The sequence below is a fragment of the Chryseobacillus diguaensis genome, from assembly GCF_049220665.1.
Taxonomy (GTDB): Bacteria; Bacillota; Bacilli; order Bacillales; family Bacillaceae; genus Metabacillus_B.
The window spans coordinates 399,558-457,228 of sequence record NZ_JBMKNV010000002.1 but is presented as its reverse complement, the minus strand read 5'-3'; the positions used below and the strand labels follow the sequence as shown (position 1 = coordinate 457,228).

The 57,671-nt window shown below is 40.5% G+C and carries 54 protein-coding genes and 1 riboswitch (2 of these 55 cut by a window edge); of the genes, 19 read left to right on the top strand and 35 right to left on the bottom strand.

The genetic code is table 11. The features are described 5' to 3' along the window. Positions 1–91: the 5' portion of a methyl-accepting chemotaxis protein gene (locus ACOT8F_RS05080; protein ID WP_421650463.1), read on the bottom strand. Its footprint begins 1,604 nt before the window's first position; only the first 91 of its 1,695 coding nucleotides appear in the window; its start codon is at positions 89–91; its stop codon lies off the left edge, out of view. A 235-nt stretch (positions 92–326) separates the two neighbouring features. On the opposite strand from ACOT8F_RS05080, the gene ACOT8F_RS05075 reads away from it, so the two are divergent. Continuing rightward, positions 327–515: an aspartyl-phosphate phosphatase Spo0E family protein gene (locus tag ACOT8F_RS05075; RefSeq protein WP_421650462.1), complete on the top strand. Its 189-nt coding sequence runs from the start codon at positions 327–329 to the stop codon at positions 513–515. 72 nt (positions 516–587) lie between these two features. Here the strand turns inward: ACOT8F_RS05075 and mgtE are convergent, their stop codons facing one another. Continuing rightward, positions 588–1,946 carry a magnesium transporter gene (mgtE, locus tag ACOT8F_RS05070; protein ID WP_421650461.1) on the bottom strand — a complete coding sequence of 453 codons (1,359 nt, stop codon included), beginning with the start codon at positions 1,944–1,946 and terminating at the stop codon, positions 588–590. A gap of 316 nt (positions 1,947–2,262) precedes the next feature. Continuing rightward, a riboswitch (M-box (ykoK) riboswitch) is annotated at positions 2,263–2,427 on the bottom strand. A 151-nt stretch (positions 2,428–2,578) separates the two neighbouring features. On the opposite strand from mgtE, the gene ACOT8F_RS05065 reads away from it, so the two are divergent. After that, a complete protein-coding gene (locus ACOT8F_RS05065; RefSeq protein ID WP_421650460.1) occupies positions 2,579–3,208 on the top strand; it encodes an MOSC domain-containing protein in 630 nt (209 codons plus the stop codon). Positions 3,209–3,230: 22 nt separating this feature from the next. Here ACOT8F_RS05065 and ACOT8F_RS05060 read toward each other — a convergent pair whose 3' ends face one another. Together ACOT8F_RS05060 and ACOT8F_RS05055 are read right to left on the bottom strand one after the other, a co-directional pair. Beyond that, positions 3,231–3,389, bottom strand: a complete 159-nt coding sequence (locus tag ACOT8F_RS05060) for a transcriptional regulator SplA domain-containing protein (RefSeq protein ID WP_421650459.1) — start codon at positions 3,387–3,389, stop codon at positions 3,231–3,233. Between the two features lie 114 nt (positions 3,390–3,503). After that, positions 3,504–4,232: a Bax inhibitor-1/YccA family protein gene (locus ACOT8F_RS05055; protein ID WP_421650458.1), complete on the bottom strand. Its 729-nt coding sequence runs from the start codon at positions 4,230–4,232 to the stop codon at positions 3,504–3,506. Between the two features lie 469 nt (positions 4,233–4,701). Between ACOT8F_RS05055 and aldA the strand changes: the two genes are divergently transcribed. Then, complete coding sequence (aldA, locus tag ACOT8F_RS05050; protein ID WP_421650457.1) at positions 4,702–6,147, top strand: aldehyde dehydrogenase; 1,446 nt, start codon at positions 4,702–4,704, stop codon at positions 6,145–6,147. Between the two features lie 240 nt (positions 6,148–6,387). Further along, complete coding sequence (locus tag ACOT8F_RS05045) at positions 6,388–7,248, top strand: thermonuclease family protein (protein ID WP_421650456.1); 861 nt, start codon at positions 6,388–6,390, stop codon at positions 7,246–7,248. A gap of 23 nt (positions 7,249–7,271) precedes the next feature. Here ACOT8F_RS05045 and ACOT8F_RS05040 read toward each other — a convergent pair whose 3' ends face one another. Then, the gene (locus ACOT8F_RS05040) at positions 7,272–8,762 is read right to left on the bottom strand and encodes a potassium/proton antiporter (protein ID WP_421650455.1); all 1,491 of its coding nucleotides are present in this window, start codon (positions 8,760–8,762) and stop codon (positions 7,272–7,274) included. 188 nt (positions 8,763–8,950) lie between these two features. On the opposite strand from ACOT8F_RS05040, the gene ACOT8F_RS05035 reads away from it, so the two are divergent. Next, entirely contained in the window at positions 8,951–9,607 is a 657-nt protein-coding gene (locus ACOT8F_RS05035; protein WP_421650454.1) for a serine/threonine protein kinase, read from the top strand. A 16-nt stretch (positions 9,608–9,623) separates the two neighbouring features. On the opposite strand, the gene rsgA is transcribed toward ACOT8F_RS05035, so the two are convergent. From rsgA to ACOT8F_RS05000, 7 genes are all read right to left on the bottom strand, one after another. Next, a complete protein-coding gene (rsgA, locus tag ACOT8F_RS05030) occupies positions 9,624–10,691 on the bottom strand; it encodes a ribosome small subunit-dependent GTPase A (protein WP_421650453.1) in 1,068 nt (355 codons plus the stop codon). A gap of 350 nt (positions 10,692–11,041) precedes the next feature. Then, positions 11,042–12,406, bottom strand: coding sequence for an FAD-binding oxidoreductase (locus tag ACOT8F_RS05025; RefSeq protein WP_421650452.1), 1,365 nt, complete (start codon positions 12,404–12,406; stop codon positions 11,042–11,044). Positions 12,407–12,553: 147 nt separating this feature from the next. Next, positions 12,554–13,528 carry a S8 family peptidase gene (locus tag ACOT8F_RS05020; protein WP_421650451.1) on the bottom strand — a complete coding sequence of 325 codons (975 nt, stop codon included), beginning with the start codon at positions 13,526–13,528 and terminating at the stop codon, positions 12,554–12,556. Positions 13,529–13,850: 322 nt separating this feature from the next. Continuing rightward, positions 13,851–14,600 (bottom strand): amino acid ABC transporter ATP-binding protein, encoded by a 750-nt coding sequence (locus ACOT8F_RS05015; RefSeq protein WP_421650496.1) that lies wholly within the window; start codon positions 14,598–14,600, stop codon positions 13,851–13,853. Positions 14,601–14,614: 14 nt separating this feature from the next. After that, positions 14,615–15,298: an amino acid ABC transporter permease gene (locus tag ACOT8F_RS05010; protein ID WP_421650450.1), complete on the bottom strand. Its 684-nt coding sequence runs from the start codon at positions 15,296–15,298 to the stop codon at positions 14,615–14,617. 15 nt (positions 15,299–15,313) lie between these two features. Further along, on the bottom strand, positions 15,314–16,096 hold the full coding sequence (locus ACOT8F_RS05005; RefSeq protein ID WP_421650449.1) for an amino acid ABC transporter substrate-binding protein: 783 nt from the start codon (positions 16,094–16,096) through the stop codon (positions 15,314–15,316). A 288-nt stretch (positions 16,097–16,384) separates the two neighbouring features. Next, positions 16,385–16,498 (bottom strand): DUF2188 domain-containing protein, encoded by a 114-nt coding sequence (locus tag ACOT8F_RS05000; RefSeq protein WP_421650495.1) that lies wholly within the window; start codon positions 16,496–16,498, stop codon positions 16,385–16,387. A 585-nt stretch (positions 16,499–17,083) separates the two neighbouring features. On the opposite strand from ACOT8F_RS05000, the gene ACOT8F_RS04995 reads away from it, so the two are divergent. The 3 genes from ACOT8F_RS04995 to ACOT8F_RS04985 are packed head-to-tail and all read left to right on the top strand — an operon-like array spanning position 17,084 to position 19,387. Continuing rightward, positions 17,084–17,299 (top strand): FeoA family protein, encoded by a 216-nt coding sequence (locus tag ACOT8F_RS04995; protein ID WP_421650494.1) that lies wholly within the window; start codon positions 17,084–17,086, stop codon positions 17,297–17,299. After that, on the top strand, positions 17,299–18,018 hold the full coding sequence (locus ACOT8F_RS04990) for a FeoB small GTPase domain-containing protein (RefSeq protein WP_421650448.1): 720 nt from the start codon (positions 17,299–17,301) through the stop codon (positions 18,016–18,018). Before ACOT8F_RS04995 ends, ACOT8F_RS04990 begins: the two co-directional genes overlap by 1 nt. Then, positions 17,999–19,387, top strand: coding sequence for a nucleoside recognition domain-containing protein (locus ACOT8F_RS04985; protein WP_421650447.1), 1,389 nt, complete (start codon positions 17,999–18,001; stop codon positions 19,385–19,387). The genes ACOT8F_RS04990 and ACOT8F_RS04985 overlap by 20 nt, the downstream gene beginning before the upstream one ends. A 317-nt stretch (positions 19,388–19,704) precedes the next feature. Here ACOT8F_RS04985 and ACOT8F_RS04980 read toward each other — a convergent pair whose 3' ends face one another. The 10 genes from ACOT8F_RS04980 to ACOT8F_RS04935 form a co-directional block, all read right to left on the bottom strand. Beyond that, positions 19,705–20,460, bottom strand: coding sequence for a hypothetical protein (locus ACOT8F_RS04980; RefSeq protein ID WP_421650446.1), 756 nt, complete (start codon positions 20,458–20,460; stop codon positions 19,705–19,707). After that, positions 20,438–20,941, bottom strand: a complete 504-nt coding sequence (locus ACOT8F_RS04975) for a YhgE/Pip domain-containing protein (protein WP_421650445.1) — start codon at positions 20,939–20,941, stop codon at positions 20,438–20,440. The genes ACOT8F_RS04980 and ACOT8F_RS04975 overlap by 23 nt, the downstream gene beginning before the upstream one ends. 244 nt (positions 20,942–21,185) lie before the next feature. Beyond that, positions 21,186–22,682 (bottom strand): glycoside hydrolase family 30 protein, encoded by a 1,497-nt coding sequence (locus ACOT8F_RS04970; RefSeq protein WP_421650444.1) that lies wholly within the window; start codon positions 22,680–22,682, stop codon positions 21,186–21,188. A gap of 418 nt (positions 22,683–23,100) precedes the next feature. Continuing rightward, positions 23,101–24,444 carry a 6-phospho-beta-glucosidase gene (locus tag ACOT8F_RS04965; protein ID WP_421650443.1) on the bottom strand — a complete coding sequence of 448 codons (1,344 nt, stop codon included), beginning with the start codon at positions 24,442–24,444 and terminating at the stop codon, positions 23,101–23,103. Between the two features lie 207 nt (positions 24,445–24,651). Beyond that, positions 24,652–25,392 (bottom strand): chitin disaccharide deacetylase, encoded by a 741-nt coding sequence (chbG, locus tag ACOT8F_RS04960; protein ID WP_421650442.1) that lies wholly within the window; start codon positions 25,390–25,392, stop codon positions 24,652–24,654. Between the two features lie 228 nt (positions 25,393–25,620). Beyond that, positions 25,621–25,932: a PTS sugar transporter subunit IIA gene (locus ACOT8F_RS04955; RefSeq protein WP_421650441.1), complete on the bottom strand. Its 312-nt coding sequence runs from the start codon at positions 25,930–25,932 to the stop codon at positions 25,621–25,623. Positions 25,933–25,954: 22 nt separating this feature from the next. Further along, entirely contained in the window at positions 25,955–26,833 is an 879-nt protein-coding gene (locus ACOT8F_RS04950; protein WP_421650440.1) for an ROK family protein, read from the bottom strand. Beyond that, a complete protein-coding gene (locus ACOT8F_RS04945; protein ID WP_421650439.1) occupies positions 26,833–28,167 on the bottom strand; it encodes a PTS sugar transporter subunit IIC in 1,335 nt (444 codons plus the stop codon). The genes ACOT8F_RS04950 and ACOT8F_RS04945 overlap by 1 nt, the downstream gene beginning before the upstream one ends. Before the next feature lie 37 nt (positions 28,168–28,204). Further along, the gene (locus ACOT8F_RS04940) at positions 28,205–28,513 is read right to left on the bottom strand and encodes a PTS sugar transporter subunit IIB (RefSeq protein ID WP_421650438.1); all 309 of its coding nucleotides are present in this window, start codon (positions 28,511–28,513) and stop codon (positions 28,205–28,207) included. Positions 28,514–28,952: 439 nt separating this feature from the next. After that, on the bottom strand, positions 28,953–29,696 hold the full coding sequence (locus tag ACOT8F_RS04935) for an SDR family NAD(P)-dependent oxidoreductase (protein WP_421650437.1): 744 nt from the start codon (positions 29,694–29,696) through the stop codon (positions 28,953–28,955). A gap of 302 nt (positions 29,697–29,998) precedes the next feature. On the opposite strand from ACOT8F_RS04935, the gene ACOT8F_RS04930 reads away from it, so the two are divergent. Next, positions 29,999–31,213 carry a cytochrome P450 gene (locus tag ACOT8F_RS04930; protein ID WP_421650436.1) on the top strand — a complete coding sequence of 405 codons (1,215 nt, stop codon included), beginning with the start codon at positions 29,999–30,001 and terminating at the stop codon, positions 31,211–31,213. 151 nt (positions 31,214–31,364) lie between these two features. Here the strand turns inward: ACOT8F_RS04930 and ACOT8F_RS04925 are convergent, their stop codons facing one another. From ACOT8F_RS04925 to thiM, 6 genes are all read right to left on the bottom strand, one after another. Then, positions 31,365–32,588, bottom strand: a complete 1,224-nt coding sequence (locus tag ACOT8F_RS04925) for an MDR family MFS transporter (protein ID WP_421650435.1) — start codon at positions 32,586–32,588, stop codon at positions 31,365–31,367. Between the two features lie 341 nt (positions 32,589–32,929). Further along, positions 32,930–34,324: an amino acid permease gene (locus ACOT8F_RS04920; protein WP_421650434.1), complete on the bottom strand. Its 1,395-nt coding sequence runs from the start codon at positions 34,322–34,324 to the stop codon at positions 32,930–32,932. A gap of 560 nt (positions 34,325–34,884) precedes the next feature. Further along, positions 34,885–34,974, bottom strand: coding sequence for a putative holin-like toxin (locus tag ACOT8F_RS04915; RefSeq protein WP_421650433.1), 90 nt, complete (start codon positions 34,972–34,974; stop codon positions 34,885–34,887). A gap of 326 nt (positions 34,975–35,300) precedes the next feature. Continuing rightward, entirely contained in the window at positions 35,301–35,957 is a 657-nt protein-coding gene (gene thiE, locus ACOT8F_RS04910; protein WP_421650432.1) for a thiamine phosphate synthase, read from the bottom strand. Then, on the bottom strand, positions 35,954–36,775 hold the full coding sequence (gene thiD, locus ACOT8F_RS04905; protein ID WP_421650431.1) for a bifunctional hydroxymethylpyrimidine kinase/phosphomethylpyrimidine kinase: 822 nt from the start codon (positions 36,773–36,775) through the stop codon (positions 35,954–35,956). The genes thiE and thiD overlap by 4 nt, the downstream gene beginning before the upstream one ends. Continuing rightward, complete coding sequence (gene thiM / locus ACOT8F_RS04900) at positions 36,776–37,600, bottom strand: hydroxyethylthiazole kinase (RefSeq protein WP_421650493.1); 825 nt, start codon at positions 37,598–37,600, stop codon at positions 36,776–36,778. 443 nt (positions 37,601–38,043) lie between these two features. Here thiM and ACOT8F_RS04895 point away from each other — a divergent pair, with 443 nt between their 5' ends. Beyond that, on the top strand, positions 38,044–39,435 hold the full coding sequence (locus ACOT8F_RS04895; protein WP_421650430.1) for an amino acid permease: 1,392 nt from the start codon (positions 38,044–38,046) through the stop codon (positions 39,433–39,435). Positions 39,436–40,100: 665 nt separating this feature from the next. Next, positions 40,101–41,348, top strand: a complete 1,248-nt coding sequence (locus ACOT8F_RS04890; RefSeq protein WP_421650429.1) for a glycosyl hydrolase family 28-related protein — start codon at positions 40,101–40,103, stop codon at positions 41,346–41,348. A 17-nt stretch (positions 41,349–41,365) separates the two neighbouring features. Here ACOT8F_RS04890 and ACOT8F_RS04885 read toward each other — a convergent pair whose 3' ends face one another. Beyond that, positions 41,366–41,497 carry a hypothetical protein gene (locus ACOT8F_RS04885; protein ID WP_421650428.1) on the bottom strand — a complete coding sequence of 44 codons (132 nt, stop codon included), beginning with the start codon at positions 41,495–41,497 and terminating at the stop codon, positions 41,366–41,368. A gap of 1,027 nt (positions 41,498–42,524) precedes the next feature. On the opposite strand from ACOT8F_RS04885, the gene ACOT8F_RS04880 reads away from it, so the two are divergent. Then, positions 42,525–42,788: a hypothetical protein gene (locus tag ACOT8F_RS04880; RefSeq protein WP_421650427.1), complete on the top strand. Its 264-nt coding sequence runs from the start codon at positions 42,525–42,527 to the stop codon at positions 42,786–42,788. Here the strand turns inward: ACOT8F_RS04880 and ACOT8F_RS04875 are convergent. Next, positions 42,785–43,669: an AraC family transcriptional regulator gene (locus ACOT8F_RS04875; protein WP_421650426.1), complete on the bottom strand. Its 885-nt coding sequence runs from the start codon at positions 43,667–43,669 to the stop codon at positions 42,785–42,787. The two genes, ACOT8F_RS04880 and ACOT8F_RS04875, sit on opposite strands and share 4 nt — an antisense overlap. A gap of 214 nt (positions 43,670–43,883) precedes the next feature. Here ACOT8F_RS04875 and ACOT8F_RS04870 point away from each other — a divergent pair, with 214 nt between their 5' ends. The 6 genes from ACOT8F_RS04870 to ACOT8F_RS04845 all read left to right on the top strand — a co-directional run bounded on the left by ACOT8F_RS04870 (position 43,884) and on the right by ACOT8F_RS04845 (position 50,807). Beyond that, complete coding sequence (locus ACOT8F_RS04870; RefSeq protein WP_421650425.1) at positions 43,884–45,059, top strand: galactokinase; 1,176 nt, start codon at positions 43,884–43,886, stop codon at positions 45,057–45,059. A 14-nt stretch (positions 45,060–45,073) separates the two neighbouring features. Further along, a complete protein-coding gene (galE, locus tag ACOT8F_RS04865) occupies positions 45,074–46,057 on the top strand; it encodes a UDP-glucose 4-epimerase GalE (RefSeq protein ID WP_421650424.1) in 984 nt (327 codons plus the stop codon). A gap of 18 nt (positions 46,058–46,075) precedes the next feature. Next, positions 46,076–47,599 carry a UDP-glucose--hexose-1-phosphate uridylyltransferase gene (galT, locus tag ACOT8F_RS04860; protein WP_421650423.1) on the top strand — a complete coding sequence of 508 codons (1,524 nt, stop codon included), beginning with the start codon at positions 46,076–46,078 and terminating at the stop codon, positions 47,597–47,599. A gap of 30 nt (positions 47,600–47,629) precedes the next feature. Then, complete coding sequence (locus ACOT8F_RS04855; protein ID WP_421650422.1) at positions 47,630–49,642, top strand: beta-galactosidase; 2,013 nt, start codon at positions 47,630–47,632, stop codon at positions 49,640–49,642. A gap of 15 nt (positions 49,643–49,657) precedes the next feature. Beyond that, the gene (locus ACOT8F_RS04850; protein WP_421650421.1) at positions 49,658–49,948 is read left to right on the top strand and encodes a SemiSWEET transporter; all 291 of its coding nucleotides are present in this window, start codon (positions 49,658–49,660) and stop codon (positions 49,946–49,948) included. A gap of 517 nt (positions 49,949–50,465) precedes the next feature. Next, a complete protein-coding gene (locus ACOT8F_RS04845) occupies positions 50,466–50,807 on the top strand; it encodes a YmaF family protein (RefSeq protein ID WP_421650420.1) in 342 nt (113 codons plus the stop codon). Between the two features lie 69 nt (positions 50,808–50,876). On the opposite strand, the gene ACOT8F_RS04840 is transcribed toward ACOT8F_RS04845, so the two are convergent. Further along, positions 50,877–51,827: an aldo/keto reductase family protein gene (locus ACOT8F_RS04840; protein ID WP_421650419.1), complete on the bottom strand. Its 951-nt coding sequence runs from the start codon at positions 51,825–51,827 to the stop codon at positions 50,877–50,879. 400 nt (positions 51,828–52,227) lie between these two features. Here ACOT8F_RS04840 and ACOT8F_RS04835 point away from each other — a divergent pair, with 400 nt between their 5' ends. Then, positions 52,228–52,542 carry a winged helix-turn-helix transcriptional regulator gene (locus ACOT8F_RS04835; RefSeq protein WP_421650418.1) on the top strand — a complete coding sequence of 105 codons (315 nt, stop codon included), beginning with the start codon at positions 52,228–52,230 and terminating at the stop codon, positions 52,540–52,542. Positions 52,543–52,665: 123 nt separating this feature from the next. Here ACOT8F_RS04835 and gntK read toward each other — a convergent pair whose 3' ends face one another. From gntK to fsa, 4 genes are all read right to left on the bottom strand, one after another. Continuing rightward, complete coding sequence (gene gntK, locus ACOT8F_RS04830; protein WP_421650417.1) at positions 52,666–54,204, bottom strand: gluconokinase; 1,539 nt, start codon at positions 54,202–54,204, stop codon at positions 52,666–52,668. A 72-nt stretch (positions 54,205–54,276) separates the two neighbouring features. Then, the gene (locus ACOT8F_RS04825; protein WP_421650416.1) at positions 54,277–55,602 is read right to left on the bottom strand and encodes a GntT/GntP/DsdX family permease; all 1,326 of its coding nucleotides are present in this window, start codon (positions 55,600–55,602) and stop codon (positions 54,277–54,279) included. A gap of 182 nt (positions 55,603–55,784) precedes the next feature. Then, entirely contained in the window at positions 55,785–57,122 is a 1,338-nt protein-coding gene (locus ACOT8F_RS04820) for a glucose-6-phosphate isomerase (protein ID WP_421650415.1), read from the bottom strand. A 137-nt stretch (positions 57,123–57,259) separates the two neighbouring features. Then, a protein-coding gene (gene fsa, locus ACOT8F_RS04815; protein WP_421650414.1) for a fructose-6-phosphate aldolase crosses the window boundary here: on the bottom strand, positions 57,260–57,671 show its 3' portion. 257 nt of this gene lie beyond the right edge of the window; only the last 412 of its 669 coding nucleotides appear in the window; the start codon falls outside the window, past its right edge — the gene reads right to left on this strand; it ends in the stop codon at positions 57,260–57,262.

Here is a 57,671-nt window from a genome sequence, read left to right as displayed (position 1 = left end):
AATTAACGCCAGCCATAAGGACACATAATCCTATGAGAATAGTAAAGCATCCAATCAGTTTTTTTCTGATTCCCATTGAAAATCGAAACATAGTAAAGTCCCCCCAGTAATTCTATCTATTACCATTTTACTATCTAAATTTTTTAAAAGAAACAAAAATTCGAAAAATTGTAGCTTATTTTGTCGTATACGTTGTCCTTTTGTCGCTAATTGAAGATTTAGTAAATAAATTTCCAATGCAATTTATTAACAATTTTGGACAATATTACGATATAATAATTAACAGATATATACATTATGACATTTTCGCAGAGGAGGTACTGTTTATGAACCTGCTAGAGATCGTAATAGAAAAATATCGCTGCCGAATGGTGGATGTTGCAGATAAATATGGATATACAGCGAGGGAAACAGTAGAAATCAGCCAAAACCTCGGCAGATTGCTCAATATTAAAATGGTCCTTCAGCTTAGCGGAACGATGGAAAAACCAAGCTCTTATTATTATGGCTCTTAATTATAATGTGCGGCTGAACAATAGCCTGTAATAGAAAAACACTCGCCCCCATAAAGGAGCGAGTGTTTTTTATTACATAAGATAAGATAGGAATGCAGTAGCAATTCCGAAATAGATTGTTAAAGATAAAATATCATTAAGGGTTGTAATAAGCGGACCGGATGCAATAGCCGGATCAATTTTAAGCTTATGAAGGATAAGCGGGATCAGCGTTCCTGCCATCGTTCCAATAATTAGCGTTAAGAACAGGGAACTCCCGACAACTAAACCTAAGAGCGGATTACCCTGCCATAGAAGGGCAATAATTGTGATAAACACCGCACAGACAATTCCAATAATAAAACCGACTCTCAATTCCCTTAATATAAGATTTACCACGATTTTCCGGTCAAGGTCATGCTGAGCAAGTCCCCGGATCACAACAGCCAAGGATTGGGTTCCAGTGTTTCCTGTCATACCGGCAATCATTGGCATGAAAAAAGCCAGAGCAACAACCTTATTTAAGGTTCCTTGAAAGATACTGATAATGCTGCCGGAGACAAGTCCGATAAACAGCAAAAGAATTAACCAGGGCAAACGGCGGTAGGCTGCAACAAACGCTTTTGTATCGAAATCGATTGCTTTACCAGAAGCTGCAAATTTTTCATAATCTTCGTTTGCTTCCTGAATGACAATGTCGATTACATCATCGACAGTAACAATTCCCACAAGCTCGTGACCTCCTTCTACAACAGGAATCGCCAAGAAGTCATACCGTTCAATCAGCTTCGCTACCTCTTCCTGATCTGCATAGGCATCTATTGAAATAACACGAGTATACATCAGTTCTTCAATTTTATCATTTGGTTCGCCAAGGATCAGATCCCTGTAAGAGACGACTCCTACAAGGTGTTTCTTTTCATTAATGACATATAAATAGTTAATGGATTCAGCAATTTCAGCAAACATTTTCAGTTTTGCCACAGCATCCATTACCGAATAATTCATTGGGATCCACACATAGCGGTTGGTCATAATACGGCCGGCCGTTTCAGGCGGATAATTCATAAGAGTCTGAACCGCTTTGGATTCTTCATCTTCCATGCTTGATAAAAGCTGATCTTTTAATTCAGGATCGAGCTCATCCAGCAAAATAGCAAGGTCATCATTATCCATTTTATTAATAACCTTGACGCCTTTTTCCTTGCCTACTTTATTGAATATGGCAAGCTGATATTGCAGTTCCAGTTCCTGCATCATAATCGTTATATTATCGACGGTTAAAAAAGACAAAAAACGTGTGTGATGTTTTTCAGGCAGTTCTTTAAATATACTTGCCATATCATATGGCTGGAGTTCTTCAAAAAGTTCGAGGAAATCCTTTTTCTTCCCGTCCTTCAGCAAAAGGATAATTCTAAGAAGGATTTCATTGTATGTCATGTTTTTTACCACGGTTGGTTCCCCCTATATACTGAAGGCACCATCCACAAGAGAGTGTCTATACGGACAGGCCTTCAATCTTTTATTTAATTTGAAATTTTCCGCTGTCTTTCCCGATCGGGGACTATCCATATAAACACCTCCACATCTTATAAGAACTTTTTTAATGAGTAACTTATTATATCGTATTCCTTGCACTTCATTATGCTTTAAAACTCAAAAACTTTATCGGCTTTTCTTATTCATAAAATGATAAAATATGATAGAAGTAAGAAATAAAATAAAAAAACACACCTTTGAATGAAGGCGTGTAAAAGTGCATGCGCAAATAACCCTTCATTCGTAGAGCTTTAGCACTGGACGGCATAGGCATTTCGCCAGCTACATTAAAAATCACCTTAATTCGATGATTTCTGTTGACCCATTGGCGTCTTTGGACATTTTTGGGCAGCAGCTTATCTCCGTGCAGGAGCCTCACCTAACGAAGAAACTATTCAGTTCCCACATTGAGATTACATTGTTTTATTGTGACTGTCAATCAAAAACAAGGAAGGCAGCCTGGCTGATGATCTTTCCGAAAAATAAAAAAGCTGCATTCTTATTCCGGCATGCAGAAATAATACCTGTTAAAGGAGTAGCCAGCTATGCAAATCGAGTACATAAGTAAAGGCAAACCCAAGAAGCTAACATATAAGAGCATACAGTATATTTCCGGCATTCATAAGGAGCAGGCACCAGAAATCACAGTCAGCTTTACTGGAATTTCAGGAGACGATGTGGCCAATCATGAATATCATGGTGGAGAGGACAGAGTGGTCTGCGTCTATCCTTATGAGCACTATGCCCATTGGCAAAAGCAATTTGGCGTTTCGCTTATGAATGCGGCTTTTGGTGAAAATCTTACCTTATCAGGAGGCACAGAAGATAAAGTTTGCATAGGGGATCTATATGAAGTTGGAGATACATTGCTTGAGGTTTCTCAAGGCAGATATCCTTGCGCAACCATTAATCAGCATACACATCAGGATGATTTACTGAAACAAATCTTTGAGACAGGCTATACAGGATACTTTTTCAGAGTGATAAAACCCGGAAAAATCCATACAAGTTCACCTATTAAGCTCATAGAAAGAAAAAATCAGCTTTCAGTCGCTTTTATTCACAACACCTTTTTTCATGACAGAAAAAATAAAGAGGCCATTCTGCAAATATTGAAAATACCAGAACTTGCGGCCCCTTGGAAAATACAATTCGAAAAGCTTGCTGCATATTAAATTACAGGTGCTTAATATCACTCTAAATTTCTTCGTCAGGCTGCTCATGATCTTCGTTTGAAAGTAGATGATAGGATTCATGCAAAAAAAGAGCAACATCATGTTCATTTCGAGGATGCGGAACAATTTCAGCCTGATTTATAGACTGTTCCAATCCTTCTTTATCTTTTCTGTCCATCATGACTCCTCCTTTCATACTTTACCTTTAGTATGCCTAAAAAACTGTATTTCACCTATTAAATATCAGCTTAAAATAAGAAAGGCTCTGCACCTAATGTGCAGAGCCTTTTTACTATTAATTCCTTGAATTAAGTTTTGAAAGCAGGCGCAAAATTTCAAAATACAGCCATACAAGAGTAACGAGAAGTGTAAAGCCTGCGTACCATTCCATGTGTTTTGGCTGTCCTGATTTTGCCCCCTGTTCAATCAAATCAAAATCTAATACGAGGTTCAGTGCAGCAATGCCGACAACAACAAGGGAAATAATAATGCTCACCATTGATGAACCGTGCAAAAATGGAACTCCAATTCCAAATAACTGAAGCACAAAGGAAAGCAGATAAAGAAGCATAACGCCAAATGTGGCTGCTGCTACCCCCAAACGAAATTTATTTGTCACTTTTATAATTCCTGTTCTATAAATCAGCAGCATTCCAAGAAAAACACTGATTGTGATCAGCACAGCCTGCATGACAATTCCGTTGTAAAGGGAGGAATAATAGACGGAAATTCCACCTGCAGCCATCCCCTCCATTACAGCATAAACAGGAGCTGTTATGGGCGCAGTTTTAGGAAAGAAGCTTGCAATAAAAGCGGCAGCCAAACCCCCAATCGCACCTATTGTGATAAAACCTCCAATGTTTGTTCCTTGAGATGCATAATACCACGTGGTTCCTGCAGAGATGACTAATATAAAAAGCAGCAAAAACGATTTATGCACCGCTCCCATTAAAGTCATCGGTCTGTCATAATAATGACCTGTTCTTCTATCAAAAGCCTTTAGCGTTGGATTCGCCGTTCTCATTTTCCCACATCCTTCTTATTATGCTGGTTCATTTAAGTATTGACCTTTTTATACGTTATAGCCTTTGAGAAGGTTCCATAAACTATCATTTCCTAATGGGAAATTTTGAAACAAATAATAAAATCGTTTCCTTTGCATTCATTTCTTCTGCTGCTTGCTGTCTTACCGGTAAGCCTGCTTTTGATTATTGTGCTGCCAATTCCAATGATTGATTTAATCCCAGTACAAACACAGATGTTTTGTACATATTTATTCCTCCACCAATAAATTATTCATAATAAGGGCATAAGGGCAAGCAATCAGGACGATACATCTCCTTTCTTGTAAGGACTATGTTCGTACTAAAAAGAAATGAATAGCATCAAGATTATACCTGATGGACTTTCTGCAGCCCCACTACCTTTGAATGTTTTAACAGAATAAATTAATGGAAACATTCATGTAGGATGAACAATAAGGAGGATTTTTCATGCAGGAGCATAAGCTTTACATTAACGGAGAATATGTTGATTCAACTTCATCAGAATGGATAGAAATTTTAAATCCTGCTACTGAAAAAGTGATTTCCAAAATACCGAATGGTACAAAAGAAGATACCGATAAGGCTATCGATGCAGCATTCGAGGGGCAGAAAGAATGGGAAAAGGTTCCCTCTTCAGAAAGGGGAAAAATTGTCCGAAAGCTTGGAGATAAGATCGCAGAGAAGCGTGAACGATTCATCTCCCTCCTTCAGGAGGAGCAGGGCAAACCTTACGATCAGGCTAGTGCCGAAGTTGATACGGCCATTGAATACTTTTATTACATGTCTGAATGGGGACGCAGAATTGAAGGAGAAGTTATTCCAAGTGACAGTCCAAATGAAAATATTTTCATATATAAACGTCCGATTGGCGTTGTAGCTGGAATTGTTCCTTGGAATTTCCCAGTCTTTATATTAGCGAGAAAAGTTGCAACAGCCTTAATAGCAGGATGTTCGATTGTTTTGAAACCAAGTCAGCAAACTCCTAATACAGCTGCAGAATTCACAAAAATTATTTCTGAAATGGATATTCCAAGAGGTGTTTATAACTTTATCACAGGTAAAGGTTCCACGATCGGAAATGCGATGGCATCCAACTCTAAAGTGGGAATCATTACGATGACTGGAAGTGTTGAAGCAGGGACAAAAGTAATGGAGGCTGCAGCACAGAACATAACGAAAGTGAATTTGGAACTTGGCGGCAAAGCTCCAGCCATCGTTACAGAAAATGCTGATTTAGATCTGGCAGTTAAAAATGTGAAGCAGTCCCGCCTTACAAATGCAGGACAAGCTTGTACGAATGCGGAACGTGTTTACGTTCATGAGTCTGTTGCAGAAGAATTTACAACAAAGCTTGTTGAAGCTCTAAGAGAAACAAAAATGGGAGATCCATTGAAAGACAGAAACGCAGAAATGGGACCTCTTATCAGTGAAGACCGTTTGAAAACTGTAGAAGAGATGATTCAGAATGCAGTGAATGCCGGAGCTAAAATTGAAACAGGCGGCAAACGTGCTGATGTGGAAAAAGGCTTTTTCTATGAACCTACTGTAATCACAAACGTGAAGCAGGATATGGAAATTATCCAGGAAGAAGTATTCGGACCTGTCCTTCCTATTATTACGTACAGCAAATTGGAAGATGCCATTGAAATGGCAAACGACTCTGATTATGGACTTTCTTCATCTGTTTATACAGAAAATCTTCATGAAGCCATGCAGGTCATCAATGGCCTTAAATATGGAGAAACATTTGTAAACCGTGAGAATTTTGAGGCGATCCAGGGATATCATGCAGGCCGAAGAAAATCTGGTTTAGGCGGAGCAGACGGTAAGCATGGTTTGGAAGACTTTCTTGTCACTCAAGTTGTTTATATGCAATATAAACAACACAATTAATGAAGTAAAAAACCCTGCCAGGAATCTTCCTGGCAGGGTTTTTTACTTCATTAACTCTCTGCTCCATTTTCATGCCAGTTCTTTGCGAGTATTCTCTAAAACCCCTTTTCTTTGATATAATAATCTTCTTAATGAAAGACTGCTTTTTTGAGAGATTGCTTCTATTCATATGCCTTAATAGGACGAAGAAACAGCAAAATTTCAGAAAAGAGCCTAACTAATCTAACGAGGAGTATTGAAATGAAAAAGAAATGGTTTTCTCTCCTGTCAGTCATCACACTATCCTCTTTTCTAGCTGTCGGCTGTGCCACCCAGGTACCAAGCACTCAGCAGCATACTGAGACTTCAAAAGAACAAAATTCTGTTACATCCGTTCAGTCACAACAAGAGCCCTCAAAAAATAAAAAATGGCTTCCTGCAGTTATTGTTAAAAACATTGACGGTGATACGGTGAAAATTAAACTGAACGGAAAGATAGAAACAGTCCGAATGCTTTGTGTAGACACGCCTGAAACCCATCATCCCCGTTTGGGTGTACAGCCATTCGGACCGGAGGCTTCAGATTTTACTAAGAAAACACTCTATGAAGGGCGTTCTATTCAAATTGAACCAGGTATCGGCGGAGGAAGGGACAAATACGGGAGACTCTTAGCATACATATACATCAACAATAAAATGTTCAATGAAATGCTTTTAGAAAAAGGCCTCGCTCGCGTAGCCTATGTATATCCTCCAAATACTCAATATGTAGATCAATTTTATGCCATTCAAAAAAAGGCGCAAAAAAAAGCTATCGGTATTTGGTCTATTGAAAATTACGCCCAGGAAGACGGCTATCATCCAGATGGCAAGTCTCAAATCGCCTCTCGCTCATCTGGAGAACCTGGCCAAACGTCCAATATCACCGGAAATGCCCAAACCAATTCCTCTGGTGATAAAGAAACCAATCTCAGCTGCAAAGGAAAAATTAAAGGGAATGCCAATTCGCATATTTATCATGTTCCAAGCGGTGAATATTATAACTCTCTTCATAAACATATAGTTTGGTTTTGCTCAGCAAAAGACGCCGAAAAAGCAGGCTACAGACAATCCAAAAGATAAAGAAAAGAAAGCAGGGCATCTCCTTAAGAGGAGTGCCCTGCTTTCTTTTCATCAATGACCCCATGCTCCTTCATTTTATGAAGCATGATTTTTTTGAATTTTTCCCTGTCACGTTTTGGAGACATGGCATACAGCAGATCGTCAGCTTGCAAAATCGTGTCGTCATTTGGTGTAACGAGATTTTCCTCCCGTATGATTGCCAGGATCAAAATGTCATCAGGCAATCCAAGCTCCCTGATTCTCTTTCCGACAATATCTGTTCCCCTCTCAAGATAAAACTGCATTATCTCATTGGATGTTTTTCCGATGGAAAGAAGTTCAAGGCTGTGAGGAACATCATGCTTTGGTCCCATCGAAAATCCAAAATATTTTGCCAGCGGAGAAATCGTAATCCCTTGTATCAGAGCTGATGTTAAGACAACAAAGAAGACGATATTGAAGATCAGCTGACTGTTTTCAATTCCTTCCATCAATGGATAAGTTGCGAGTACAATCGGAACAGCTCCCTTTAAACCTCCCCATGCAATAAATATCTTTTCTTTCAATTTAAACTTTGAAAAGAGTAAACTTACATAAACACCAACCGGCCTTGCAACCAGCATTAAAATAAGTGATAGAGCAAGCCCTTGCCAAATAATATTCAGCAGCTGATTAGAGAATACGAGAAGGCCGAGGAGAATAAACATGACGATCTGCATCATCCAGGCAAATCCTTCGTTAAACCGGATGATGGAATGGCGATAGGTCAAATCCGCATTGCCGATAAATACAGCCATTACATACACAGCGAGCAATCCGCTTGCATGAGCAAGGGATGCTACGCCGTACGTGAAGATGGCAATTCCCAATGAAAGGACAGGATAAAGACCGGAAGAATCAAGATTAATTTTGTTAATACTCCATACACCGAGCTTTCCAACAACAATACCCAAAACAGCACCGATCCCCATTTCCCAGCAAAACGTGATACCCAGCTGAAGGAAATTGGTTGAAGGCTCTTTCATAATTGCCAATATGGATACAGTCAAAAAAACCGCCATTGGATCATTGGTTCCTGACTCTGCTTCGAGGGTTGAGCTTAACATAGCTTTTATGTTCTGGGAGCCGAGCGCCGCAAACACTGCTGCCGCATCTGTTGAACCCACAATCGCTCCGACGAGAAATCCTTCCATCCAGCCAACACCAAGAATAAACTTTGCCGCTGCGCCAACGAGCACTGTAGTGATCAGAACCCCTATTGTAGAGAGAGAAATAGCCGGCTTGATGACCCTTCTTATTTCATGGCGCTTTGTCTGAAGCCCGCCATCAAACAGAATGACAATCAAGGCAAGTATCCCAAAAAGCTGTGTCATTTTTGCATTATCAAAATAGACGAAATGTCCTATGATCATACCAACTGCTATAAAAAATACAAGGGAAGGCATACCAATTTGAGAAGAAAATTTCGCAGTAAAAACTCCGATGATCAGTAAAACAGAAAAGATTAATATGGTATTTTCAACAGTGAACTGCAACGATTTTGCCCCCTCATAATCCTCTTCCTTTTAGTTTAAAGTTATGTTAGATCTTTTCACAATGAATTCGACTTGCAGAACCCTCTTGCAGAATAATAAACTTCTCACTGTTAACATGCGCTATTTTAAGTTAAAATTGATCAAACAGCTGGAATTTCTAACTTGTTTTCTACCTTGAGGTGATATTGATGATCGATATTCAGAAAGAGCTTGTCGAGCCTGTCTCTATAAAAAGTATAAATCCTAACGACCCGGTTCATGTGGAAAATATTCCTTCTGGCTGGTATTTAGTAGGCAAAGGAAACTATGCAGCCGTATTCGGCCATAAAGAAGAGATGCCCGGAAAAATAGTCAAAGTATATGCTGAAAACCGCATTGGGGCAGAGGAAGAACTGAGCGTTTACCAGAAACTGGGTTCCCATAAAGCCTACTCTGAACTTTATTCACATGGCGACCGCTATCTCGTTTTGAAAAAACTTGAAGGTCTAACCCTATATGAAGCACTTAGAAAAGGCGTTTACATCCCTAAACGTGTTATTAAAGATGTTGATGAGGCTATTGAATACGCAAAAAAAATCGGGTTGAACCCTATAGATATTCATGGGAAAAATGTGATTATGAAAGACGGAAGAGGATATATTGTTGATGTTTCCGATTTCTGCCTGACCCACGAATGTCCAAGGTGGAAGGATTTCAAAAAAGCTTATTATACTCTTTATTACCCTCTTTTCAAAAGAGTTAAATTCCCTATCCCTTTCTGGCTTCTTGAAAGAGGCCGAAAAGGCTATCAGTTTTACTTAAAACTTTTTAAAAAAGGAAAAAAAGAAAAGCTTTCCAGCAGATAACTGGAAAGCTTTTCTTTTACAATTTTTTCTTTTGATGTCTCATTGTTTTTGAGATGCTTTTCCATTTTGCTTTTTCATCAGCCTGGGCTTTTTTATCTTCTTTGCGTGAAAGATAAGCCAGTTCCCGCTGCAGCTTCTTATAGCTTTCAAAACGGTCAGCATCAAGCTCTCCCTCTTCAATTGCCTGGAGGATAGCGCAATTGGGTTCGCTTTTGTGCCTGCAATCGGCAAACTGGCATTGTAAGCCCAATTCCTCGATGTCTTCAAAGGTCCCTTGAAACCCAACATCTGCACTCCAAAGCTGAAGCTCTCTCATACCAGGTGTGTCAATCAGGCATCCGCCTTCAGGAAGCGGCAGCAGCTCTCTGTAAGTAGTCGTATGCTTGCCACGGTCATCCCCTACCCGAACCTCTTGTGTTGCCTGCCGTTCTTTCCCCAATAGGCGATTGGTCAATGTCGACTTTCCTACCCCTGAAGAGCCGATCAATGCAATGGTTTGCCCATTTTCAGCATATTTTTTTATCTCTTCCAAATCATCTGAACCGTGCAGTGCACTGATAAAATAGACGGGTACTCCCAGTGCGGCGCTTTCAATCTCCTTACGCTTTTCTTCCTTATCTGAACATAAATCTGCTTTATTTAAAACAATGACTGGGTTTGCTCCGCTCTCCCACGCCATAATTAAATATCTTTCGATGCGCCTGATATTAAAATCATTATTCAGGGCGGCCACAATAAACAGTGTATCTATATTGGCGGCCACAATTTGCTCTTCAGTCGTATCGCCTGCTGCCTTTCTTGAAAACTTGCTTTTTCTAGGAAGGATTCCATGAATGGTTCCTTTTTGCTCCTCAAAGCGTGGAGTTACTGCCACCCAGTCTCCAACAGCAGGATAATCTTCCCTGCTCTCAGCGACAAAGCGCATTTTTCCTGAGATTTCGGCCAAAATTTCACCATTCTCAAGGATGACTCTGTAAATTCGTTTATGTTCAAGCGACACTCTGCCAAATGAGTAACCGCTCTCCTGATATAATTCAGTTTCTTTTTCAAAATCTTCATTCCAGCCTAAGTTAACTAAATTCAACTATTTTTCCTCCCTATGAAATGAATGTAAAGCATCCATCATAGAAGGACTATTTTATAAACGAAGGCTGTTTTTCCTTAACTTGCTGCCAGCCGAAAAATGAAATCTGGCATTTAATAGTTTGAAAAAATAGCCTAACAAAAAAACAATCCCTCCATGACAATTAAAACAATCGGTAAGCTTTTCATCGTGTCATCACTCCTTTAAGGGATTTAGCTTATAAAAGCTATTTTTTTCCATTATACGAAAAATGCGGTCTGATTGCCACATCATACCTAACTAAGCATTCCTCTGCCTATTAAAAAAAGCTTGTTCATAAAGCGTCATGACGGCTTCGAACAAGCTTCCTTTCAGTCAGCAAAAATCTTTCCGGGATTTAAAATATTCTTTTCATCAAGGGTTTTTTTAAGTGCCTTCATGACTTCATAAGCAGCACCGTGTTCTTTTCTTTGATACTTTGCTTTTCCTACACCTACACCATGTTCACCTGTACACGTTCCGCCAAGCTCGAGAGCTCTATCTACAAGCTTGGCATTTAATTTTTCAGCACGATCCATCTCCTCTGCATCCGAATGATCTACTGTGAGGATTACATGATAATTGCCGTCCCCCACATGACCCAAAATGGCTGCTGAAAGTCCAGAAAGATCAATCTCTTTCCGTGCATCTAAAATAGCCTCTGCCAGTTTAGAAAGGGGAACACAGACGTCCGTGACCATCAGCTTTTTGCCTGGTGAATGATGGACAAAAGCATAGGCCAGATTATGTCTTGCTTCCCAAAGTTCATTTCGTTTCTTCGTCTCTTTTTCAAAGAGAAATTCAAAACAATCATTATCTAAAGCAAGCGTCCCGGCAAAATCAACATCATATTGAATTCCTTCTTTATTTCCATGAAATTCCATAAAAAGGGTGGGTTTTTCCTCAAATTCAGCATGATTGAACTTATTAAACTGATTAACTGAAAATTCATCCAGAAGTTCAATTCTGGCAACAGGGATACCCGCAGAAAGAATGTCGAACACAGTCTGAACGGCTTTCTCAAGTGAAGGAAAGATGGCTCTCCCAGCTATGATTGCTTCCGGAATGCCATAGACACGAAGAGTGAGTTCAGTAAAAACGCCTAAGGTTCCTTCAGAGCCAACAAATAGTCCAGGTAAATGAAGACCTGAAGAAGATTTAGCGCTTTTACTGCCGGCACGAATGATCCTTCCATCTGCAAGTACTACTTCCATTTCACGGACTTGATCTCTCATTATGCCGTAACGTACAGACGTTGTACCGCTTGCATTTGTAGCAGCCATCCCTCCTATCGTCGCATCTGCTCCAGGGTCAACCGTGAAAAACAGCCCATGTTTTTTCAATTCTTTGTTCAGCTGGCTTCTCGTTATACCGGGCTGAACCCGAACTAGAAAATCATCTGGGCTTACCTCAAGCACCTGATTCATTAACTGAAAATCAATGGATATACCTCCCGAATAAGGAATGGCATGTCCCTCAAGACTTGTTCCCAGTCCAAACGGAACGACCGGAATTTCATTTTCATAGGCAAAAGAAAGAATTTTACTTACTTCTTCTGCCGTTTTCGGGAAAACAACGATATCGGGTGATGCTGGTCTATGATAGGATTCGTCTTTGCTATGCTGCTCCAGTATTGTCCTGTTAATTGAAACCTGATCTTCTGATAAAAGCATGGTCATTTCCTTTACAAGATTCATTGCAATTCTCCCTTGCACCTTACTTCTAAATCAAACGGTATCATTTAAAGAGAAGGAAAGTCTAAAATCAGCAGAATATTCTGCATTTTCAAAACATAAAAAAAGACTGGTCAATAATTAACCAGTCTTACGTTTGCTAAAGACTAATTAATTAGATGCAGGCTCTCCAACTCCATATGAGGTCCTTGCATTGCTAGTATTCTCCTGACCTGTACTAAGAAATAATAATCCGTTTCCTTCAGCTTTTTTTGAATGCCCGCTAGGAACGGTATTTTTGCAAAGCTGGGCATAAACTTCCGGCTCAGTAAGCTTCCTGCCGAACGCTTTCTCTTCTTTTTGAATTAATAAAGCTGTTGCCCCTGAAGCATGCGGTGTAGCCATTGATGTTCCTGAAAGCTTTGCATACTTCCCGCCCGGGTATGTCGATAATATTTGAACCCCCGGTGCTACAAGATCAATTTCATCATTGGTATTTGAGAATTTCGCGATCTCTTTATTTTCATCCACTGCCCCAACCTGGACAACTTCTTTATAATAGCCTGGATAGGATCTTTCAACTGTATCGTCTCTTGAATCCCCTTCATTTCCTGCTGCGCATACGACCATGATATCAGCTTTAACAGCCTGTTTAATCGCTTCATGCATTTCCGGTACATCCTCAGGTCCTCCAAGTGACATGGAAATGACCCGAACCTTTTCACCACCAGGGCCTTCCCATTCTGCTGCATATTTAATAGCATTGGTAATGCTTTCGTACGAACCGCTTCCATCTTTGCCCAAAACCTTTAAAATCAATAGTTTTACATTTGGAGCAGCACCTGTTACCCCCTGATTATTCATTGAGGCAGCTATCGTACCTGCAACATGGGTTCCGTGAAAATGAGAATCGGTATATTCCGCATCTCCATCAACAAAGCTTTTTCCCCCGATGATTCTGTCCTTCAAATCAGGGTGATTCACATCGCATCCAGTATCAAGGATAGCAACGATCACACTGTCCCCTTTTATATCTTCTTTCCATAATGCAGGTGCATTGATCATTTGGATTCCGTATGGCACATCGTCTGTTGGCGTATCCATAATTTCTTCCAGTTTAAAAGGGATCAATCTTACCTCGCTCATTACTTCCACATCCTCTTTTTTTTTGGTAACCATAAGGCCGGCAAAAACAAAACAGTCTGCTGAAAAGATACGAAACGGATGAATCAAATGCTTAACTTCATTGTAGCACACACGTTCCCAACATTGATCAAATATTTTTAATAATATTAAAAACAAGTCAATAGAACTAAAGAGAATAGCTAATGATATTTTTTTACATAATCCTATTCTTTTTTTTCTTTTCCATAAGCCAGTTCTTTTAATAGACTCATCCATTTCTATAAAAAGCATCATTTCCATGTAAACACAAAAAAGGAATGGGGATACCCATTCCTTTTTATTACTATACAGTCGCCTGCACTTTATTCAAAAACTGCAGGGTACGTTCATTTTTTGTATTGTCAAAAACTTCAGCAGGTGTGCCTTTCTCCATGACAACACCCTGATCCATGAAAACAACAAGATCTGCCACATCACGGGCAAATTGCATTTCATGTGAGACAATCACCATTGTCATGCCTTCATTCGCCAGATCCTTCATAACCTTCAGCACCTCTCCCACAAGCTCTGGATCGAGCGCTGAAGTCGGCTCATCAAACAGAAGAACCTCCGGCTCCATCGCCATTGCCCTCGCAATGCCAATGCGCTGCTGCTGGCCTCCTGACAACTGGCTCGGATACATATCCGCACGATCCTTTAAACCAACTTTTTCAAGCTGCAAGAGAGCCATTTTATATGCTTCCTGTTTAGTTCGTTTTTTTACAATAATCTGACCCTCCATGACATTCTGTAATGCTGTCAAATGAGGAAACAAATTATAATTTTGAAAAACCATTCCGGTCTGCTTCCTAAATTCTGATACATCAGAGTATTTTTGCTTTTTCTTCTCGGAAAATTCAAGTGTCTTTTTGCCGAGTGAAATGATACCTTTGTCAGGTGTTTCCAAAAGGTTCATGCAGCGAAGAAGTGTTGTTTTCCCGGAACCTGAAGGTCCTATTATAACAGCCGTTTTCCCTTTCTCAATGGTAAGATCGATTCCTTTCAACACTTCCATACTGCCAAACTTTTTATAAATCTGGTTAAGATGAATCATATTTGAATCCTTCATTACTTAGCCACCCCACGTTCAAAGCGGATTTCAAGCTTATTCTGAAGTGATGAAAGGACGGTGCTGAACAGAAGATAAATGAAGGCTGCTTCTACGTAAAGCAGAAGAGGCTCATAATTTACAGAAGCTATTTGCTGGGCTTTCTGAAACATTTCCGTTACAGTGATCGTCGCTGCCAAAGAAGTATCCTTAACAAGGCTTATAAATGAGTTGCCAAGAGGAGGAATAGACACTCTTACTGCTTGAGGAAGAATGATCCTTCTAATAGCTTGTGCCCTCGTCATGTTAATAGAATAGGCTGCTTCCCATTGTCCCTTCGGAATAGACAAAATAGCTGCACGGATAATTTCTGAACTGTAAGCACCTTTATTCAAAGTAAATCCAATAATAGCCGCTGTAAATGGATCGAGTGTTATCCCGACTGACGGAAGCCCGTAAAACAGAATAAACAATTGCACAAGCAGAGGTGTACCCCTAAAGATCCAAACATAAAAACGGGCTATACCCATTAAAATTTTAATATTGGAGAGCCTTGCCAGAGCGACCAAAAAAGCAAGAATCATCCCCAGCACAAATGTGATCAGTGTTAAGGGAATCGTAAATGCCAGACCTGCTTTAAGAAGCGGAAAAAAGGAATCAACTAGGATTCCTATTATCTGCTGTGAACGTTCACTTGAAAACATATTCACTCAATTCCTTTACTTAGAGACATCAGTATTGAACCATTTTTTTGAAATTTTCAAATAGGTTCCGTCTTTTTTCATATCGGCCAGAGCTTTATTCACTTCTGCAACTAATTCTTTGCTTCCTTTTCTGAAAAGGAAAGCGTTTTGTGTAGCTTCTTTTTCCTCGTAAACTGTTTTAATCGGAAGATCCGGACGCTGTTTCTTCAAGTCCAGGTAAGATAGGCTGTCATTGATAGTAGCATCAATCCGTTTTGACGTAATCAAATCGATGGATTGGTTGAAACCATCTACAACCGTATTTGTTGCCCCATGCTCTTCAGCAATTTTACGGTAATTGCTGTCTAAAGATTGTCCTACTTTTTTTCCTTTTAAATCATCAAGTGATTTAATTGTGTTGTTATCCTTATGAACAACTAGTACAGCTTTTGATACAATGTAAGAATCGGAAAAGTCATATTTTTTCTGACGGTCCGGACGGACTGCCACTTCGTTGGCAACAAGGTCATAACGTTTCGCATCAAGCCCGGCAATCATGCCATCCCATTTTGTTTCAATGAATTTCGGTTTAACACCAACGCGCTTGAAAACTTCCTTCGCAATATCTACATCAAAGCCTGTAAGGTTTCCTGATTTATCATGAAATGAGAACGGCGCATAAGTTCCTTCCGTACCAATCGTAACAGTACCTTTATCTTTAACCTGCTGCAGCAGATTCTTGTTTCCTCCTGATGTACTGCACGCAGATAAAGCAAAAATGGCAGTCAGCGCAACTACTAATGATAATATCTTTTTCACTTTTTCTTTCCCCCACTTAATTTATAGGATTAATCTCATTTGAAAAATGACTTTCTCAGATTAAGGCAGAATTTGTCGAAAGTCAATTAAAATATCTTGGATTCACAATATTTTATTTTCCAGCAATCTGCGGTCTTTTATACTTCGAATTTTAAGACCCTATTTTAAATATCCCCCCTCAAAAAAGCAGATAAGTGCCAGTCAATTTCCTGACACTTATCTGCTATAAGAAGTTAAAACGCTTTTTCCTCTTCCACCTGATGATACTCATTTAAAATAATCAGCTTACTAGACCAGCTTTTTCCCTTTCTCAATGGCCTCTGTTTTTGTGTTATACAACTTCTCTGGGGCAGTATCCTCTAATTTGACGTACCAGCCGGAAGCATCCTTATTCGGTGTTATGCTGTATTCCCTGATTGATCTCTCCCTTTGGAATAGTTTTTTTGTTATTTCCCTGGTTTGGTTGAATGAAACATATTTTTGTGGCCTGGGTGGTTCTTTAGTTCTTTAGCATGGCGGGGGTCAGGCGTCTATTTTCTTTGGCTCCTGTCCCCCACTGCACTAAATAGCTAAAGGCCTGTCCCCGATCCTGTTGATTCTTGTGGCTGTTGACCTTCAGCAGACTAGTCCCTGTCCCCCATTAAGGCAGAGGATAAAAGGTCAGGTACCATTCATTCAAGCCCTGTCCCCTGATCGTTTAATTTATTAAAGATGTGTCCCCCCTTGTTTGAACGTCTGCGCCACAATGGATAGAAGATTCTGTCTGTGTCCCTCTCTGCTTTAAAGGGCTGAGGGCCAGGGCCAAGATGTTTTGGGGGACAGAGCAACCCCAAAAATGTTGCACACTAGCAAAATTATTTATGTTGCACAATTCTCAAGCATCTACATATAATACAAGTAAAAGTTGGTCTCGGGAAACATTTTTTGTTTGTCCCAAATCACGAGAGGAGAATGAGCATGTCATCAACCTATTACTCTTTGTCTAATATGAAGAAAGGCGATCGTTTTCGGATAACGAACCTATCTCTTGAAGGTACGATGAGGAGACGTTTGCTGGATCTTGGATTTGTTCAGGGAGCTACCGTGGAAGTGCTGCAGAAAAGTCCTTTGGGTGATCCGACAGCGTATAGTGTCAGTAATACAACCATTGCCCTTAGAAAAGCAGAAAGCTCCAAAATTTTCGGGGAAAGGGTTGAAGATTAGTGATGGCTTACCGATTAGCGCTAGCAGGGAATCCGAATACAGGCAAAAGCACCCTTTTTAATGCATTAACCGGGTTAAGGCAGCATACAGGCAACTGGCCTGGAAAGACGGTAGCTCATGCTGAAGGTGAATTTACTCATAATGGAATTGACTTTACGATGATTGATTTGCCTGGAACGTATTCTCTTTATTCCAATTCTGCCGATGAAGAAGTTGCAAGAGATTATATTATTTTTCAAAAACCGGATGTGACGATTGTTGTTTTGGATGCAACTGCAATGGAACGGAACTTGAATTTGGCTTTGCAGGTACTTGAAATGACAGATCGGGTTGTTGTTTGCGTGAACCTGATGGACGAAGCTGAAAAAAAGGGCATTGCAGTGAATGAACGGAAGCTTTCCAAGAAGCTCGGAGTGCCGGTTGTGAAAATTTCAGCAAGAAACAAAAAAGGATTTGAAGAGCTCCTCCAAACAGTCGAATCTGTCGCTTTAGGCAAACTGGTTCCTGCTCCGTTACGTGTCCGCTATTCGCATGAGCTTGAGGAGAAACTGAAAGAGCTGGAACCGCTTGTACAGGGATGGGTTGGAGCTGCCTATCCTGCTAGATGGATTTCTTTGAGGTTATTGGATGGGGATAAAGCTTTGATTGAGAAACTGAAAAAGAACATGACTGGTGATCGTCAAGAGGAGGAAAAGGTTCATGCCATCAACCAATCCTAATTCAGCTGATTCCTTGATTAGTGCAGCCCAGGCTCTTGGTAATGAGCACATACGGGACCAAATTGTCGCAAGCATCTTTCGTTCCAGTAAGGAAATTTGTGATTCAGCCATTACTTATAAAAACAAAGAGCGCGTAAAAAGCGAGAAGCTTGATCGGGTGTTAACTTCTCCTATTTGGGGATTCCCTATTATGCTAGCGATGCTTGGTGTTGTCTTTTGGCTGACCATTGCAGGTGCGAACGTTCCTTCAAGTATGATCGCCGAATTATTTGGCACTGCTGAATCGTATTTAACTTTCTTTTTTAAAGCGATCCATGCTCCAGAATGGCTTCACGGAATATTGGTGCTTGGCTTTTTCAGGGGAACAGGCTGGGTAGTGAGTGTTATGCTTCCTCCAATGGCTATTTTCTTCCCGCTGTTTGCTCTGCTTGAAAATTATGGTTATCTGCCTCGTGTAGCGTTTAATATGGATCGCCTTTTTAAAAAAGCAGGCGCTCATGGAAAGCAGTCTTTGACAATGGCAATGGGCTTTGGCTGCAATGCGGCAGCTATTATGTCTACGCGTATAATCGAATCTCCGAGAGAAAGAATGCTTGCGATATTAACCAACAATTTTGTTCCCTGCAACGGCCGCTGGCCTACGTTAATTTTACTGGCCTCATTGTTTATGGCAGCAGGATATTCAGGAGGAATCGCTACTTTAGTTACGGCAGCAACAGTTATGGGAATGGTTTTAATTGGAATTATTGTCACGCTCACCGTTTCATGGGGATTATCAAAAACGGCGTTAAAGGGTGTCCCTACTCACTATACCCTTGAGCTTCCCCCTTATAGAAGGCCAAAAATCATTAATACCGTGCTTCGTTCAAGCATCGATAAATCGTGGAGTGTTTTGAAAAGGGCGATCATTGTAGCAGCACCCGCTTCTATTTTGACATGGGTTCTCGCAAATCTTTACATTGGAGATACCAGCATATTGATGTATATTGTGAATTTCCTTGATCCCTTTGCCCATTTGCTTGGACTTGATGGCTTCATATTAGCTGCTTTTATTATCGGGCTGCCAGCTAATGAAATTGTTGTGCCTATTCTTCTAATGGGCTACCTTTCGACAGGCTCTCTTACCCAGATTGATGATCTTGATAAACTCAAAACCATTTTTCTGGATCATGGATGGACGTGGCTTACGGCTTTGAATATGATGCTTTTTTCTCTTCTGCACTTTCCTTGCGGCACAACGCTTGTCAATATTTATAAAGAAACGAAAAGCAAGAAGTGGACCTTCCTATCGTTTGCCATCCCAACAGTAATTGCACTTGTTATTACATTCCTTGTGGCAACTGTGGTAAGAGCTTTCGGACTCGTTTAACAAATGAAAGAGCAACAAAGTTTAAGAAAAGATCCTTAACAATATAGAAAAGGGCAGCCGCAGGAAAATCATTTTCATGCAGCTGCCCTTCTTATTATGGGCTGTTTTCGTTTCCCAAAGATAGTAGTTATTTTAGAAACGCATGAAGAAAATCTTCTCGGCATCTTTTCTTAAAATTTCTGTCTAGATTTCAGGTATTTTCAAGAAAATAGAGGGTAAAAGCAACAAAGCTAAAGAAGAGAGCCTTATCTAATGAATAAGCTTACTCTCTTCCGCTTTGTTTTTAAATTTGAAAGAAGCTTTATTGATCGGTTTCTTCAAAAACACGACAACAATAAGAGTGATTCATCCAGGTTATCTGCTGCACTTAAAAGGGCTGGCTTGATGCTCGTGTCATAATACGATGTTAGACGTTCGGCCTGATTCCCTGCATTTTCAGCAGCTGTTTGCAGCCTGCTGTTCAGATCACTTGAACTGCAATTGTTTAATTGGGCTTCCTTTGACATTTCGTTCAAATTTTTGAATTCCTTTTGAAGCCCTTCAAGCTGAGGTATCCGGCTTTTGAGATCACTAGTGCTTGAAAGTGCGTCCAGCTGCTGAAATAAGTTCTTTAGAGCCATAATCAGTGTTTTTCCATTTTCTGTGCTTTGTTCCAATTGTTTTAATGCTTGATGTGTTTGACTCGTGTCAGGACTGTTTAGTAGTGCTGCTGTCTGTCCCGCGCTTCCTGCAGCAGCTGCTAGTAGATTGAGATCCTGTTTTATATTGGGCTCCAAATTTTGAACGGTTTGCCTGCTCTTATTAAATGCACGTGAAGGTCCTTCAGACAATGCCGCTCCTTCATTTGCTATTTTTTGCACCTTTGGCATGATATCTTCTGCCTTTTTTACAACGTCCTTCGCTTTTTTAGCGTCATTCAGCGTCTGATTCACAGTCGCCTTAATTTCAGGAAACTGCTTTTCTAATTCAAAAACAAACTTTTTTAAACGGGTAATTCCGGGAATGTCCTGTTCAAGCTCAATACCGAGCTCATTAAATAGTTTAAAAATCTCACCGTTTGCTGTTTTTTTCACTGACTTCCTGAACAATTCCTGCAGCGCCTTTTTCGGTAATCTTCGGGGCAATCGGATTAATTTTTTCATTTACCTTGTAGATGATGTCTGGTTTAACAGGATTGTCTGTCAGGACGCTCCCTAATTTCTTCGAAAAGTCAGAAGGAATTAAAATGCTTGCATAATAATCTCCATGCCTCACTCCTCTATCTGCATCCTTTGAATCTGTAAATACCCATCCAAGTTTTTTGTTAGTTTTTAATGAATCCATAATTCTTTTGCCCGTATTGACGTGTTCGCCCCTTATAACAGCTCCTGCATCTTCAATAGAGACAGCTACTTTCAGTCCCTTTGTGTTGCCATATGGATCCCATGAGGCTTTTATATTAAACCATGCGTAAAAAGACGGCAGAAGAATGAGTGCAAAGATAACAATTAATGCCGCCCAGTTTGTAACGATTCTAGACAAATCTCTTTTGTATATGGAAAAAATGGAGTTCATCAGCTGTCTCCTTGTCCGTTTTCTCGATACTCATAGAGTATCCATTCAAGAGAATGCAATACAGATAGAAGCTTCATAAAAGGCTGTTTTCGCTTAGTTTTTTGCTATTTATACCTGCCTTTATCACATATTCAGACTTGTTTCGGGATATCTTTTTTTTGAAGCTCCTGCAGAAATTCAGAGTGAGATACAACAAAGTTTAAGAAAAGAACCTCATAAAAAAACCTCGACCGGTTCATTCCGGTCAAGGTTTCCATTTGTATGTGGCAGCTGCCCCATCAGGCAGGGAATACTCAAAGGTCTTATTATGATAAGCCACATTAAAGGTTTGTTTTTGATTTGTATTATTGTAAACAATCAGCGAGATCGTACCATCCGGATTTTTAAATGCCACATTTTGAAGGTCGTTCGGAATATTTGTATCTATGCGTACTGCTCCCGGTTTGACAAACTTGCTGATATGGCCTAAAGCATAGTATTCCACATTTTTCTGTACTGTCCCTTTATGTTTATCAATGGTAACAACTCCTCTGCAGAATGGGCATCCTCCATTTTGCGGACCATTGTTTTCATCTAGAGCCATATTCCAGAGGATAACGCTTTTTGCCCAGTTTCTGGTCGCGCCTATAATAAGGTTCGACATGTTCCATTTCATGTTATACCCAAAATCAGTTGACCAGTTTCCGCCCGAACATTCGGTAAACCAGATTCCTTTTTCCGGAAATGCTTCATGGACTTTTATCTGGCCATTCACTTCTCCTGCATAGCAGTGAAAAGCTGTTCCTGCGATATACTTGGAGGCTTCTTTATCTTTTAGGATTTGAGTTGGATACCATGCAGCATCCCAGTTGTGGTCCCATCCAACAATTTTCGTTCTAATGCCATTTTTCTCAAATGCAGGACCTAGATATTTGCCAATGAAATTAGCCTGCTCGTCCCAATCCATTCTCATTGAAGGATAGGTAGGCGTTTCGTGCTGAGGTTCGTTTTGGACTGAAACAGCATAGACAGGCAAGCCTTCCTTCTTATAAGCTTGAACAAATTTAGTAAAATAATCGGCATACGCTTGATAATACTCTTCCTTCAGCCTGCCTCCATTAAGAAATCCGGAAGTTTTCATCCAGGCAGGAGCACTCCACGGAGATGCGAAAATTTTCAAATCTTTGTTTTCTGCCTTTGCCTGTTTAGCTACTGGAAGAACATCTTCCCTGTCCTTTTCAATGGAAAACTGGTTCAGGTCGGGGTCTATTTTTCCTGAATCTAAATCATCGTACGTATAATTTTTTACTGAAAAGTCTGTTGCACCCATAGGCATTCTGACAAAGCTCAACCCGATTCCATCTTTGCCAAAAAGGTCACTTATCAGCTTGTTCCGGTTTTCTTTTGTCAGTTTTTGATTCATCAAATAAGCTGAAGAACTTGTAAATGACGCACCGAACCCATCCATTTTTTGATAGGTTTTGCTGTCATCTACTTTTATTTCAGGCAATCTGTTATGCTTCTCTTTTGTAAATGAGACGCCACTTTCCTTCTCCAATAGCTTTTTTTGATCCTTGGTCGTTACCCATGCGCCAACTTCTTTTTGATTCTTCTCTTGAGCCATTGCTTCTGCAGGCTGAGCAGTTTTCTTTTGCGCTTCCTGGCTATTTTTGAAAGGGAACGGCAGGGCTGCAAACGCTCCGCTAATGATAGAAAGAGATAATAATATTGTAAATAACTGGCTTAAAAATGTACGGTTCAAAAAGACAACTCCTTATCTTCAGCTAACAACGAATCTTTCATTATCTTAAATTTTCATGGCTATTTCCGCAAAGATCGTTGTTATACGTAAAGGTGTTGAAAACGCACGAAGTAAAGCTTCGTGGCATCTTTTCTTAAAATTCCTTCTGGATTTCAGGTATTTTCAAGAAAAAGAGGAGTATTGCATCAAAGTTTAAGAAAAGAGCCTTTTTAATATAGGAATGCCCATTATGTAATTATAAACGACATCTGCGAATGAAAAATACCCTTTTTTATCTCCTTTGAAACGAAAGTTTTCCATTTCCAGCGTTTAGTGGGGTAGCTATCAATGAGTGCCCTTTCAAACCACTAAATTCCAGACTGCGGAATTTTTGCTTCATTAAAACAAAAAACTGCCAGTAATCCGGCAGCTTGAAAAGCTATTTTTTTATCATATCTTCTTTTTGATGAGGTTTCAAGAAGTCGGTCAGTCCATGCGCATCAAGCATTTCATCAAGAATCTCTTTAGCCTTTGTATCAGATGGAACAAGCGGATTGATGGTCATTGCTAGCAGCGCTTTATGATAGTCCTTTGATACGGCTGCTTCCGCTGCAATTCTTTCAAAAGATTTAATTTGCTGAACGAGTCCTCTTACTGGCACAGGCAGATCTCCAATAGCTATTGGCTTTGGCCCTTCTTTCGTTATAACGCAGTTGATTTCAACAGCTGAGTCAAAAGGTATGCTTGCGATTGCGCCGTTATTTTTCGTGTTAACAGGCTGAATGTCTCTGCTGTCGTTATAAATTGAATTTATTAGGCTGCAGGCTGCATCGCTGTAATAAGCTCCACCTCTTTTTTCAAGCTGCTTTGGCTTTTCGCCGAGTTCTGGATCTTTATAAAGCTCAAAAAGTTCTTTTTCCAGAGCTTTTACCACTTCAGCTCTTGTTCCATTTTCTTCAGCCGCTTTCTTTTCTTCCTCCAGCATTTTCTCTGTTTGGTAGTAATACCGATGATATGGGCATGGAAGAAAACCGAGAGCTCTGATAAATTCCGGCTCCCAGCCAAGATCAGCAATATTTTTCATTGTCAGGCTTTTATCGGGATCAGCTAATTTTTCAATGACTTCTTTTAAAACGGATGTGCCATCAACATAGACATCTAAACCAAAAACCATATGATTTAAACCGGCAAAATCAATGAATACTTTTTCCGGAGAAACGTCAAGCAGCTTGGCAATCCCCATTTTCATGCCGACCGGCACATTGCAAAGACCTACGACCTTTTTCCAGCTCGAGTGGCGAAGAACAGCCTCTGTCACCATTCCCGCCGGGTTGGTAAAGTTGATCAGCCAAGCATCTGGACATAATTCTTCCATATCTTTAATAATGTCCAAGATTACAGGAATTGTTCTGAGGCCTTTTAAAAGTCCGCCCGGACCATTTGTTTCCTGGCCGATCACACCGTATTTCAAAGGGATTCTTTCATCCTTTGCCCTGGCATCAAGCAATCCGACCCGAAACTGTGTTGTGACAAAGTCAGCATCTTTTAATGCCTCTCTTCGATTGGTCGTCAGGTGAATATGAATCGGGTGGCCGGCTTTTTCTACCATTCTTTGAGCCAAGCTTCCAACAATTTGCAGTTTTTCTTCCCCTGCAGGGATGTCAACTAGCCAAATTTCTCCGGCAGGCAAGCTGTCAAACCGTTTAATAAATCCCTCGATAAGCTCAGGCGTATAGCTCGACCCGCCTCCGATTGTCACAATCTTTAAAGGTTTTTTTACCATTCTCATTCTCCCTTTCTGCCCTTTTTGCAGCAGTTCTTTCTTAAACTTTGTTATTTTTTCATCTAAAAGTAAATTTAGAGCGAGAGTACATCTTCAAATTTTAAGAAAAGTTGCCACGAAGCTAATCTTTATGCTTGTTCCAGGCTAATACGAATAGCAGAATTTTTGCGAAAAAAGCATTTGCTGCCAAGCAAGCTTTAGCTTATTTCACAGCTTTCTTACATGCCCATAATGGCAGAGCATTATTTCATTTTTTTGAATCCATTCTTTTAGTTTTACATCTATTAACACGCTCGTTTCATATGCTCTTTGCTTATGATAGGAGCTGTTTTCCAAAAGCTGTTCATCCACATAACCGGGATGGCACATAATTTCAAGTATTTCCGTGTCAGCCATATCATTTAGAATTCGGATAAAATCCTCCTTTGTGAGCTTCTCTCCATAAAATGAAGAGCTAAACACAGAGGTTAGAACTTTTTCCTGATCAGGCAGAGAAGCCACCATCGGGTTTCTAACGGGAATACTTAAGCCTTCAGCTATTTCTTTTAAGATCTCCCACACGATCGGTTGACGGTGGACATGATGGTGACTGTCGAAATGGGTAGGCTGCAGGCCGGCTTTCAAAAATTTCGAGAGCTGAGCTTGAAATTCATCTTGAATCTCTTTTGCATTTAACTCCCTTTTGAAAAATTGCTGCTGTGTAAGAAATCGGCCGTTTTCTCCTTTCAAAGATGCCCCGTTTGTCAATGGAAATCCGGTTGTAAGTACAAAATGAACCCCAATGCCAAGATCCGGAGCATGCTTCGAAATGATACAGGCATGATCGGTACCAGGCATATTCATCATCATGGTGGCTGAGGTCAGTATTCCTTGATGATGGGCATCCAGTATTCCGTAATTCACACCGGGGGAATAGCCGAAATCATCTGCATTTACAATTAATTTCATGCGTTTGTATCCATTCCTCTCTTCACTTCACACTGCAAATTGCAAAGGCAGCTGATTATTTTAAGCCGATATACATAAACTGAGTTTCTCGAGCGTACGGAAATCGAAAGAAAGAAACAGGGATAATCGAACAATCCGCTTTCCTCTATGTCTGATTGCTCTCTGAAATACTTTGTACATTATGAATACATGTAAAAGCTGCCTTTTGGAATAGACAGCCCTTTTGATTTACTTTCTGAATTCCTGATACATGAAAATCATTTCCTTAGCCAATTCTCCAAGTGTCTCAGTTGAGATCATTAAATCTTCTGCATGAAGAACAAGGAGCGATATCTCTACCTTTTCCCCTGATGCTTCTTTTCTGATCAGCTCAGCGTGGACTCTATGGCCATCGGTTAGAAAGGATTGCGCCTCTGTTATTTTTTCATTTGCAGCTTCATTATTCCCTTCCCTTGCAAATTGGAGAGCCTCCATAAAGCTGCTTCTGGCAGAGCCAACCTGGCTGATCATTTGAAAAGCAACTAACTCCATGTCTTCCATATATCAGTCCCCTTTCGATGGATTAACTATAGAGGTGATGATAAAGTGCTCCTGTCATGCCGGCGTGATTTTTTAACAGGCATAGATCGATGACAGGATCAAGAGGGTTTAAACCGAGATAGACAAGCTGCTCCTTCAATTCGCTAATCAATGATGGCCGGGAGCTGATCGCGCCTCCTATCAGAATTTTGCGGGGATTTATGATATAACTCAGGTTAAATATCGAAATGGCGGTTGTCAGATAAAATTGCCTTACAAGCCCGACTGCTATTTCTTCTCTATCATCATAAGCGTTAAATACATCAAGGCCCGTTACTTCACCGAGAGGGAGCTCTTTCATAGCAGCGTAATGCTTTCTAAGAGAAAGAACAGATGCGATATGGCTTAAAATACTGTCATTCGGAGCTGAGTCTTGCACACCATGTGTAATCATGTAGCCAAATTCCCCTGCCTTAAAGGAGTGGCCTCTATACAGGCGGTTATCTATAAAAATGGCTCCTCCTACTCCTGTTCCAATTGTCATACACATAAAATCCCTATCCTTTTTGGCATTCCCTTTCCACTTCTCTCCAAGAGCAACGCAGTTCACATCATTTTCAACTGAGACCCTCAAGTTCAGTTTTTCTTCAAGTATGTCTTTTAAAGGTATCCGGTGAAATTCTGGAATGGCACCTCCATTTTCCAAAAATCCAGTTTCAGGATTAACAAAACCGGGAGCGCTGATCGCGACTCCCTTTATCCTTTTCTCTTTCTTTACAATTCTCTCTATTCCATCCAATATAGCTTTTCCAGAACCGTTTTCAGATGAAAATACATTTGGTGCTAAAAGGTTTCCATCTTGATCAGCAAGCGAATATTTTACGTCAGTTCCTCCTATATCAAAACAAATGTATTTGGGCATTATTGATCCTTCAAAGAATTCTCACTTGATATCGCGGCTGCTTTGTTTGCTGCTATGACGAATGGCAAATAAACAATGGTTGATATTGCGAGACAAAGGAACCCGACAAGGAGTGCAATCCAGTTACCGCCTGTTCCAAGGAATGGAATAAGGGGGCCGGGAGTAGTCCAAGGCACTGCATAAGCGACAGGTGGAATGATTTTAAACGCAATAAATAAGTAGCCGATAAACGTATTGATCGCAGGCACGATAATAAACGGAATAATGAAAAGCGGATTTAATACAATTGGGAGACCGAAGATGACAGGTTCATTAATATTAAAAATTCCCGGCGCGATAGCTAATTTTCCAATTTCCCTAAACTCTTTTCTTCTTGAAGCTATAAAAATAGCAATCAAAAGTCCAAGAGTCATACCGGATCCTCCGTAGTTAGCAAAGGCATCATTTAATGCCCAAGTCTCAGGATAAGGGGCTCCCCAAGGAGTGCCATGCTTGGCAACAAAGTTTAAGTTATCAAGATTTGCTTCTGTGAAAATCGTTTCCCTGATTGCAGCGATGGTGTTAGGGCCATGAATACCGAAAATCCAAAGGAAGTTGGAAACAACTCCGAGGAAAATAACGGTGCCTATATTCGTCCCCATCTCTTTTAACGGAGACTGCAGCACTTTGTAAACCCACTCATGCAGCCCATTAGGAGCTGCGAGAGAAATGAGATAGCTTAAAACAGCAAAGGCAACCGTAATAATGACAATTGGAAACAGCACTTTAAACGACCTGGTAATGGCAGGCGGCACTTGAGGCGGAAGTGTAACTTGAAGCCGTTTGGATCTTGAGAGCCTGCCGAAAATTTCGCCCACAACAAGCCCAACAATCAAAGCAACAAACAACCCTTGCGGACCAAGCCATTTGTTTGTCAAATAGGTCTGATTCTCAACAATCCGATATGGTGTATAGATAATAAAATAGCAGGAAACAGCAGTTAGACCGCAGAGCAAATCATCCGCTTTCATTGAGATGGCCATATTCCTGCCTACCAGGTAGACAATAAATACAGCCATAATATCAAGGGACCCTCTTAAAACCGGAGTAAAGATAGCCTGCGCGTCAGCAAGATGAGGAAATAGAGTTGGAAGGAATAGAATTTTTGCAATAAATCCATCAGGAGAAAGAATGGCAAAGTTTAAAAGAATAATAATCGATCCTGCCATCGTAATAGGAAACAAAAGGATAAAGGCATCTCTGACGGCTCCTAGATGACGCTGTGAATTCAGTTTTGTGGCAATCGGGACCAGAAAGCGTTCCATTGCGGACTCAAATTTAGCCATGAACCCCATTTGTATACCCCCCAAGGAATGTGCTATTTTTTCTATCTTATGATTTATTAAGCAGCACAAAGGCTCTTTCTAATACAGCTTTTCCGTTCATCGTTCCGTAATCCCTCATATTGATCACTTCGATTGGAACATGATTCGGTACGATCGCTTCTACCTGAGATTTTTGATAACGAACCTGAGGCCCTAATAGGACCACATCCACTTTATCTGCAACAGAGCTGCATTCTGAAATGGGCAAAGCAAAAATTTCAATTTCTTCTCCAATTACTTTGGCATGATCCTGCATTTTGTTCACTAGCAGGCTAGTAGACATACCAGCTGCGCACACAAGCAATATTTTAGTCAAGACGTTTCCCCCTAAGCTTCTCTCTTTTTGGATTGCCGCTTATCCTTTCATACTGAACAGCTTTTTCATTTGCATAGGCTCCTCTATTCCAGTTTGATTAATCCCCTCCTTTTTTTGCGGAAGGGAAGCTATGCCGGATTCATCTGGGCCTTTAGGGCTTCCCCCTAAAAAATCATATGCGTTGGCCTATTAAAATATCATGTCTCTTGCAAAAATAATGATAACGCTTTCTTTTTAAGCCGTTCATCCATTAAGGCGTTTCTGATTTTTGTTCCTTGTTTAAGAATGCGTTCCTCTATTGGAACATACCGTTCTTTTCGGGAATAAGAAAAAATAAGAAAAAAGACCCGATTTGGTCTTTTTTCTTAGATTTTATATTCACACTCTTCAAAGTTTCCTATATTTTAGACATGCACTACTTTAGCTTACGATGCTTTTCTTAATTCATTTCCCCTCCGCCGCTTACAGGCATATAGCTGCCAGTAAGATAGGAGCTGTCTTCGCTTGCAAAAAAGGCGATTGCCCTTGCAATATCTTCTGGCTGTGCGAGGCGCTGAAGAGGCAAATACGAAGCCTGCTGTTTCTTGAACTCTTCAGGAAGATGGGCTGTGGCGTCAGTTTCGACCATTCCAGGAGAAACAACATTTGCTGCTATGCCTCTCCCGCCAAATTCATGTGCGATGTATTTAACAAAGCTGTTTAGAGCTCCTTTAGATGTTCCATGAGAGATAAAATTGGGAGCTGGATGATTACTTAACCCGCTTGAAACATAAATCAATTTTCCATGCTTGTATTCAAGCATATAAGGGAGGACAGCTTTAGTCGAAACAAATGCAGCCTGAAGCTCATCTTCCGTTTTTTGAATGAATTCCTCCCAGCTGATTTCTTCAAACGATTTTTCCGCAAAAGACATTCCGGCATTGTTGACAAGAATATCAATCTTTCCATAAAGACCCAATGTTTTTTGAACAAGTTCTTCCATTTGCTTTTGATTTCTCGCATCTGCTTGAATGGCCTCAGCCTCACCGCCGCTCTCTCTTATGGAGGTAACAACCATATCTGCAGCTTCTTTGTTCCTGGCGTAATTAACAGCCACCTTTGCTCCGCGCTCTGCCAATATTTTTGCGGCAGCTGCACCGATCCCCCTGCTTGCTCCTGTAACGATTGCCGTCTTCCCTCTCATGCTTTTTCAGCTCCCTGCTCTTTTTTCAAGCATTATAACAATGATAAATTTATAAACTAAATAACCTGTATTCTTTAAAATGAAACCAGCTGAGAGGGATTTCAGCATAAATGTTTCATACTTAGACAGACTGGTTTCGCCTCATCTTTTCTTTAAGTACGTTCAAAAATCCGAAAGTTAACATCAGAAAAATTCAAGAAAAAAATACTTCTTATTTTTTGTCTTTTACCAGGTTGAAAGGTATCATTTCCATTAAGCAGCCTATTTTTTGAGGCAGACAAAATAACTTGGAGGCTTTAATCATGGAAAACAAAACAAGATCTGCATTCCGGCAGGTAAGTGAAATTTCCACGAAAGAAGAACGCTATAATCCCTTTGCATGGTACAGTAAAATGAGAAAAGAAGAGCCTGTCAGATGGGACGAGGATCGGCAGTCATGGGATGTTTTCCGGTATGAGGATGCAAAGCTGGTTTTAGAAAATAAGGAGCTGTTTTCTTCCAACAGAGGCGCTAATATCGAGGAAAAGGATCAGTCACCGCTGGCTGTCAGCTTAATAAATCTCGATCCTCCAAAGCATACCCAGATGCGTTTTCTTGTTAATAAAGCTTTTACACCTAGGGCAATGAAAGAATGGGAGCCGCGAATCCAAAAGATTGTTGAGCTATTACTGGATGATATTTCTGAAACTCAGGAAGCAGATGCAGTCAGTGCTTTAACAAATCCTTTACCTGTTATGGTTATCGCTGAAATTCTTGGTGTACCAATTGAAGATCAGAAAAAATTCAAGGAATGGTCAGATTGGATTGTAGCTGGGCCTAAAGACAACAGTGAGGAAGAAATTCAGCGCCTGCAAAAAAACCAAGAAAGATCACATCGCGAATTAGTTGACTATTTCGAAAATATCATAAACATAAAAAATCAGCAGCCCGGTGATGACATTATCTCAGTACTTTTAAATGCTTCCATCAATGATGAAAAGCTGACAAAAAATGAGATCATCGGCTTCAGTATTCTATTACTAGTTGCTGGGAATGAAACGACTACAAACTTAATCTCGAATGCTTTATATTGTTTTACGGAATATCCTGAACAGTATCGAAAAGTAAAAGAGAACCCTGAAAAGTTCCTGGCTTCAGCTATTGAGGAAGTGCTTCGTTTCAGATCCCCTGTTCAGGCGATGAACCGGATTGCCAAGGAGAATACATGGATTGGAAGCAGAGAAATACAGGAAGGTGAAAACATTGTAGCCTGGATTGGATCGGCTAATCGAGATGATGATCAATTTGAAAATGCCCAGGAATTTGATGTGGCTAGAAAGCCGAATCCCCATATGGCCTTTGGCAAGGGCATTCACTTCTGTCTCGGTGCTCCGCTAGCAAGAATGGAAGCTGAAATTGCTCTAAAAGAATGGATCAAACGATTTCCGGACTTTGAACGCAGTGAAAACTTCACGTTAGAACCCATCGAAAGCAGCTTTGTGTATGGTTTAAAGGAATTTAAGTTAAGGATTATTTAATAAGGCTGTTTTTGCAAGGATTGCTTCTATTCATTTTGGCTTAGAGGATGCACAAAATTTTCTTCATGGCATCTTTTCTTAAAATTCGCAGATGTATTCGTGCTCTAAAAAGAAGAAAGCACGCTGTTTAGTGTGCTTTCTTTATATAGGCCTACATACCTTTTTTTTTCACGGCAGGCAGCGGTATTTTCACCTGCACTCTGCTTCCTAATGTAAAGAAAAAGATACTGCCAAGCGTGATGGCGGAGATAACAGCAAACATAACCCCGCTTCCCATTTGGCCTAATAAATAGCCTCCGAGAATTGGACCTGCAAAGCTTCCAACTCTTCGAAACTGATTTGCCCCAAAGTATGTCCCTCTTAAATGGTCCTTTGCCAGCTCGTCTATGATCACACTGCTTGAAGGGAAAATAAGAATTTCCCCTACTGTAAATAGAGCCATGGCGATCACAGCACTGATCCATCCGTTGGCAATTCCGAATCCAGCTAATCCTGCTGCTGTTAAAATGGCTCCGAATATCATTACCTGCATCGGTTTGTATTTTTCAGCTATATGACTGATTGGCATTTGAAAAAAAACAACCATACAAGCGTTTACTGATAAAAGAATGGAATAAATAAACACACTGTTTGCAATTGAATAGTTTAAGCTTTGAGGAAGATTTGATTCCATTTGGGCATAGCCGATATTTATCAGCATGCCACCAAGAATTAAAAACCGCAGTGCCCGATCTCTTTTGACAATATGAAGAGCTGCCTTAAAAGTAACAGGCTCTTTCCCTGCAATTCCTGATTGAAATGAAAATCGGTTCATTAGCAGAAAGAGGACGATGCTGTACAAAAAATAAATGCTTGCAGTGATAATAAATGTTGCCTTTGGCGATGTACTTGCCATATACGCTCCTGCCAAAGGTCCCACAGCAGCTCCGATGTTTATAGCAGTATAGCGCAGAGAATAGGCTTTCATCCGTTTATCCTTTTCCGTCAGATCTGCTATTAAAGCCTGTGACACGGGTTCAAAGAATGAATTGCAAAGGCCATTCAGCGCATTCAAACAGATAAACCATATTGGCGTTTGAGCTGCAGAGAAGCCTAAATACACAAAGGAAAGAAGAAATAATGAACTCAGCATGACCGGCTTTCTTCCAAAGCGATCTGATAAATGACCCCCTATAAATCCCCCGGCAGTCGACATTAACGGGCTGATCCCAACAGTGAGTCCTATAAGTAAAGGTGACAGTTCCATCTTTTCAGACAAGTAAATGGCCAAAAAAGGAAGGGTCATGGCCACTGCCCCTCTTGTCAAAATGGTTCCCATTAGCAGCACCCACACGATCGGGTGAAATTGGCTGATTGACCGTTTAACTTTTTCCATAGCTGCGCCCCACTTCTCTTAACAATTTCTTCTATAATCATATACTGTTTTTCTATTCAGTAAAATTAAATTTTTCAAATATCAGGCAATAAGAAAAAGTTATCAAGGAGTGTATATACAACAAAAAAACCTTATTTAAAGGCTGTTTTCGTAACGATTGTTATTTTTCGCACATGCTCTTATCACGCATTAATTCTAGCTTCGGGGCATCTTTTCTTAAAGTTTTTGCCATCCCAATGGTTTCGAGGACTAAATATTGTGTCATGAGCAACAAAATTTAAGAAAAGAGCCTATTTAAAAAAGCCATCCAAATTGGATGGCTTTCACATATACAAAAATATTTAAGCACTTTTCTTAGGTTCTCTCATGATAATTGGATAAAGAAGCAGTCCAATTACAAACAATCCGATACCAAGGGCAAAGGTTTTTAAATCAGCTGTACCTGTTTTAATGACCCAGATGGAATAAAGTAAGGCTAAAATGGTGATCAGTCCATCCCCTATTCTGGATCCTTTTATGACATTATACGTCTCACCGGTAATGACAAGCTTTAACTGATAAATAGCTGAAACAAGATAAGGTATTAAGTAAGCAAGTGTTGCTACAATAATTACAAAATTGTAGGCATCTGATACAGTGCCCGAAATGGTGGAAAACAAAAATACTTGTGTCATGATATTGGTCACTGTCAAAGAATTAATTGGACTGCCGTTTTTATTTGTTTTTGCAAAAAAGCGAGGAAACAAGTCTTCTTTAGCTGCTCTATAAGGAACTTCTGAGCTGACAACAATCCAGCCAACTGTAGATCCAAATAAGGAAATGAGTGCAAGCAGCGCCAGAATAATGGCTCCTTCATGGCCAATAACAGCACTTAGCGCATCAACAAGAGGCCGCTGAGATTCTTTCAGCTGTTCTCCTGGAAGGGCACCCATTGTGAGCAAAGTGATCCCAATGTAAATGACAAGTGAAATTATAAGTCCAATAATTGTTGCTTTTTTAACGTCACCCTGTGATTTTGCTCTGTTGGAGAGCATAACTGCTGATTCAATGCCGATAAATGCCCATAACGTTGCGATAGCAGCAGAATTAACTTGTCCCCCTAAAGAAACGGACTGTCCTTTTGCATCTAAATATGCTTTGCCGATACCTAAATTGGTCACATCAAATATAAAAAGAGTCGCAACGATGAACAATGCAAATCCTAATATTTTTGCAATGGTGGCAGCAAGATTCAGTCCCCCGGCACCATCAAAGCTTTTTGAAAGAATAGCCTGGATGCCCCAAAGCATGACTGTACACACCATAAACGTTATAAATTTCCCAAGCTCAAGTGTAAAAGAGCCGATTGTAAATAACGGCACGGCGCTTTCCATTATCGGAAAAAACGTTGAAAGATAGCCAGCAAAAGAAATGATGACTGAAGCTGTTGCAGACCAATTGGCTGCCCAATAGCCCCATGCCATACTGTAGCCTGCAGCTCTTCCGGATTTCGGAGAAGGAAACAGCGCTTGTGCATAGCTTTGCGGTCCAGCTTTAAGATCTGGCTTCCTTATAGATAAATTGCCAAAAACAAGAGCAATCATAAAAACGCCGATTCCTGTCAAAATCCAAGCGAGTGTTGATCCGGAAGGACTTGAAACAGAGGCTAGATTTGCAGGAAGCATAAAAATACCACCGCCAACCATATTTCCAACTACAAACATTGTGAGAACCCAAATTCCCCATTTTTTCTCCATATCTATCGAACCTTTCTGTAACTTCACGTTGTATGAATGAATGATTTCTATATTTAATAAAGCTATTATAGCGAAATATTTTAGTTTGGTAAAGTGGTAACATGCTAGCAAAATAAAGAAATTGTTTTTTTCGGAGTTTTTTCTCGCCGATTATTCCTCTATTTTGAGGAAAATTGACGTTTTTCATAAAGGCTCTTTTCTTAAACTTTGTTTTTTCATCCATTTAAGTGAATATAGGACAAGAATACAGTTGCAAATTTTAAGAAAAGATGCATAGATAATTTATGAACTTTCGATCACTGCCCAATTCAATAAGGTTTTCCTATCATTCATGAAGTTTCAAAAGCATCTTTCGCATTCTTTAAGACCAGCTCAAAGTGACTTCTTGCCAATTTTATGTTATATTCAATGTGATAAAAGCACAGAATAATAACAGAACCCCAAAGGTGCGCTAACACCTAAGGGGCTCATATACAGTCAGGCTTCCCTTCAAGGGGGGAAGGCTGTACAAAAAATGGAATTACCAAAAACCACCCTTTGCCGCCAAGCTCAAGGGTGGTTTACTTTTTATCTTTACCGCGAAATGACAAGATTGCAACGACAAGACTTGCAAACCCAATCATCAAATGCATCGCTTGATAAACTGTCAAGGCCCCACCCCCTTTCATAGAGGGGATTATCCGGAACCTTCCACCCTTGAGTTAACCTGATTGTACCCTATCAATATATCATAATCCCTCATGAAACCTTTTACCTATCTTTCAAAGATTGTGGACTTGACTTTGTTAACTGGCTGAAATCGGGGTTCAGTTAGCTAAACAGTCAGTTCTTCAAGCCTAACCCCGGGTTTTACTGTCCAAATATAGGAATCAATTGATTTGAATCTAATTACTTTCCAATTCAAGATTTACAATCTATGCAAAGATTACTCCCTTCTTTTAAATAACAAAAAAAGACCAAATCATAAAGATTTGGCCTATCCCTTATTATTTAAGATCTCCCGTTTCAGCTGCTTTACAGATTGCCTTATATCAGGTGCTTTGCTGATTGCCGAGATAACTGAAACACCGTCTGCTCCCGCTTCTATTACCGTACCAGCATTATGCTCATTAATACCGCCTATGCCGACGATCGGGAAACTGATTCCAATTTTACGCAGATTTTCAATAAGAGAAGTCCCTTGTACAGCCTTAGCATCATCTTTTGAGTCAGTAGGAAATATAGGTCCTATGCCAAGGTAATCTGCTCCATCCTCAATAGCTTTTTTTGCCTCTTCTACAGTGTGAACGGAAACCCCAAGCCATTTATTTTTCATTTCATTTTTTGCTGTTATGGCAGCCGCATCCTCCTGCCCGATGTGAAGACCGTCTGCACCGATTTTCACTGCCAGCTCCAGATCATCATTCACAATAAAAGGAACTCCATTTTCTTTGCACATTTCGAAAAGCTCTGCCGCAAGCTTTTCTTTTGCAGCCCCTTGCAAGGAACCTTTGCCTTTTTCCCGGAATTGAAACATAGTGATCCCAGCCGTCAGTGCCTCTTTCAGCACCTCTTTAAGCGGTTTCTCACAGTTTAAAGTCCCTGCTATAAAATAGACTTTTAGGCAATCTCTTATTTTCAGTTTCTCAGTCAACCGCCAATCACTCCCTCGCTTCTCAAGTGCTGATAAGCCCAATGATTGGTTGGGCCGTGTCCCTCTCCAATTTCCAGAGTGAATTCAATCGCGGCCTGGATATACTGCTTAGCTGTCTGTACAGCTTCCATAACACTTTTCCCTTTTGCAAGCTCTGCACAAATAGCGGCTGAAAAGGTACAGCCTGTTCCATGGGTATGTTTTGTGGCAATTCGTTTAGAGCTAAAATGAGAGAACTCTTTCCCATCATATAGAACATCAATGGCTTCCTCTTGTTCTTCGCTATGCCCGCCTTTAATGATAATATGATCTGCTCCCATTTCGTGAAGGGCTAAACAGGCTTTTTCCCTATCACTTATATTGGTTATTTTTTCACCTGTCAGTGCTTCCGCCTCAGGAATATTTGGGGTAATTATTTTTGCCAACGGAATCAATTCTGTTTTCAAAGCTTCCATTGCTTCTTCCTTCAGCAATGGACTCCCTCCCTTAGCAATCATCACAGGATCAATCACCAAATTACTCCATTGATATTCTTTCAGCATTTTAGCTGCTGATAAAATCATTTCAGTATTGAAAAGCATGCCCGTTTTAACCGCATCAGGCTTTAAATCAACACCAACCGCTTTTAACTGCTGTTCAAGTGCTTCAGCAGGCAGAGGATAAACTCCATGCACCCCTAATGTGTTTTGTGCGGTAACCGCTGTAATGGCTGACATACCATATACTCTCAGCTCCTGAAAGGTTTTCAAATCCGCCTGAATTCCGGCTCCGCCTCCTGAATCAGATCCTGCAATCGTCAATGCTTTTGAGATTTTCATTTATCTGGCTCCTTCCTTAAACGTAATTTGAAAGTTTCCCAGTTTCATAACATCAGCCCGCGAAACTAGTGCCAGCTGGTTTAGAAATTCAATTTGAAAGCTGCCCGGCCCTTTTTCAGCTTCTTCTTCGGCAGCTTTTTCTGCTGCAGTGCCATAATAAATAAGAGCTGAAGCGGCGGCTTTAAGAGGATCTGATTCCACAGCCGAGAATGCCCCAAGTACAGAAGTCAGCAAACAGCCTGTCCCTGTTACTTTTGTGAGCATTGAATGGCCATTTTTGACCACAATCGTTGTCCTGCCATCTGTAATAATATCCTCACTGCCTGTAATTACTATATTGATACCTAATTCTGTTGCCGCTTTCTCAGCAAGTTTTATTTTGTCGCCTTTACCTTCACCTGCGTCTACCCCTTTGATCTCCCAGTCTTCTCCAGCCAAATTGGCCATTTCAGCTGCATTCCCTCTGATAGTAGTAATCTTTATTTCTTGTAACAGCTTACGTGCTGTACCACTTCGATAGGCTGTTGCTCCTGCAGCAACAGGATCGAGGATGACCGGCACTCCGTGTTGATTGGCTGATTTCCCTGCTAAAATCATTGCTTCAACAGTATCCTCAGATAGCGTTCCTATGTTAAGCACTAGTGCTCTGGATGCTGCAGCCATTTCAGCAGCTTCTTCTTTTGCATCGGTCATAACAGGTGATGCGCCTAGAGCAAGCAGACCATTGGCCGTAAAATTTGCAACGACAATATTCGTTATATTGTGAATCAGCGGATTTTCTTTTCTCACTTTTTCAAGGCTGTTACACACTTCTTCTAATTTCATCATCATATCCTCCTCATTTTTAAAAAAATACAAGCGCATGTTCCTAATGAATTCGTATTGATAGTGAAAAGAAACGCAAAAAGACACTTCACCGCAGCAAAGTGTCTTTAGTATCATTAGAAATCAATGAAACGAAAGATATGAGTCTCATCCCTGCGCAGGCATTATCCAACAGGTTCATGCGGTCTACGGCAGAATGGCCGTACTCTCAGCCTGCTTCCGCAAGCTCCCGATTTATTTGTTAGTAGTTTACAAGAGTAGAGTAAAAAATGCAAGATTGAGTCTTTTTTTTGACAAAATATTTCTGAATTTAGGAAAAATTCGTTATACTTGATTTAACAAAGAGTGAAAATCCTCACTGGCATTAGTAAATGGAAGGTTACTGGTTCTTTTCTTTTGAAAAGAATTAAGTATAAGAATTTACATCAATTAGGGGGAATTGTATGAACGCTTTTTTAAGAAGAAAATCAATCCAAAAATTGCAGCAGGAGGGTGAGACAAGTTCAGGGTTAAAACGCGTTCTGAATCTTTGGCAATTAAGTGCTATTGGCCTTGGCGGCATCATTGGGGTCGGAATTTTTGTTTTAACCGGACAGGCCGCTGCGCATCAGGCTGGTCCTGCCGTTGTTTTATCCTTTATTATTGCTGGCCTTGCTAGTGCTGCTGCAGCTTTATGCTATGCAGAATTTGCTGGATTAATTCCTGTCGCCGGGAGCGCATACACATACAGCTATGCTGTTCTTGGAGAAGGAGCAGCCTGGCTAATTGGCTGGGATTTGCTGCTCGAATATACACTCGTCGTCGCCACCGTAGCCATTGGCTGGTCAGGATACATGCAGGCGCTCCTAAAACAGATTGGGCTGGCTATTCCTGCATGGGCTCAAGGAGCTCCAGGTACAGGTGATGGACACATGGTCGATTTAGTCGCAGTCCTTGTCAGTCTCGCCATTGCAGCCTTACTTACAAGAGGAATGGAAACAGGGGCTAAATTCAATTCGGCAATGGTCGTTATCAAGCTAGCAGTCATCATAGTTGTTATTGCAGTGGGAGCTTTTCATATTAATACTGCAAATTGGAATCCGTTTATGCCTTTTGGGTTCCAAGGAGTTATGGGAGGTGCTGCCCTCGTTTTCTTTGCGGTTTTTGGGTATGATACATTAACAACTGCTGCTGAGGAAGCAAAAAATCCGCAGCGCGATTTGCCGAGAGCTGTTGTCATTTCTCTTGGATGCGCTCTTGTATTATATATAGGGATGTCACTTGTTATCACAGGTATGGCTCATTACAAAACACTGGGTAACCCTGCTCCGGTAGCTGCTGCTTTTGAATCAGCCGGGTTAAAGTGGATGACCATTCTTATTTCTGCTGCAGCAGTTGCCGGGATCCTTTCTGTTCTGTTTTCCTTCATGCTTGCCGGATCCAGAATCTGGTTTGCTATGGGCCGGGACGGGCTTTTGCCAAAATGGTTTACGAAAGTCCATCCAAAATACAAAACTCCTTACAGGCCTACCGTTATCATAGGAATTATTACTGCAGCAGTATCTGGTTTTACACCGATTAATGAAGTAGCAGAACTGGTCAATATTGGTACCCTGTCAGCATTTGTCCTGATTTGCAGTTCTATTATCGTATTAAGGGTGAAACAGCCAAAACTTGAGCGTAAATTCAGAACCCCATGGGTACCGTTTATTCCTGTGGTGGGTATTCTGTTTTCTCTTTATCTCATCATCAGCCTTCCTCCAATTACTTGGATCCGATTTGTCATATGGATGGTTATCGGAATGATTATTTATTGGTTTTACGGAAGACGGAAAAGCAATTTAGCAAGAGAATAAGCAAAGTCTCTTATGCTAAATATTAATGGATTTAGTAAAAATACCATCTGCCAATTTTAGGGAAATAAATTGTCATTAAGCATATCAAAAGCACCCTAAGCAAATATAATTAGCTGTCATCTGAGCCAGATGGCAGCTTTTTTTTCATACTATTCTTTGTTAGAGTGGTAGAGTGCCATTCGTATAAAATCTAAAAACAGCTATACAGGAGTTTATTTGGTGTTAACTCTCCTCTTTTCATCTAAACAGCTCTCTTTTCCCTAGGCTCTGTTAATGCTTTATGTTGATTTTTACACCTTGTTGATTGGAGCGGGTGCTGAGACTCCTGCTTAGAAAAGCGTGTTAAGGGAAACCCCGCAGGAGCAAAGCGACGGGGAGGCTCTAAGGTAACCCCGCTAAAGCTTGAGTGCCTGGCTAGCTGCAATCAACAGCCAAGTTTAACAGAGCCTTTCCTAGGCTACAGTCTTAAGAAGGATCTAGAATAATTTTTTATGAACCAAAAGACAGGCGGCAAAACGCCTAGTTTCCTGGTGCAGGATTAGGGAAAGGAAATAATACTGAAATCGATCCCACTTTCAAAGATTCAAAGATAAGTCACAATTTATTTAAGGAGGCAAACCAAATGAACAACTTGGCCAGCTTAATTGTTAGTAAGGAGATCTCCCGTGTATAAAAAAATCGGAATTGCCGTGTTAATCGTCCTTACCGCTTTTTTCGCTTTTTATTTTGCTGTAAAGAATGATAAAAAAATATCACACCCCATAAACAGCAAAAAAGTAATTAATGTGAAAAAATATGGAGCAGCAGGAAACGGAAAAAAAGATGACACCCAGGTCATCCAAAAAGCTCTTTCAGATGGAGCTGGAGGTAAAATTTACTTTCCTAAAGGAAACTACAAGATTTCAAGAGAACTGGAAGTCACAGATGGCACTGAGGTGTTCGGAAAAGATGCAGAATTGCAGGCTGCACACAGCCTCGACAGTGTTATCCAGCTTAAAGGTGAAGATATTCATCTTCATGATTTAACCATTGATGGCCGTTACACTTCCCTAAAAGGAATTACAGTTGCGGAAGGCTCCAAAAACATAACCATTAAAAACAGCCTGATACATAATTTCACCCAGCCTAAAAAAATTGAGCTATCCCGCTTAACCGTCAGCGGGGTCCGAATAGAAGGCGGCGTCAAAGATGTATTGATTGATAAGAGCAGCATTCAGAATGTAAAAGCCAAGCACCCTATTAAAGGCTGGGACCATTTTGTTGCAAGAGGTATACTGATCAGTCCTGAATCAAACAAGCAGCCCGATACAGAAAACGTCACGATCTCTCATTCGACTTTCCGAAATATTGGTCCTAAGGATGATGGAGATGGAATCGTTGTACAGGGCTTCAAAAACAAAGTCAATCTGAAAGTATTGAATAACTCTTTTAGCTATACGTTTAAAAGAGCGATCAAAATTCAATCTCCAGGTGCGCTGATTAAAGGAAACAAAATTTATAATAACTTTAACGGAAACAATTTTTACTCCACCTATAAAGAAACAAATGATTATGATATGTGGGCTGCTATTTCCGCGTATGCCAATTATGTAACAATTGAAAAAAACACGATAAGCGGTGAGGGAAATTATCAGCGGATTATAGATGTAGCTAACGCCAGCCACATTAAAATCACTAACAATTTTATTAAAAATGGCAAGAAAGGCAATTACAAAAACTCTGATATCGTCGCTATCACCAATAATGCTAAAGACAATATTAAAGACTTTACTGTTTCAAACAATGTTTTTATAAATGGAAGATATGGAGTTTATGCCGAGCATGGCATCCCTGATCTAACAGTGAAGGACAACAAACAAATCAATGTTCAGGATTATCAATATCCCTACCCTTCTCAAATGGCGAGTGAATAGATTTCAGAAGCACCAGATTATTCTGCTGCTTCTTTTTTTATTTCTGGTAAGAAACCCTGTGCCTCTTCATTAAAGGCATGTACCTTTTTTTCTGTTAACTGGTCATCTACCGTTTTCCTCGCTTTCATATCGGCATACATTAATAGCATGCTTTGAAAGCTCTGTTACGCATAGCCTAAAAGAAAGGGAGCTATTATGAAAATAAGTAAAAAAAGTAAAGTAGTGCTTCAGTTGAAAGACACGGTCAGGCCAGAATTGCCAAAAACTCATTTTAAAAGGTATCAATGGAGAATGGTAGAGAACAAGAGAAGCTGGAGAATGGAGCTTTTTCTAAAGGATTTCAAAAAGTTCAGCAAAAAAATCGGCCAATTTTTTTCAAAGCTATTCAAAAAGAAATCATAATATATTTTATCCCATGAAAAATCCCTCTTGCATCGCTGGAGGCCACTGAAAATCAGCCGGTTTTTTGATTTCCTGGTAGCCCTAAATACAAAAAAGCCGTACTTATTCCATATATTTGGAATAAGTACGGCTTTTTTCATGTTTTCCATTTTCTTTTTTACCCTATTCCCACCAGCTTCAGGATTCTTTTTAGATTGACGGTAAATATGGCCATGGCTCCTTGCATTTCCATCCAATCAGACCTGAGAATGTGGCTACATCATACCCGTATTTGGTTTCATAGCACTAGGTTGATTGAAACGGAAGGTGTGAGACCCCGCAGGCGCATTAGCGCAGAGGAGGATCACCGCAGCCCCGCGGAAAGCAAAGCATTCTGGAGTGGAAATCAACCGGCCAATTTAACAAAGGCTATCCTTTAAAGACTTTTTCAGTGGCCTTGCATCGCTGCAAAAGGGATTCTTCAATAAAACTTCAAACATTATCTGGTTTCTTAATGTATAAGAAAGGCTGTTTTCGAAAAGATTGATGCTGCTTGTATATGGTTAAAACACGCATGAAGATAAGCTTCGTGGCATCTTTTCTTAAAATTCGCAGCGGTATATTGGTGCGCAATCATCTAAAATAGCTGGGAAAGCAATAGTGTTTAAGAAAAGAGCCTAACGGAATGATGATCTGCAAAGTATTTATTGTTATAATAAAAGCAAAAAAGGAATAAAATCAGAGCAAAAAAAGACAATCATTCCTTTAGGAAAATAATACGGTCAGGTGATTTAGTTGAAAAAAACCTCTGTTGGAAAGCTTTATGATGACATTTATGAAAAGCTTGATAACGATCATGAGAAAATTCTAAAATTGATCACTGAAGAAAAACAAAGCCCCTATTCTATAGAAGAAACCGAGAAACTTGGCAGAATGGAACTAGCTCTCCAAACAGCTAAAGACATAATGGAAAATATTATGGCTCCTGGGACCAGCATGAAAATCATGCATTCAAAAGGTTCTCTTACGATCGAAATTGATAAGAAACAGCATGACTAATGGATGGGAGGCAAATCATCCTTCCAGTCCAGTTTGTTTTTTCTAATCTCCCCTGGAGAATATCCGGTCACTTTTTTGCAGACCTTGTTCAAATAATTAGCACTCGTATACCCGGCCATTCTGGCTATTTCTTCAATGGAATACTTTGTATGATTCAAAAGCTCAATCGCTTTTTGAATTCTGATTTTGGTCAAATATTGAATCGGCGTCATTCCTGTAGTCTGTTTAAAAACTCTTACGAAATGGTATCTGGATAGGCCAGAAACCTCCGCCATATTATCAGGTCCTATATTTTCCCTGAAATATTGCCTCGCATAAAGTGCTGAACGCACAATGTCATCAGGCCACTCTTCCATTTTTGAATCCATACTTGCCGCGTACTCATAAAGTTCCATTAAAAATTGGTAAGCAAGACTGGAGCCCCTAAAAGCATTGGTGATTTTTTTGCTGCTGGCTTCCTCCAGAATCTGCTGCAGTGCTTGAATCGGCGCAGCATCCGGATGAAACCGTATGACCGATAGACCATTCTTTTGAATAGTCCTCCAGCATTTTTCTGCCTCATCGCCATAAAGCGTTAAATACATGAATTCCCACTCTTCACTATCTTTAGGAAGGTAATATCGGTATTCGCTTGGGCTTTTCACAAGAAAAGCATGCCCTGGATGAAGACGGTGCACCTTTCCTTCTATTTCAATTTCCCCTTTTCCGGATAAAGTATATTGAAAAATAACCTTCCCCATATCCTTCCGTTCCAGACCATCCCAGGAATAAATACTTGAAGAATGTTTATCCCATCCTACAGACCAAAGCTGAGCAATACGGTTAACTGCAGGCTCTTTAAAACGAAAGGCAACGGTGCCATATGTTTTTCTAATCATCATCACCACCTGCCTTACAGCAAATTTTTCGTAGAAAAAGGAATGTTATCTCTTTTATCTACAAGATTATACGTTAACATTAGCAAAAAAAAGCTATTTTCTTCAATTAATTTTACCATTGCCCGGCAAATGAAATCGAACTACAATAAGGATGTGATGATGAATCCGTTTACAATAATAACTTAAGAAATTTAAAGCCAAATTTGCAGGTGATACGATGATGGAAAAAAGTTTAAGAAAAATATTCCGTGAAACATTTGAAAGCCAAAATAATGAGAGGGCTTTTTACGCTCCAGGCCGCGTCAATTTGATTGGTGAGCACACTGATTATAATGGCGGACACGTTTTTCCTTGCGCATTAAATATTGGAACATATGCAATCGCGGAAAACAGACAGGATCGTCTCTTTCGGGTAACCTCCCTGAATTTTAAAGAGATTGGCATTATTGAATTCAGCCTTGACGATCTTTCCTATAATAAAGAACATGATTGGGCGAACTATCCTAAAGGTGTTATTAAGGAGTTTGCAGATAAAGGAATTGCAATTAATCAAGGTATGAACATTCTTTATTACGGCAATATCCCTAACGGTGCAGGGCTCTCTTCTTCAGCATCAATTGAACTCGTTACAGCTGTGCTTGTTAATGAGCTAAGCCGTGCCGGCGTTGACATGATAGAGATGGTCAAAATGAGCCAGCATGCAGAAAACGAATATATCGGTGTTAAAAGCGGGATCATGGACCAGTTTGCAATCGGATTGGGAAAAGATGAGTCAGCGGTTCTCCTGAATTGCCAAACACTTGAATACCATTACAGTCCGCTTGAACTGGATGATGCTGTTCTCGTGATCGCCAATACGAATAAAAGAAGAACGCTTGCTGATTCGAAGTATAATGAGCGGAGAAGCGAATGCGATCGGGCACTCCTGCAGCTTCAATCGGTTCTTGAGATTCAATCACTTGGTGATTTATCAAAAGAAGAATTCTTGAAGCATCAGCATTTGATCACAAATGAAACAGACAGAAAAAGAGCAAAGCATGCCGTTTATGAAAACCTGCGCACCTTAAAGGCCGTTCAGCTGCTTAAAGAAGGCAATGTTGCAGGATTTGGACAACTTATGAATGAATCTCATGAGTCTTTGAGATATGATTATGAAGTAACGGGCAAAGAGCTGGATAGCATGGTGGAAGCTTCCTGGAAAGAGCCTGGAGTTATCGGCTCAAGAATGACCGGAGCAGGGTTTGGCGGCTGTACAGTCAGTATTGTGAAAAAAGACTATGTTTCTTCATTTCTCGAAAATGCAGGAAAAGCATATGAAGCAGAAACGAACCTAACGCCTGATTTCTATGTTGTAGAAGTCGGCAATGGCGCAAGAGAAATTTTCGATATATAAGGAGGAGAAGAACGATGGCAATTTTAGTATGCGGCGGTGCGGGATATATTGGAAGCCATGCAGTATCAGAGCTTTTGGACAGAGGAGAAGAGGTTGTTGTAGCAGATAACCTGAAAAAAGGCCATCCAGAGGCCATTCTGGAAAAAGCCAAGCACTATACTGGCGATCTTCGGGACGAACCATTTTTACAGAAGATTTTTGAAGAAAATGACATTGAAGCAGTGATGCATTTCGCGGCTGACTCCCTTGTCGGGGAAAGCGTGGAAGAGCCTTTGAAATATTACGATAATAACGTTTACGGTGCGTTGCAGCTGTTAAAAGCAATGAAACAATACGATGTAAAAAAAATCGTTTTCTCTTCCACTGCTGCAGCTTACGGTGAACCTAAAAACGTGCCAATCCTTGAAACAGATCCTACAGAACCAACTAATCCATATGGTGAAACAAAACTGGCTATTGAAAAAATGCTGAAATGGTCAGAAAAAGCACATGGCTTAAAATATACTGTTCTTCGTTATTTTAATGTTGCGGGTGCTCATATGGAAGGAAAACTAGGTGAAGACCACAAGCCTGAAACACATTTAATTCCGATTATTCTTCAAGTAGCTCTTGGACAAAGAAACAAAATCATGATCTTTGGTGATGATTATGACACACATGACGGCACTTGCATCAGGGACTACATTCATGTTACAGATCTGGCTGATGCCCATGTCCTGGCTCTTGAGAAACTGCGGAAGGATAACACATGCGGTACATACAATCTTGGTAACGGAAACGGATTTACTGTTAAAGAAGTTATTGATACGGCAAGAAAAGTTACCGGTCACAGCATTCCGGCTGAAGTAGCACCTAGACGGGCAGGAGATCCTGCGAAGCTTGTCGCTTCCTCTGAAAAAGCAATGCAGGAGCTTGGGTGGAAACCAAAGTATGCAGCACTTGAAACTATGATTGAAAGTGCCTGGAACTGGATTCAGGAACATCCGAACGGATATTAAGCATTTGGGGGGAAAAGCATGACAGCCGCTATTTATCAGCATATCGAAGAGCTCGTGCAATATGGCCTTGATAAAGGATTAATTACTCAGTGGGATATTGACCTTACCAGAAATAAATTGCTTGAAGCCCTTAAGCTTGATGACATGGAAGAAACCGCAAAAGCAAAAGAATCCTATGACACACCAGTTCCATTGCTCGAAAAAATTCTGGAATATGCAGCCGAGAATGGGCTTTTGGAGGAGAACACAGTAACCTACCGTGATCTTTTCGATACAAAATTAATGGGATGCCTTACCCCATCACAGACTGAAGTAATCCGACGTTTTAGAGAAACAGCCTATAACCAGGATATAAAGCTTGCAACAGACCATTTTTATCAATTTTCCAAAGATGTTCATTATATCCGCACAAATCGGATTGCAAAAAATCAGCACTGGTTTGCGCAAACAGAATATGGCGATCTCGAAATCACCATCAATCTGTCTAAACCAGAAAAGGATCCAAAGGCTATTGCTGCGGCCAGAAATTTGAAGGAAAGCTCTTATCCGAAATGCCTTCTTTGCAAAGAAAATGTCGGGTATGAAGGAAGAGTCAATCACCCGGCGCGTCAAAACCATCGGATTCTTCCTGTTACATTAAATCAGGAGCAGTGGTTTCTGCAGTATTCACCATACGTTTATTACAACGAGCACTGTATTGTTCTTGCGGGTGAACACCGCCCTATGAAAATTGGAAAAGAAACGTTTGAAAGACTGCTGGACTTTACAGAAACCTTTCCCCATTATTTTATTGGTTCGAATGCGGATCTTCCTATCGTAGGAGGTTCTATTTTGAGCCATGACCATTTCCAGGGCGGCCATCATGACTTCCCTATGTCAAAAGCGGAAATCGAAACGGAATTTTCCTTCCGCTCCTTCCCTGGCGTAAAAGCAGGAATTGTCAAATGGCCAATGTCTGTGATCAGGCTGCAGAGTGAAAACAAAAAGGATCTGATTTCCTTATCCGATCACATTTTAAAAAGCTGGCGGGCCTATTCTGATCCTTCATCAGAAATACTCGCTTTTACAGGTGAAGAAGCTCATAACACGATAACTCCGATTGCGAGAAAGAGAGGCAATTGGTTTGAAATGGATCTAGTTCTTCGCAACAACAGGACTTGTGAAGAACACCCGATGGGTATTTTCCATCCTCATCAAGAGGTTCACCATATTAAAAAAGAGAATATCGGCCTGATTGAAGTAATGGGTCTCGCTGTTTTGCCGGGACGTCTTGTGGAAGAAATGAAGCAGCTTTCAGAAGTGATATTTGAAGAAAATGCTGATGAGATCATTAGTAATAATGGAGAAATCAGCAAGCATTTGGACTGGGCCCTTTCAATTAAAAAAGAACATTCCACTCTTACTGCAGAGAATGCCTACGAAATCATTCAAATGGAGCTCGGAAAAATTTTTGCTGTCATTCTTGAACATGCAGGCGTTTACAAACGGAATGAGCAAGGACGGAACTCTTTCAGTACATTTATCAAGCATATCAGCAGCTAAGAGAGAACTGTCACAAGGGAGGTGGATGAAATGTTTATCGGTGTAGACTATTATCCGGAACAATGGCCTGAATCCAGGTGGCCTGAGGATATCAGATTAATGAAAGAATTGGGAGTAAATGTCGTTCGGCTGGCAGAATTCGGCTGGCAGCTGATGGAGCCTGTGGAAGGCAAGTTCGACTTCTCCCTCTATGATCGAGCCATCGATCTTTTAACGCAAAACGGCATTAAAATTGTTTTGGGAACGCCTACTGCTACACCTCCTGCCTGGCTGATTAAAAAGCACCCCGAAATTTTGCCGGTCGACCAGAATGGTGTAACGATTTCATTTGGAGCAAGGCGTCACTATACTGTAAATAGTGAGATTTATAGAGAATACACGAAAAAGATCGTTACAGAAATGGTGAAACATTACGGCCAGAGTGAGCATGTGATTGGCTGGCAGACGGATAACGAATATGGCCATGAAAAATCAGACCGAAGCTACGGAGAAGCAGACCAAAAAGCTTTTCAACAATGGCTGAAAGAAAAATATCAGACACTTGAGTCATTAAATGAAGCATGGGGAACCGTTTTCTGGAGCCAGACCTACACACAATGGGAGCAGATTCCTGTTCCCCGGAAGGTTTATCAGGAGCATAATTCTAGCCTGCTGCTTGACTTTAACCGTTTTTGTGCCGACGCTTATACAAGTTATAACAAACTGCAGACCGAAATACTGAGAAACTTTGCAAAAGAAGATCAGTTTATTACCCACAATTTCGTCTACACGGACCAGGCGATCAATCAATGGGAAATGTCTAAAGACCTTGATCTTGTTTCCTTTGATAATTACCCTGTTTGGGGTGGACTGGCTGAACCAATTACACCTGCTGCTATTGCCCACCAGCATGATTTATGCCGCGGCACAAAAGATGGAAAAGGCTTCTGGGTAATGGAAGAACTGTCAGGAGCTCAAGGCTGGAGCAAAATCGGCTATCTCCCAAGACCAGGCCATATTAAGCTATGGACTTATCAGGCCATCTCCCGAGGTGCGGAAGCAATCGTTTATTTCAGATGGCGCGCGGCTCAATTTGGAACAGAGGAATTCTGTCACGGCATTTTGGATCACGATGGCCTTCCAAAAAGAAAATTTAATGAAGTAAAAGAAATTATTCAATCCTTAAACAAGTTTGGAGATGACTGGATCAGCTCTTATTATAAAGCGGAAGTTGCCGCTTATTATGATCTTGAAAATGCATGGGCGTGGCAGATTCAGCCGCAAAGCAATGCTTTTGACCATAAGCAGGAGTTTATGCGCTATTATTCCCCTGCTCACCGTTTGAATGCCATGACAGATATTATTAGCAAAGACAGCAATCTCGAAGGTTATAAAGCAGTCATTGTACCTGTTTATTTCTTAACAAACCCGGCCTTTAACGAAAAAATCCGCCAGTATGCAGAAAAGGGAGGAACTGTTATTTTCTCTTACCGTTCGGGTGTAAAAGAGCAAAATAATTTTGTTATTGGGGAAACCTTGCCTGGTGCTTTAGCTGAAATGACAGGAATAAAAATCCATGAATATGAATCACTTCAAAGCGGCCAATCAAATAAGATTACTGGTAAAAGTGGTTCAGTCCTTGAAGGAACAGAATCAGAAGCACTTATTTGGTGTGATTTGATTGAGCCAGATACCGCTGAAGTACTGGCTGAATATGCAGGAAGCTTTTACAAGGGCACAGCAGCCATAACAAAAAACCAATTCGGCAAAGGCACAGTTTACTATATTGGATCAGCAGTTGATGAAGCTCTTCTTCATACACTTTATAAAGGCATTTTCTCTGAAGCAGGCGTAAGCTTTACAGAAACACAGAATGGAACAGAGCTTGTTAAAAGGGAAAATGATGGTGCGGTCTACTTATGCGTTATGAACCATTCCACAGAAAACACTTCCGCTCTATCGCTTCCTGATGGAAAATGGATGGACGCAGCGTCAGATGAAGCCTTTTTTGGTGAAATGACCCTTCAGCCTTTAGAAACAAGAGTGTTAACAAAGAAAAAATAGTAGGCGCAAAGGGGAATGGTACCTTTGATTTCACTTATCGGGTATGCGGCTGCAATACTCACGACGTTATCTTTCCTGCCGCAGGCAATTAAAACCGTCCAAGAAAAAAACACAGAGGGGATCTCTTTTTGGATGTACAGCCTCTTTACAACCGGCGTTTTCTTCTGGCTGATTTATGGTATATGTGTTTCAGATGTTCCTATTATTGCAGCCAATCTGGTAACACTCATTTTCGCAGTGACTATTCTCACATTAAAAATTGTTTACAGCAAGAGAGAAAAAGACGAGCTTCCAAAAGCAGGATAATGAAAAACTCCCCGGATTTATTGAGGCCACTGAAAAAGTCTTTAAAGGATTGCCTTTGTTAAATTGGCCGGCTGATTTCCACTACAGGATGCTTCGCTTTCCGCGGGGCGAGCGGTGAGTCTCCTCAGCGCTAATTGCCTGCGGGGTCTCACCTGTCCCGCTGATCCCGCAGGAGTCCCGCACCTTCCGTTTCAATCAGCCTAGTGCTATGAAACCAATAACTTTAACCAAACTAAACTACTAGAAGTCAAATCCCTTACTTTTTAAGGGATCTGGCTTTTTTTGTTTTATAAAGGAGATAATCTATTCGAGTAGGGGTGGTTCCAATGATGCCAATACAAGAGTCGATCAAGCGCCTAAACCCCTTTTTTTAAAATGAACTTTGAATTCACGCTCATAAACTACCGTTTGTTCTATAAAATGCCCATAAAAAATATAATCTAAAGGAGCTATAAAAATGATCGCAGGCACTAACTATCTGCTTGCCCTATAAATTGCTTCCTGAGGGAGGAATAGTGTGAATAACAAGGTAGGGAAAGATGATTTTGTTTCAGGTTTTGTGCCCAATCATACTCATGGGTCGGTAGATTACACCTCGATCGCCGATGGCCATGTTCACCAATGTCTTGATGTAACACATCCGCCGATCGCTACAAATGATGGCAGCCACATTCATTATACGGAGGGCTTTGTCATGTTTGAAGATGGGCATACCCATCATTACAAGGCTTATTCCAGTCCGGCTATTCCAGTCGGCAATGGTATGCATGTTCACTTTTATGATTTTTACACTTCTGAAAATGATAATCATAGGCATCATGTCAGAGGTGTAGATCAGCCAGCCCCAGGAAATAAGTAAAAAATATATAGTTATTCAGTTTTCCTCATTATAAAAGGCAGCACTTAAGCGTGCTGCCTCTCCCACATATTACGCCCCGAGAATTTCCTCAATTTGATTCACAAGGCGCTCATTCATCTCAATATCAATGGCTCTCGCATTTTCTTCAATTTGCTCAGGTTTTGTAGCTCCTACCAGAGCACTTGCAACGTTCTCCTGGCGCAGAATCCACGAGATAGCTAGCTGAGAAAGCTTGACATCCATTTCATTTGCGATTTTTTCTAGCTGGCCGACTTTCCCGAGAACCTCGTCATTTAAATAGCGGTTCATGTGTGTATTGGATTTCGGATCAGTTGCCCGGCTGCCTTCCGGGAGCTTTTCGCCGGCTTTGTATTTCCCAGTAAGTATGCCCTGCGCAAGCGGAGAGAAAACGATTTGGCTAATGCCATTTTGCTGCGAAACTGGAATCACATCTTTTTCAATATAACGGTCGAGCATGTTATAAATCGGCTGATTGACAACAATTCTGTCCAGCAAATATTTATCTGCTGTGCCCAGTCCCTTTTCTATTTGCTGGGCAGTCCACTCGCTTACCCCTACATAAAGAACTTTACCTTGCCTTACCATGTCGTCAATGGTTCTTAGTGTTTCATCAATAGGTGTTTCCGGATCGTAGCGATGGCAATAGTAAATATCTAAGTACTCATGATCAAGGCGCTTCAGACTTGCATGAAGCTGCTCAAATACATGCTTTCTTGAAAGCCCTCTGTCATTAACGCCCTTTCCCATCGGCCAGTAGACTTTTGATGCCAGCACATATGACTCACGGGTGTATTTCTTAAGCGCCTCACCAACAATTTTTTCTGCTTCCCCTTGAGCGTAAACATTTGCTGTATCAAAGGAATTAATGCCCAGATCATAGGCTTTTTCAATAACACTGAATGCCTGCTCTTTTTCAGTGGAATTCCCATATGTAAGCCAGCTCCCAAGGCTAATTTCACTCACTTTTAATCCTGTTCTTCCTAATTTGCGGAATTTCATTGCTCCAGCCTCCCAGTTATTTTTTGGGCTCTTTTCTTAAACTTTTAGTTTTTCATCAAAATAAATGAATTCCTAAAACGATCCTTCTGCGAATTTTAAGATACCACGAAGCTAATCTTCCTGCTTGTTCTAAAGCAGTACGAATAACAACAAGCTTTGCGAAAACTGCCTTTTTTTAAAATCAATCTTCTGAATGCGCTTTCTGCTGTCACTGAAAGTATAGTATACGAGCCATTTTTTTCATAATTTTTTGCTTATTCAATCAGTTGATACCATGCGTGTTCGTCATCGCCAAATGATTCTCATAATATTCACAACTTATACCTTGATTGTATGCGCTTACTTGGTTACAATTAATACACAAGGTATTTTTCCGATCTTATAAGAGGATGTGAGAAACATGTTAGAACAACGCAATCTGGAGCCCTGTATAGAAAGAAGTTTTGAGATTATCGGCAAAAGATGGACTGGTTTAATTATTTATGTGTTGTCCAGCGGACCGAAACGCTTTAGCGAGATTCACAAAATGATCCCTGACTTAAGCAAACGGATGCTTACTGAACGGATTAAGGAATTAGAAGAGCACGGCATTGTCGTTCGATATGTGATTGCTGAACGTCCTATTCGGACAGAATACCTGCTTAGCAAAAAAGGAGTTGCTTTAGGGAATATTCTCGGGCCAATTAAGGACTGGGCAAACAGTTATATGCAATGAAAAAATAATTGAAAACGCTAACAAAATAGAAATTCCCCCATTTTCTTAAATATAAAGCGGGGTCACTCGAGATCCGAATGATAAAACAGGACCCTGATATGCTCAGGGTCCTGTTTCATTTACCTATACCCGTTTCTTTTGAAACGCTGCAATGTTAGCATACTCTTCTTTCAATAAACGTGATAGCCTGATGTAGATAGGTGTAAGCTCTTTGTAAACATCGACAGTTTCCTCATGAGGTTTATGATAATGAGTAGCCCCTACCATTTCTGAAACCACATTTAAGCTTTTTACTTCTCCAAGCCCGTACAATCCTAAAATTACCGCTCCAAGACATGAGCTTTCAAAGCTCTCCGGTACATAGATTTCCTGATGGAATATATCCGCCATCATTTGTCTCCAGAGGGGTGATCTTGCAAAGCCGCCTGTTGCCTGAATTTTTTTCGGTTCACCTATCAATTCTTTTAATGCAAGAAGTACTGTGTAAAGATTAAAGATAACTCCTTCCAGAACGGCTCTGATCAAATGTTCTTTTTTGTGATGAAGCCCAAGTCCAAAGAAGGAACCGCGGGCATTTGAATCCCACAAAGGAGCTCTCTCTCCTGCGAGATACGGATGAAAGAGCAGGCCGTCTGCACCCGGTTTTACCTTTGATGCAATTTCGGTCAGAATTTCATATGGATCCATACCAAGACGCTTCGCAGCTTCCACTTCAGAAGCTCCAAGTTCTTCTTTTGCCCACCGGAAGATCATTCCTCCGTTATTTACAGGTCCGCCGATTACCCAATGATTTTCTGTCAAGGCATAACAGAAAATTCTTCCTTTAGGATCTGTTACCGGCTTGTCTGTAACAGCTCTGATCGCACCGCTTGTCCCGATTGTAACAGCTACCTCTCCAGGCTTGATTGCATTTACCCCAAGATTCGAAAGGACTCCGTCGCTTGCCCCAGTAATAAAAGGTGTTGAAGGATCAAGATGCATTTCTTTTGCATAGGACTCATCAAGGCCTTCCACCTTACAGGTTGTTGGAACTGGCTTAGACAGTTTATCAGAAGTTATTCCAGCAATTTGAAGAGCTTCTTCATCCCAATCAAGGTTTTTCAAATTAAACAAACCTGTTGCAGAGGCAATAGAATAATCAATGACATACTCATTAAAGAGTTTAAGGAAGATGTATTCCTTAATGGAAATAAATTTATGTGCCGCTTGAAAAATGTCTGCCTTTTCATTACGCAGCCATACAAGCTTGGAGAGCGGAGACATTGGATGAATCGGTGTTCCTGTTCTTAAGTATATTTCATGTCCGTTCATTTCATTTTTGATTTTTTCTGTCCACTCTGCACTTCTATTGTCAGCCCAAGTAATGCATTTTGTAATAGGCTTTCCACTGCTATCAACTGCAATAACACTATGCATAGCGGAACTGAATGAAACGCATAGTACATCACTTGCATCGATATTGCTTGATTTCATTGTTTCTTTTATGGTGCCGATCACCGCACGGAAAATTTCTTCCGGATCCTGTTCAGCCGTTTCCGGCGTTGGTGAATAGAGCGGATATTCAATTCCATGCTTAGCAATTACCGTTCCTTCTGTAGAAAAGAGTACAGATTTCGTGCTTGTTGTTCCAATGTCTACACCAATAGCATATTTTTGACTCATCTTAATTTCCTCCTTCAAGAAAACAGAGAAAGAAGCTCAAGGCTCCTGAGCTCCTTTACCTCATCATATCATTTACACAAATGCATTTAGGATCAAAGCGCCTCCAAATGCAATAAAGGATAGCAATGTTTCCAAAACTGTCCATGTTTTAAACGTTTCTTTTATTGTTAACCCCAAATATTCCTTTACCATCCAGAAACCAGCATCGTTAACATGAGAGAACATGAGAGATCCCGCACCAGTTGCAATAACAAGGAGTTCAACATTCACACCAGACATGTTTGCAACAATTGGCGAAACAATCCCTGCTGCTGTGGTAAGTGCGACTGTAGCAGAACCGGTAGCAATCCTGATCATACCTGCAATAAGGAATGCCAATATTAACGGAGATACCGCAAGATGTTCTGACATGCCTGCAATCGTATTGCCGACACCGCTGTCTATTAAGATTTGTTTAAATCCTCCGCCTGCCCCAATAATTAAAACAATGGAACCAACAGGCATGATGCATTTCTCTGTCAGCTTTTTGATCTGATCCTTTCCCATACCCTGCCGGTAGCCAAGGAAATAATAAGCGGCAAAAACAGCAATCAAAAGAGCGATAACAGGACTGCCAATAAATGCAAAGAATTTAAGCAACCCTTCTCCCATCGGGATGTAAGGAGCAATAGCTGCAAAAATCATTAAAATAACAGGCAAAAGGATAATAAGAAAAGAAATGCCTGTGCCTGGAAGGCTTTTCTTCGATACATTCACCCGAATAAGCTGAGGTTCTCCTTTTGGGATAACCCGTTTGTGAATAAATCTGGCAAATAAAGGACCTGCAATGATCGAAGCAGGAATCGCTATGATCAATGAGTAAAGCAATACATGCCCAAGCTCTGCTTTATAAATGCCGATAGCAGCCATCGCACCTGGATGAGGCGGAACAATTCCATGAACAATTGAAAGACCTGCTATAACCGGCAAAGCAATCAGCAGAATATTTTGTTTGGATGATTTTTGTATTGAGATGACAAGCGGAAGCAGGATGAGTATTCCTACTTCAAAGAACACTGGAATACCGATAATAAATCCGGAAAGCAGCATTGCCCATGGCAGTCTTTTCACACCAAAAATTTTAACAAAAAAATCGGCAACTTGCATGCCTGCACCTGAATCTGCCATCATTTTGCCCAATATCGTCCCAAGAGCAAGGATCCCGACTAAATGTCCGAGAACACCGCCCACCCCTGTTTCATAAGCGCTTACGATTTTATCCAGGGATAAACCGCTCATGATAGCTAAAAACAAGCTTGCTACTGTTAAGCTTATAAATGCATGCCATTTGAGCAATGAGACGCCAAGAACAACAATGACGATAGCTGCAAGCGTTATAAGAAGCAAATATGCGTCCATTTTTCTCTCTCCCTTGCTAGGTAACCCCTTACATTACATTCATAAAAAAAGCAATCATCCAATATCTGGAGAAAGCCTTTTCATTCTCATGTAAAAGAATACAGTCTATTTCCTGATCTTTTTTACGGAACCCCTAAGGAGTTCCGTTCAAAAAGTGTTTATCTTTATTTCTGGCTCAATTATTATTTTGATAAACGTTTCATCAATTCTTCTTTTTCAGCTTCAAAGCCTGGCTTTCCAAGAAGAGCAAACATATTCTTTTTATAAGCTTCAACTCCAGGCTGGTCAAATGGGTTAACTCCAAGAATCAAGCCGCTGATTCCGCAAGCTTTTTCAAAGAAATAAACCATTTCGCCGTATGTGTACTCATTTAATTCATCCAATTCAACAACCATGTTCGGCACTCCGCCATCCACATGAGCAAGTACTGTACCTTGGAAAGCGTTTTTGTTTACTTCATCCATTGTTTTTCCTGCAATGAAGTTTAAGCCGTCTGTATTTGCTGGATCTTCTTGAATCGTAAGCTCAACTTTCGGTTTTTTCACTTGAACAACTGTTTCAATCAGGTCACGGCGGCCTTCTTGAACGTATTGTCCCATTGAGTGAAGATCAGTTGAGAAGTCAACAGAACCCGGGAATAATCCTTTTTGGTCTTTTCCTTCACTTTCGCCAAACAGCTGTTTCCACCATTCAGAAACATAATGAAGAGCCGGTTCGTAGTTCACAAGCAATTCAATTGTCTTTCCTTTAGCGTAAAGAGCATTTCTTACTGCTGCATACTGGTAGCTTTCGTTTGTAGCAAGATCAGGGTTATTGTATTTTTCTTGTGCAGCCCGTGCGCCTTCCATCATTTTATCAATATCAAGACCTGCTGCAGCAATTGGAAGCAACCCAACAGCTGTTAGGACAGAATATCTTCCGCCAACATCATCAGGAATGATAAATGTTTCGTAGCCTTCTTCATCAGCAAGCTTTTTCAAAGCGCCTTTTTCTTTATCTGTTGTAGCGAAAATACGTTTTTTCGCTTCTTCCTTACCGTATTTTTTCTCCATGTAGTCGCGGAAAATACGGAAAGCAACAGCTGGCTCAGTTGTTGTACCTGATTTTGAAATAACATTGACACTAATGTCTTTTCCTTCAAGCAATTCAAACAGGTGTGTGATATAAGTTGAGCTGATATTTTGTCCAGCAAAATAAATTTGTGTATTTCCATCCATTTGATTGTGGAAGGAATGGCTAAGCGCTTCAATAGCAGCGCGTGCTCCAAGGTAAGAACCGCCAATACCGATAACGACTAAAGCGTCTGAGTTAGAACGGATTCTTTCAGCAGCTTTTTTGATTCGGTCAAATTCTTTTTTATCATAGTCTGTCGGAAGGTTTACCCAGCCGTGAAAATCAGATCCAGGTCCTTTTTGGTTGTGAAGCATTTCATGTGCTGCTTTTACATACTCGCTAAGGTTGTCCACTTCTCCTTGATTCATGAAGGATAAAGTGTTTTTATAATCGAAAGAAACAGTCATTATGGATTCTCCTTTATTTGTCAGTATAGAAAAAGAAAAGGAGCGCCCGCCCTTTCCTTACATCATCCCGCGGGGGGAATAAAAAGATGTATATGTTTAGGGAAAATGGCGCTCCGCAATATCAATTGGAAGCTTTCTTATTTTTGAACAGCTTTTTCCCAGTCTTGAGAGAATTTTTCCATACCTTGATCAGTTAAAGGATGTTTTGTAAGCTGTTCAATTACTTTGTAAGGAATTGTTGCAATATGTGCACCAGCCATCGCTACACGAGTAACGTGGTCAGGGTGGCGTACGGATGCTGCAATGATTTGTGCATCCAAGTTATGAACGCGGAACAATTCAGCGATTTTCGCTACTAACTGTACGCCATCTTCAGAGATATCATCCAAACGGCCAAGGAATGGAGATACATAAGTTGCCCCCGCACGAGCTGCAAGAAGAGCTTGGTTAACTGTGAAAATAAGTGTTACGTTCGTTTTTACACCTTTTTTAGTCAGGTAGCGGCAAGCTTCCAAACCAGCAATTGTCATTGGAAGTTTAACAGTGATT

Coding starts and splice junctions, on each gene's coding strand:
- ACOT8F_RS04885 (WP_421650428.1), bottom strand. CDS start 41,497: ATGCTATTAATGTATGCCGATATGAAAGCGAGGAAAACGGTAGATGAC.
- ACOT8F_RS04930 (WP_421650436.1), top strand. CDS start 29,999: ATGGAAAACAAAACAAGATCTGCATTCCGGCAGGTAAGTGAAATTTCC.
- ACOT8F_RS04945 (WP_421650439.1), bottom strand. CDS start 28,167: ATGGGGTTCATGGCTAAATTTGAGTCCGCAATGGAACGCTTTCTGGTC.
- ACOT8F_RS04985 (WP_421650447.1), top strand. CDS start 17,999: ATGCCATCAACCAATCCTAATTCAGCTGATTCCTTGATTAGTGCAGCC.
- galE (WP_421650424.1), top strand. CDS start 45,074: ATGGCAATTTTAGTATGCGGCGGTGCGGGATATATTGGAAGCCATGCA.
- ACOT8F_RS04825 (WP_421650416.1), bottom strand. CDS start 55,602: ATGGACGCATATTTGCTTCTTATAACGCTTGCAGCTATCGTCATTGTT.
- ACOT8F_RS05035 (WP_421650454.1), top strand. CDS start 8,951: ATGATCGATATTCAGAAAGAGCTTGTCGAGCCTGTCTCTATAAAAAGT.
- thiM (WP_421650493.1), bottom strand. CDS start 37,600: ATGAAATTAGAAGAAGTGTGTAACAGCCTTGAAAAAGTGAGAAAAGAA.
- ACOT8F_RS05075 (WP_421650462.1), top strand. CDS start 327: ATGAACCTGCTAGAGATCGTAATAGAAAAATATCGCTGCCGAATGGTG.
- ACOT8F_RS05015 (WP_421650496.1), bottom strand. CDS start 14,600: ATGATTCATCTTAACCAGATTTATAAAAAGTTTGGCAGTATGGAAGTG.
- ACOT8F_RS04875 (WP_421650426.1), bottom strand. CDS start 43,669: ATGATGATTAGAAAAACATATGGCACCGTTGCCTTTCGTTTTAAAGAG.
- ACOT8F_RS04840 (WP_421650419.1), bottom strand. CDS start 51,827: ATGAAATTCCGCAAATTAGGAAGAACAGGATTAAAAGTGAGTGAAATT.
- ACOT8F_RS04870 (WP_421650425.1), top strand. CDS start 43,884: ATGATGGAAAAAAGTTTAAGAAAAATATTCCGTGAAACATTTGAAAGC.
- chbG (WP_421650442.1), bottom strand. CDS start 25,392: ATGAAATTAATTGTAAATGCAGATGATTTCGGCTATTCCCCCGGTGTG.
- ACOT8F_RS04950 (WP_421650440.1), bottom strand. CDS start 26,833: ATGCCCAAATACATTTGTTTTGATATAGGAGGAACTGACGTAAAATAT.
- ACOT8F_RS05060 (WP_421650459.1), bottom strand. CDS start 3,389: ATGATGGACAGAAAAGATAAAGAAGGATTGGAACAGTCTATAAATCAG.
- ACOT8F_RS04935 (WP_421650437.1), bottom strand. CDS start 29,696: ATGAGAGGGAAGACGGCAATCGTTACAGGAGCAAGCAGGGGGATCGGT.
- ACOT8F_RS04895 (WP_421650430.1), top strand. CDS start 38,044: ATGAACGCTTTTTTAAGAAGAAAATCAATCCAAAAATTGCAGCAGGAG.
- ACOT8F_RS04855 (WP_421650422.1), top strand. CDS start 47,630: ATGTTTATCGGTGTAGACTATTATCCGGAACAATGGCCTGAATCCAGG.
- ACOT8F_RS05065 (WP_421650460.1), top strand. CDS start 2,579: ATGCAAATCGAGTACATAAGTAAAGGCAAACCCAAGAAGCTAACATAT.
- ACOT8F_RS04955 (WP_421650441.1), bottom strand. CDS start 25,932: ATGGAAGACATGGAGTTAGTTGCTTTTCAAATGATCAGCCAGGTTGGC.
- ACOT8F_RS05055 (WP_421650458.1), bottom strand. CDS start 4,232: ATGAGAACGGCGAATCCAACGCTAAAGGCTTTTGATAGAAGAACAGGT.
- ACOT8F_RS05020 (WP_421650451.1), bottom strand. CDS start 13,528: ATGAGCGAGGTAAGATTGATCCCTTTTAAACTGGAAGAAATTATGGAT.
- galT (WP_421650423.1), top strand. CDS start 46,076: ATGACAGCCGCTATTTATCAGCATATCGAAGAGCTCGTGCAATATGGC.
- ACOT8F_RS04965 (WP_421650443.1), bottom strand. CDS start 24,444: ATGGTAAAAAAACCTTTAAAGATTGTGACAATCGGAGGCGGGTCGAGC.
- gntK (WP_421650417.1), bottom strand. CDS start 54,204: ATGAGTCAAAAATATGCTATTGGTGTAGACATTGGAACAACAAGCACG.
- ACOT8F_RS05010 (WP_421650450.1), bottom strand. CDS start 15,298: ATGTTTTCAAGTGAACGTTCACAGCAGATAATAGGAATCCTAGTTGAT.
- ACOT8F_RS04850 (WP_421650421.1), top strand. CDS start 49,658: ATGGTACCTTTGATTTCACTTATCGGGTATGCGGCTGCAATACTCACG.
- thiD (WP_421650431.1), bottom strand. CDS start 36,775: ATGAAAATCTCAAAAGCATTGACGATTGCAGGATCTGATTCAGGAGGC.
- ACOT8F_RS05045 (WP_421650456.1), top strand. CDS start 6,388: ATGAAAAAGAAATGGTTTTCTCTCCTGTCAGTCATCACACTATCCTCT.
- ACOT8F_RS04920 (WP_421650434.1), bottom strand. CDS start 34,324: ATGGAGAAAAAATGGGGAATTTGGGTTCTCACAATGTTTGTAGTTGGA.
- ACOT8F_RS04925 (WP_421650435.1), bottom strand. CDS start 32,588: ATGGAAAAAGTTAAACGGTCAATCAGCCAATTTCACCCGATCGTGTGG.
- aldA (WP_421650457.1), top strand. CDS start 4,702: ATGCAGGAGCATAAGCTTTACATTAACGGAGAATATGTTGATTCAACT.
- ACOT8F_RS05025 (WP_421650452.1), bottom strand. CDS start 12,406: ATGAATCTTGTAAAGGAAATGACCATGCTTTTATCAGAAGATCAGGTT.
- ACOT8F_RS04820 (WP_421650415.1), bottom strand. CDS start 57,122: ATGACTGTTTCTTTCGATTATAAAAACACTTTATCCTTCATGAATCAA.
- ACOT8F_RS04835 (WP_421650418.1), top strand. CDS start 52,228: ATGTTAGAACAACGCAATCTGGAGCCCTGTATAGAAAGAAGTTTTGAG.
- ACOT8F_RS04995 (WP_421650494.1), top strand. CDS start 17,084: ATGAAGAAAGGCGATCGTTTTCGGATAACGAACCTATCTCTTGAAGGT.
- ACOT8F_RS04975 (WP_421650445.1), bottom strand. CDS start 20,941: ATGAACTCCATTTTTTCCATATACAAAAGAGATTTGTCTAGAATCGTT.